At 61.1% G+C, this 40492-nt stretch carries 34 protein-coding genes and 4 pseudogenes; 22 read left to right on the top strand and 16 right to left on the bottom strand.

Going from position 1 to position 40492, the window contains the following annotated elements:
* Positions 1-84: 84 nt before the first annotated feature.
* From ACLEJU_RS26350 to choX, 5 genes are all read right to left on the bottom strand, one after another.
* A complete protein-coding gene (locus ACLEJU_RS26350; protein WP_159412923.1) occupies positions 85-342 on the bottom strand; it encodes a hypothetical protein in 258 nt (85 codons plus the stop codon).
* 269 nt (positions 343-611) lie between these two features.
* Positions 612-1082, bottom strand: a complete 471-nt coding sequence (locus tag ACLEJU_RS26345) for a thioesterase family protein (RefSeq protein ID WP_435425352.1) — start codon at positions 1080-1082, stop codon at positions 612-614.
* A 10-nt stretch (positions 1083-1092) separates the two neighbouring features.
* Positions 1093-2058: an L-carnitine dehydrogenase gene (locus ACLEJU_RS26340; protein ID WP_435425353.1), complete on the bottom strand. Its 966-nt coding sequence runs from the start codon at positions 2056-2058 to the stop codon at positions 1093-1095.
* Between the two features lie 19 nt (positions 2059-2077).
* Positions 2078-2962, bottom strand: a complete 885-nt coding sequence (locus tag ACLEJU_RS26335) for a 3-keto-5-aminohexanoate cleavage protein (RefSeq protein ID WP_435425354.1) — start codon at positions 2960-2962, stop codon at positions 2078-2080.
* 121 nt (positions 2963-3083) lie between these two features.
* Positions 3084-4028, bottom strand: coding sequence for a choline ABC transporter substrate-binding protein (gene choX, locus ACLEJU_RS26330; protein ID WP_435425355.1), 945 nt, complete (start codon positions 4026-4028; stop codon positions 3084-3086).
* A gap of 147 nt (positions 4029-4175) precedes the next feature.
* Here choX and ACLEJU_RS26325 point away from each other — a divergent pair, with 147 nt between their 5' ends.
* Entirely contained in the window at positions 4176-5132 is a 957-nt protein-coding gene (locus ACLEJU_RS26325) for a GlxA family transcriptional regulator (protein WP_435425356.1), read from the top strand.
* Here the strand turns inward: ACLEJU_RS26325 and ACLEJU_RS26320 are convergent.
* From ACLEJU_RS26320 to ACLEJU_RS26310, 3 genes are all read right to left on the bottom strand, one after another.
* Positions 5129-5632 (bottom strand): hypothetical protein, encoded by a 504-nt coding sequence (locus ACLEJU_RS26320; protein ID WP_435425357.1) that lies wholly within the window; start codon positions 5630-5632, stop codon positions 5129-5131. The two genes, ACLEJU_RS26325 and ACLEJU_RS26320, sit on opposite strands and share 4 nt — an antisense overlap.
* Positions 5633-5745: 113 nt before the next feature.
* A complete protein-coding gene (locus ACLEJU_RS26315; protein WP_435425358.1) occupies positions 5746-6462 on the bottom strand; it encodes a hypothetical protein in 717 nt (238 codons plus the stop codon).
* Between the two features lie 115 nt (positions 6463-6577).
* A complete protein-coding gene (locus ACLEJU_RS26310; protein ID WP_435425359.1) occupies positions 6578-6979 on the bottom strand; it encodes a lysozyme inhibitor LprI family protein in 402 nt (133 codons plus the stop codon).
* Positions 6980-7163: 184 nt separating this feature from the next.
* Between ACLEJU_RS26310 and ACLEJU_RS26305 the strand changes: the two genes are divergently transcribed.
* The 7 genes from ACLEJU_RS26305 (at position 7164) to etfB (ending at position 18352) form a co-directional block, all read left to right on the top strand.
* Entirely contained in the window at positions 7164-10058 is a 2895-nt protein-coding gene (locus ACLEJU_RS26305; protein ID WP_435425360.1) for a hypothetical protein, read from the top strand.
* A gap of 452 nt (positions 10059-10510) precedes the next feature.
* Positions 10511-11488 (top strand): dipeptidase, encoded by a 978-nt coding sequence (locus ACLEJU_RS26300; protein WP_009682902.1) that lies wholly within the window; start codon positions 10511-10513, stop codon positions 11486-11488.
* Positions 11489-11564: 76 nt separating this feature from the next.
* Positions 11565-12095, top strand: coding sequence for a DUF5943 domain-containing protein (locus ACLEJU_RS26295; protein WP_008091518.1), 531 nt, complete (start codon positions 11565-11567; stop codon positions 12093-12095).
* Positions 12096-12110: 15 nt separating this feature from the next.
* Complete coding sequence (gene dgcA / locus ACLEJU_RS26290) at positions 12111-14171, top strand: dimethylglycine demethylation protein DgcA (RefSeq protein ID WP_435425361.1); 2061 nt, start codon at positions 12111-12113, stop codon at positions 14169-14171.
* Positions 14172-14386: 215 nt separating this feature from the next.
* Complete coding sequence (gene dgcB, locus ACLEJU_RS26285; protein ID WP_435425003.1) at positions 14387-16339, top strand: dimethylglycine demethylation protein DgcB; 1953 nt, start codon at positions 14387-14389, stop codon at positions 16337-16339.
* The gene (gene etfA / locus ACLEJU_RS26280; protein WP_435425002.1) at positions 16339-17571 is read left to right on the top strand and encodes an electron transfer flavoprotein subunit alpha; all 1233 of its coding nucleotides are present in this window, start codon (positions 16339-16341) and stop codon (positions 17569-17571) included. Before dgcB ends, etfA begins: the two co-directional genes overlap by 1 nt.
* A 10-nt stretch (positions 17572-17581) precedes the next feature.
* A complete protein-coding gene (etfB, locus tag ACLEJU_RS26275; RefSeq protein WP_435425001.1) occupies positions 17582-18352 on the top strand; it encodes an electron transfer flavoprotein subunit beta in 771 nt (256 codons plus the stop codon).
* Between the two features lie 167 nt (positions 18353-18519).
* Here etfB and ACLEJU_RS26270 read toward each other — a convergent pair whose 3' ends face one another.
* Entirely contained in the window at positions 18520-18723 is a 204-nt protein-coding gene (locus ACLEJU_RS26270; RefSeq protein WP_435425000.1) for a hypothetical protein, read from the bottom strand.
* A 752-nt stretch (positions 18724-19475) separates the two neighbouring features.
* Here ACLEJU_RS26270 and ACLEJU_RS26265 point away from each other — a divergent pair.
* Both ACLEJU_RS26265 and ACLEJU_RS26260 read left to right on the top strand, forming a co-directional pair.
* On the top strand, positions 19476-20333 hold the full coding sequence (locus tag ACLEJU_RS26265) for an RHS repeat-associated core domain-containing protein (protein ID WP_435424999.1): 858 nt from the start codon (positions 19476-19478) through the stop codon (positions 20331-20333).
* A gap of 68 nt (positions 20334-20401) precedes the next feature.
* Positions 20402-20566 (top strand): annotated as a pseudogene (locus tag ACLEJU_RS26260) (RHS repeat-associated core domain-containing protein); the annotation flags it as partial.
* A gap of 201 nt (positions 20567-20767) precedes the next feature.
* On the opposite strand, the gene gbcA reads toward ACLEJU_RS26260, so the two are convergent.
* Entirely contained in the window at positions 20768-22060 is a 1293-nt protein-coding gene (gbcA, locus tag ACLEJU_RS26255) for a glycine-betaine demethylase subunit GbcA (protein WP_435424998.1), read from the bottom strand.
* A 295-nt stretch (positions 22061-22355) separates the two neighbouring features.
* On the opposite strand from gbcA, the gene gbcB reads away from it, so the two are divergent.
* Positions 22356-23456, top strand: a complete 1101-nt coding sequence (gene gbcB, locus ACLEJU_RS26250; RefSeq protein ID WP_110639185.1) for a glycine-betaine demethylase subunit GbcB — start codon at positions 22356-22358, stop codon at positions 23454-23456.
* Between the two features lie 129 nt (positions 23457-23585).
* Here the strand turns inward: gbcB and ACLEJU_RS26245 are convergent, their stop codons facing one another.
* Positions 23586-24449, bottom strand: coding sequence for a methyl-accepting chemotaxis protein (locus ACLEJU_RS26245; protein WP_371922791.1), 864 nt, complete (start codon positions 24447-24449; stop codon positions 23586-23588).
* A pseudogene (locus ACLEJU_RS26240) lies at positions 24441-25196 on the bottom strand (MCP four helix bundle domain-containing protein); the annotation flags it as partial. The pseudogene ACLEJU_RS26240 and the gene ACLEJU_RS26245, both read right to left, overlap by 9 nt.
* Positions 25197-25488: 292 nt before the next feature.
* Here ACLEJU_RS26240 and ACLEJU_RS26235 point away from each other — a divergent pair.
* From ACLEJU_RS26235 to ACLEJU_RS26220, 4 genes and pseudogenes are all read left to right on the top strand, one after another.
* On the top strand, positions 25489-25719 hold the full coding sequence (locus tag ACLEJU_RS26235) for a hypothetical protein (RefSeq protein ID WP_435424997.1): 231 nt from the start codon (positions 25489-25491) through the stop codon (positions 25717-25719).
* A complete protein-coding gene (locus ACLEJU_RS26230) occupies positions 25716-26018 on the top strand; it encodes a cell division protein ZapA (protein ID WP_435424996.1) in 303 nt (100 codons plus the stop codon). Before ACLEJU_RS26235 ends, ACLEJU_RS26230 begins: the two co-directional genes overlap by 4 nt.
* 180 nt (positions 26019-26198) lie before the next feature.
* Positions 26199-27272 (top strand): annotated as a pseudogene (locus ACLEJU_RS26225) (HAMP domain-containing protein); the annotation flags it as partial.
* A gap of 126 nt (positions 27273-27398) precedes the next feature.
* Entirely contained in the window at positions 27399-28136 is a 738-nt protein-coding gene (locus tag ACLEJU_RS26220) for a methyl-accepting chemotaxis protein (RefSeq protein WP_435425004.1), read from the top strand.
* A gap of 120 nt (positions 28137-28256) precedes the next feature.
* On the opposite strand, the gene ACLEJU_RS26215 is transcribed toward ACLEJU_RS26220, so the two are convergent.
* Positions 28257-29297 (bottom strand): low specificity L-threonine aldolase, encoded by a 1041-nt coding sequence (locus tag ACLEJU_RS26215; protein ID WP_435424995.1) that lies wholly within the window; start codon positions 29295-29297, stop codon positions 28257-28259.
* A gap of 313 nt (positions 29298-29610) precedes the next feature.
* On the opposite strand from ACLEJU_RS26215, the gene ACLEJU_RS26210 reads away from it, so the two are divergent.
* From ACLEJU_RS26210 to fdhA, 7 genes are all read left to right on the top strand, one after another.
* The gene (locus ACLEJU_RS26210) at positions 29611-30864 is read left to right on the top strand and encodes a serine hydroxymethyltransferase (RefSeq protein WP_039581293.1); all 1254 of its coding nucleotides are present in this window, start codon (positions 29611-29613) and stop codon (positions 30862-30864) included.
* Between the two features lie 15 nt (positions 30865-30879).
* Positions 30880-32130 (top strand): sarcosine oxidase subunit beta family protein, encoded by a 1251-nt coding sequence (locus tag ACLEJU_RS26205; protein WP_003255680.1) that lies wholly within the window; start codon positions 30880-30882, stop codon positions 32128-32130.
* A 14-nt stretch (positions 32131-32144) separates the two neighbouring features.
* Positions 32145-32480: a sarcosine oxidase subunit delta gene (locus tag ACLEJU_RS26200; protein ID WP_103448656.1), complete on the top strand. Its 336-nt coding sequence runs from the start codon at positions 32145-32147 to the stop codon at positions 32478-32480.
* The gene (locus ACLEJU_RS26195) at positions 32477-35494 is read left to right on the top strand and encodes a sarcosine oxidase subunit alpha (RefSeq protein WP_159408583.1); all 3018 of its coding nucleotides are present in this window, start codon (positions 32477-32479) and stop codon (positions 35492-35494) included. The genes ACLEJU_RS26200 and ACLEJU_RS26195 overlap by 4 nt, the downstream gene beginning before the upstream one ends.
* A 74-nt stretch (positions 35495-35568) precedes the next feature.
* Complete coding sequence (locus tag ACLEJU_RS26190) at positions 35569-36201, top strand: sarcosine oxidase subunit gamma (protein ID WP_159408584.1); 633 nt, start codon at positions 35569-35571, stop codon at positions 36199-36201.
* A gap of 12 nt (positions 36202-36213) precedes the next feature.
* Positions 36214-37071 (top strand): formyltetrahydrofolate deformylase, encoded by an 858-nt coding sequence (gene purU / locus ACLEJU_RS26185; RefSeq protein WP_435424994.1) that lies wholly within the window; start codon positions 36214-36216, stop codon positions 37069-37071.
* A 267-nt stretch (positions 37072-37338) separates the two neighbouring features.
* Complete coding sequence (fdhA, locus tag ACLEJU_RS26180) at positions 37339-38538, top strand: formaldehyde dehydrogenase, glutathione-independent (protein ID WP_027917538.1); 1200 nt, start codon at positions 37339-37341, stop codon at positions 38536-38538.
* A 42-nt stretch (positions 38539-38580) separates the two neighbouring features.
* Here the strand turns inward: fdhA and ACLEJU_RS26175 are convergent, their stop codons facing one another.
* The 3 genes and pseudogenes from ACLEJU_RS26175 to ACLEJU_RS26165 form a co-directional block, all read right to left on the bottom strand.
* On the bottom strand, positions 38581-38790 hold the full coding sequence (locus tag ACLEJU_RS26175; protein WP_435424993.1) for a hypothetical protein: 210 nt from the start codon (positions 38788-38790) through the stop codon (positions 38581-38583).
* A 163-nt stretch (positions 38791-38953) separates the two neighbouring features.
* A pseudogene (locus ACLEJU_RS26170) lies at positions 38954-39109 on the bottom strand (DUF3077 domain-containing protein); the annotation flags it as partial.
* A gap of 276 nt (positions 39110-39385) precedes the next feature.
* Positions 39386-40366 (bottom strand): RHS repeat-associated core domain-containing protein, encoded by a 981-nt coding sequence (locus ACLEJU_RS26165; protein ID WP_435424992.1) that lies wholly within the window; start codon positions 40364-40366, stop codon positions 39386-39388.
* Between the last annotated feature and the right edge of the window lie 126 nt (positions 40367-40492).

Here is a 40492-nt window from a genome sequence, read left to right as displayed (position 1 = left end):
GGGGGGAGGAAAAGGCGGGGGTTGGGGGGGGGCGTTTTTGTTTTTGTGGAGGAAACCCCCGCGAAGAGGCCGGAGCAGGCCACATCAGGCGCGGCGGCTGAACTGGGCCAGCGCTGGCAACAGCTGCTTGTCGATGGCCTGGCGCACCGCCGGCAAGATCGTCGCACTGCCGGTGTACATCTGCTCGACCATGCCCTTGAGCGCTCGTGCATTGGGCTCGGTCAGCCCGCGCACCACCGCTTCGCAGGCCTGCTCGGCGCTAGCCCCGGCGGGAATGTCGAACCCGCGCGCGCGCAGGTGGCCTGCCAGATCGTCCTGGTCAATCAAATCCGCATGCATCATGGCTGTTGTCCCTTTTATCGCGAAGAGAGTGCTGCTGTGATTTACGACCGATTCTGTGTCTGCAGCGACACGCCCGCAAGGGCAGAATGTCGCAATGGCTGGTTTGGCTAAGAACAGGTCGTTCCCGGCTAATTGCAGGAGCCGGGAAGCCAGCAGACTGCATCCATTCACGGCCCACGAGGGTTTGGTCACCCTCACTCATGCACAGTGGATGTTGCTCGCTCTTGGCCCCGGATGCTCACGGCTTTCCGGGGCTATTTTTTGCGCGCTCAGCGGGGTAGTTGCAGGACACGGCCGACGAATTCCGCCGCAGGCAGGTCGCGCTGGCTATCCACCAGGCTTTGCAGCAATGCCGCACTCTGTTCACTGAAAGGCGCCGACTTCGGGCCGGCCAGGTCCACGTGCAACAGCATCTGCTCGCTCGCAGCCAGCACCTCGTCGAACCCAGCCCGGTGCAGGCTGTGATAGACGTGCAGGCGCTTGCGATCGAAGCCGATGATCTGCGTCTGCACCCACACCTCGGTACCCAGTTTCACCTCATGCAGGTAGTTGATGTGCGCTTCCAGGGTGAACAGCGAGTTACCACTTTGCCCACGGCTGTCGGCGTCCAGGCCGATGCGTTCCATCAGCGCATCGGTGGCGTAGCTGAAGATCAGCAGGTAGAAGGCATCGCGCAGATGCCCGTTGTAGTCGACCCAATCCTCCTGGACTGGGGTGCGGTAGGTGGTCAGTGCGGGCATCGTGGGCTCCTCAGTCGCCAAAGGCCATGCCGTGGCTGGCCTTGCTGGTCTTCACCGCTTCCAGCACGGCCAGCAGCGTGTCATCACGATAGCGCTCCAGCGCGGCGATGCTACGTTCGCCCAACTGCTCCGATGTGCCCTCTACCACATCGTCGATCAGCTTGTCGGTCAGCTCCGGTGCTGGCAGGTAGGTCCAGGGCAGCTTCAGTGCCGGGCCGAACTGGGCCATGAAGTGGCGCATGCCGGCATCGCCACCAGCCAGGGTGTAGGTGAGGAAGGTGCCCATGAACGACCAGCGCAGGCCGGCGCCGAAGCGGATCGCATCGTCGATTTCACCAGTACTGGCCACACCATCGTTGACCAGGTGCAGGGCCTCGCGCCACAGTGCTTCGAGCAGGCGGTCGGCGATGAAGCCGGGAACTTCCTTGCGCACATGCAGCGGGCGCATACCGAGGGCGGTGTAGATGTTCTTGGCGGCTTCGATGGCTTCAGGTGCGGTGCGGTTGCCGCCGACGATCTCGACCAGTGGCAACAGATACACCGGGTTGAACGGGTGGCCGACCACACAACGCTCGGGGTGAGTGGCCGATTCGTAGAACTCGCTGGGCAGCAGGCCCGAGGTGCTGGAGCCGATGATCGCATTGGGCTTGGCGGCAGCACTGATCTTCGCGTGCAGGTCGAGCTTCAGGTCCAGACGCTCCGGTGCGCTTTCCTGGATGAAGTCGGCGTCGCGCACGCACTCCTCGATGGTGGCCACGAACTTCAGCCGGTCCTGCGATGCACCTGGCGCCAGGCCTTGTTTCTCCAGTGCCGGCCAGGCGTTGGCAACGCGTTTGCGCAGGGCCTGCTCGGCGCCGGGTGCTGGGTCCCAGGCGACCACGTCCAGGCCATGGGCCAGGGCGCGGGCGACCCAGCCACTGCCGATCACGCCGCTACCCAGGGCGGCGAAGGTCTTGATCTCGGTGATGAAGGGCATATCGGTCTCCTGAGGGGGATCAGCGGCGCTTGAGGTTCATTTTTTCCCGACCTTCGGCCGGGCTGAGCACGCGGCCACCCATGCGGGTGATGATTTCGGCGGCGCGTTCCACCAGCTGGCCATTGCTGGCCAGCACGCCACGGTCCAGGTACAGGTTGTCTTCCAGGCCAACCCGCACGTTGCCGCCGAGCAGCACGGCCTGCGCGGCCATTGGCATCTGCATGCGGCCGATGCCGAAGCCGGCCCAGGTGACGTTGGCCGGCAGGTTGTCGACCATGGCCTTCATCATGGTGGTATCAGCCGGTGCGCCCCACGGGATACCTAGGCACAGCTGGAACAGCGGGTCTTCGAGCAGGCCTTCTTTCATCATCTGCTTGGCAAACCACAGGTGGCCGGTGTCGAAAATCTCCAGCTCGGCTTTTACGCCCAGCTCGGTGATGCGCTTGGCGCCGGCGCGCAGCTGCGCGGGGGTGGAGACGTAGATGGCGTTGCCGTCGCCGAAGTTGAGGGTACCGCAGTCGAGGGTGCAGATTTCCGGCAGCAGGGCTTCGACGTGGGCCAGGCGCTCCAGCGGGCCGATCAGGTCGGTGCCGGGGCCGAACTCCATCGGCGATTCACCCGGGCCGATTTCCAGGTCGCCGCCCATGCCGGCGGTGAGGTTGACGATGACGTCGACGTCGGCCTCGCGGATGCGCTCCATGACTTCGCGGTACAGCGCCACGTCGCGGCTGAAACGGCCGGTCTGTGGATCGCGGACGTGGCAGTGGACCACGGTGGCGCCGGCCTTGGCGGCTTCGACGGCGGATTCTGCGATCTGTTTCGGGGTGACCGGGACCAGGTGGCTCTTGGCGACCGTGTCGCCAGCGCCGGTGAGGGCGCAGGTGATGATGACGTCGTGGTTCATGGCGGTTCCTTGTGTTGTCTGTGGTGGCCTTTTCGCGGGTAAACCCGCTCCCACAGGGCTCGCGGTGAGCCCTGGTTGTATGAAAACCTGTGGGAGCGTGGTTACCCGCGAACAGGCCGGATCAGTTGGCGGTGAGCTTGAGATTGTCGGCGGCAGGCTTGCCATCGAAGGTGGTCACACCCTCAAGCCAGCGGGCTTTGTCGTCGGGGTGGTCCTTGAGCCACTGGCGGGCCGATTCCAGCGCATCCTTGTGGTCGAGCAGCGGCTGCATCATGCGGCTCTCGTCCTCGGCGCTGAAGTTCAGGTTGGCCAGCAGGCGGTGGGCGTTGGGGCAGCGTTCGGCGTAGTCCGGCGCGGTTACCGTCCACACCGTGGCACGGCCTTCGTCCGGGCCCAGGGCGTCCTGGCTGTCGCCCAGGTAGGCCATGTCGATGTTCACGTTCATCGGGTGCGGCGCCCAGCCGAAGAACACCACGGCCTCCTTGCGCCGTACGGCGCGGTCGACGGCGGCGAGCATGCCCGCTTCGCTGGACTCGACCAGCTGGAACTTGCCCAGGTCGAACTGGTTCTTGGTGATCATCGCCTTGATCTGGGTATTGGCACCGGAGCCGGGTTCGATGCCGTAGATCTTGCCGCCCAGCTCTTTCTCGAACTTGTGGATGTCGGCGAAGGTCTTCAGGCCCTTGTCATACAGGTACTTCGGCACGGCGAGGGTGGCGCGGGCGTCTTCCAGGCTGGGTTTTTCGAGGACCTTGACCTGGTTCGCGTCGACGAACGGGGTAATGGTCTGGGTCATGATCGGGTTCCAGTAACCCAGGAACATGTCCAGGCGCTTGTCGCGGATACCGGCGAAGATGATCTGCTGCGAGGCGCTGGTCTGCTTGGTCTGGTAACCCAGGCCGTCGAGCAGCACCTGGGCCATGGCGCTGGTGGCGATGACGTCGGTCCAGTTGACCACGCCCAGGCGTACGTTCTTGCAAACGGCGGGCTCGGCGGCGAAAAGCGGGGTGGAAGCAATGCTGCTCAGGGCAAGGGTCAACAGGCTGCGGCGGATCAAGCTGTGCATGGTGGCTCTCCATCGGCAGTACATATTGTTATTGAGGGCGGCCTCTGCGGGCCGTGTGGATAAGCTACGCTGGCGACAGGGTGGGAAATCGCACCCTGGCGACCAAGATTTGCACGGAGGCGACCACCTTTCGTCGTGGAGCAAGTAATGCCGCAACTGATTCATTTCCTGTTGTTGCCGGGGTTCTCGGCAATGGGGTTCATCAGCGCACTGGAACCGCTGCGCGTAGCCAATCGCTTCAAGGGGCCTTCGTACCGCTGGCGTGTTCTCAGCCTGGATGGCGGGGCGGTGCAAGCGAGCAATGGCATGTCGGTGAACGCCGACGCTGCGTTGGGGGAGAGCGAGCCGGGTGATGTGCTGCTGATCGTTGCCGGCTTCGAGCCGCTGGCCTGTTATGGCCCCCGCTTGCAGCAGGTGCTGCGCCGGCTTGACCATGAAGGGTCGATTCTCGGTGGTATCGACACCGGCCCGTTGGTGTTGGCCGAGGCCGGACTACTCGACGGTTACCGCGCGACCTTGCACTGGGAAGCGTTGGATGCGTTCAAAGAGCGCTATCCACGCCTGCAAGTGACCCAGGAGCTGTTCGAGATTGACCGGCGGCGTATCACGTGCGCGGGAGGCACTGCGTCGATCGACCTGATGCTGGACCTGATTGCGCAGGCCCATGGCAGCGAGCTGGCGGTGCAGGTGTCAGAACAATTCGTGCTCGGCCGCATCCGTCCGCGCCAGGACCACCAGCGGATGCAAATAGCCTCACGCTATGGCATCAGCAACCGCAAGCTGGTGCAGGTGATCGGTGAGATGGAAAAGCACACCGAGCCGCCGTTGAGCACCTTGGAACTGGCGTCCCGAGCCATGATTACCAGGCGTCAACTGGAGCGCTTGTTTCGTTTGTACCTGAATGACACGCCAAGTGGCTTTTATCTCGGCCTGCGCTTGGACAAGGCTCGCCAGTTGCTATGCCAGACGCAGATGAGCATCACGCAGGTGAGCGTGGCGTGCGGTTTTGAGCTGCCGTCGTATTTCACTCGCCGATACAAACGGCGCTTTGGCCGCTGCCCGCGCGAAGAGCGCCAAGCACTCAAGCCACAGGCGCGAGATTAGAACTGATCAAGGTTGGAAAGCGCCTGAAGTTGGCTTTCAAGCTGGGCTCGCCGCGCCTCGAATGCCTGGGTGTCGAGTTTCACGCCCAGGTGAGTCAGTTGCGGGGCCAGGCGCGTGCGAGGCGCATCCGGGTCGGTCGCACACCATAGGTGAAACACAATTGCCACGGGCTCGCCATCGTCATCCTCGTCGAACGCGATGCTCATGTGCGAGCTGGCCGATGTGCTGCGCAGCAGGGCGAAGTCTGGCTGTTTCAAACCATGAAGTATGTCGCTGGCAACCCGTTTGAACTTGAGGCTTGGCTGTTGAGGTGCCGGGATCCAGCCAGAGAAGACGTCTTCAAACACGGCGTCCGTCGGCGTGCAGGTGATGTTTTTTGTTGTCCGTTCAAACAGCTTGGCCCCGTAATCTTCCAAGGTGAGCAGAAAGCGACTGAACCAGCGCTGGCCATCTTGCTGGCGGTCATGAGCCCCGTTGGCCTCCAGTTGCGCCAGGCGCAAGCAGGCATGCAGGTCTTCGTAACGCTGAGCGGCAGGTCTCGCGGGCATATTGCGGGCCCTCGGGTTATGCGCATGAAGAAAACCTGGCGCCGTACGACGGCGCCAGGTCCAGGTCAGATATCGAGTGCCAGGATGTCGAACGCTTGGCTGGCCAGCTTCAGCCTGACGGCTTCGCGCATGGCTTCGAAGTGGCGAACACTGAACGAGCCTTGTTGCGAGGCGCGATAGACGCGAGTGTTCGACTTGTCGATGATGCGGCCAGCGGAACCTGCCGCCTTTTCGGCCTTGTCGTAGCTCAGCTGAACGCTGGTCATGTGCATGATCGGCAGCCCCTGTGGCGACATTTCGCAGGCGGAAATCTGGATGGTGCTGGATTTTCCCGAAACGCTCACGCTGCTTTCTTCAAGCAGTTGCTGCGCCTTTGGCGTTTTCACGATCACTTCGAAAGAGCGTTTCACACAGCGGCTCAAGCGATGGCTGCGGCCGATCTGGACGGTAACGATCTCAGGCGCCAGGGTTGCCAGCGTGTGGGTGTCCTTGTCGAGGGCTTCCTCAACATGGGCGGCGCCGGTCAGTGTCCAGCCGAACTTGCCCAGGCCGTCGTTGTAGTAGTTGTACCACTCGCGCTGCTGGGTTTCCTTGTCGAACTTCTTGTTGGACGACAGGTTCATCAGGCGCATGCCATCCAGCACGTCTTCCGCAACGCTTGCCGGTACATCCGGAGCAAAGATGCAGACGGTGTTGGCGACCATGACGGCGCGCTCTTCGCCTTCTTTCTTCAGGGCAGCGATGGCGCTGTCCATGTCGGTTTTGCTGAGGTTGGAGGTCATATCCTGGATTCCGATTCAGTGCATTCCGGCACCTCGGGTGAGGCGCCTGGGATGCACTGTGGTTCGGATCACCCGCGGAGATAAGCTGAAAGCCTTTCCCGCTCAGCGGACATTTTTACTGCTGGCCAATGGACTGCAAATACTCCGAGCGGTCATCGCTGCGCTGTGCCACGCAGGTATCCCAAGCCGCCTGGAATGCTTTGCTGCCAGGCTTCTCGGCATAGGTCTCGACCTTGCAGTCGGCATCGCGCAGCTGCGCCCATAGCTTCTCGGCGGCATCCATGTGCCCGATCAGGGCAGTCGCCTTGTCGCCTTCGTCAGCATATTGGTCGCGAATGCGCTGGATCAGGTCGTCGTATGCCGAGTTCAGCTCGCGCTCGGCGGTCTGCTTGTTGAATGCCGCGCAAGCGAAGGTCTGCTGGTCGCTCTCGACGTTGTCGCACGGGGTGCTTTCTTCTTCGCCGGCTTGGGCGTTAACACAAATAACCAGCAATGCCAGCCATACCCTTGATTTCATAGATGTTCTCCTCAGCAGACGTAACAGTGCCTGGGGCAATATTCGCCCATCCGCCCGAGTAAAGGTAGTGAAACAACCTTAACCGAGCAGGGTCAGGGGCTGAGCGATCACCTGGTATTTCTGCCAGTTGTAGAGCTTTTAATGCCTACTTACATTGGCAATGTGATTATCAGGAGGTCTCAAAATGTCGGGCAAACGTAGGATCATTGTTTGTATGTTTGTGTGGCTTGCTGGTGTTTTTTGTCTAGCGCTTAGTGGCGTCACCTATGCCGATAGTGATAACACTTCGACAATGTTAGCCAGGCTGGGTTGCGGTGACAGTGACTCGGAAAGTTTCGAGGAGTATATAAAGCCAGGTTGGAATAACTTGGTGGAATATCCCGGCAACAAACAAGTAATGATCGTCGCATCGGACCCGCAGGCATTTCGTTATATCGCATCACGGCAACCTTGGGAAGAAGGAGTCGGGGAAAGCCAGTGGCGCGAAAAAATCGCGCCCGTGCTCAGAGCCATTCGTGCTGAACGAAACCAACCCTACTATGTGCCGGTGATCATAAACGGCGACATGTCAGAGTTTGGTCATGGCAAGGAAAGAAAAGTCACCCGCTCCGTGTTTCGTGAGAACTTACCTGGGCGCGTCGCTGGTCCTCTGATGTTGCCGGGCCTTGGCAATCATGACTATTCGAACAACGTAAACGATTGCGCTAATAATGGCTGCGCACGCGATTCGGTGTGTGACCTGATAACCTGGGTGTATCCAATATCGATGTCGGCCAGGCCGCAGTCAGCGTTTGATTGGACGTGGCGCATGCCCAGTACGACCACAGGTTCTCTCGCCTACTCTGTTACGGTGGGTCGTGTTCACATCGTTCAACTAAATAATGAACCGAGCTACACCGTCAATTTTTCAACAGGCGGGGCCGGTACTGGAAAAGATAAGGTGTATTTCAACATAACCTCAGCAATGAACTGGCTTGAGCAGGATTTGGCGGCAGCCAGCGCGCGGGGTGAACAAATCATCATTAACTTTCATCGGATGGACATTTGGACGACGGGGTTGCATCGCAATGGCTGGTTTGCCGATATGGTCAAAAAATACAAGGTCGTTGCAATATTTAATGGTCACGATCACCGCATGTTTGGAAAAGGCAGGGTCCTGTATGGAGGCGTGCCGGTATTCTACAGCGGTTCGCTGATGGGGCAATCGTACCTGCGCTTGACGTTTGACTGGTCATTTATGACATTGAAGGTGGAACCGGTGCTGCTTGGCAGCGGCGTGGTAAAACCCGAGCAAATGGATCTGCCGCTCAGGTCGGATCCGAATATGATTGCTATCCAACTCTATGAAGGTGAAAGCTTCACCGGCGCCAGTTGCGATTTTGCTATTCCTCGCGGCACCAGCCGTGTGCGCCTGGATGATACATCCTGCAAAGGGTGGGGCAACAGGGCGTCATCGGCACTGATACAGCGTTTTCCGCCTACCGCCTCGCTGTGCTTCGCAGATAACTCGCTGCAGCGAGAAAGGTGCTTCTACGGTAAGTATTCTGGTAACTTCTCAATCAAGTCATTCAGCGGAGAACCGGATCTGGTCCCCGGCATGCACATGCGGAGCAAGGGGGGGGGCTTGAACCGTGCAATCATCTCGGTGGCTGGGGGGTCGGTGAACCCGGATGATCTGCGAGCCACACTGTACAAGAAACCCGATATGCAGGGGGACAGTTGTTCATTTTACTACGAGCGTAGTTTAGAACACGTAAAGGTTGCTGATACTTCCTGTGGCGGGGGGGAATACCTCAACGTGGGCTCACTGAAAGTAGATAATTTCCAGCCCGGCGACACAGTGTGTCTTCGTGCGCGGCAAGCTGGGCCTGAACGTTGTATTTCCGGAAATTATTCAGGCAGTTTCTCCGTCGATACGTTAGAGGGTATGCCTAATCTGCCAGATGATCTAGATGTTACGGTCAGCGGTCGCCCACTAAACTTAACCTTCGGCGGGTTTGCCAAACGGCCCATACTTCAAAATGCGCGCACTCTGATTGTAACGCTCTATGATGAAGAAAACTTTGAAGGTAACCGCTGTTACGGCTCGTACTCCACGGTCGGTGGCGATAGTGCGATGCCTATGAGTGGCATCGGTTGCCCGGGTTGGGAGCACCGTGTGGCCTCGGTAAAAATAGAAAATTTTTTGAATGACACGGTGTGCCTTCAGGGCAGCAACCCTACCGATCAGCGTTGCATAAGAGGTAACTATAAGGGTGCTATCTCGTTACCTTCACTGTCAGCTGATACCTTCGAGCTGCCCGAAGCGTTGACGATGGCTACTCGCGGTGACGTATTGCACAAAAATGTGGCAACAATTTCACGTCAATCGGTTCCCGAAGGACCGCAAAAATCGTTCCATATCATATTGTATAAAGGCGAAAATCTTACGGGTGACTCCTGTAGGTTTGAGTATCGACGCAATAAGCCGGAGATGGATATCAATGAAGGCGGTTGTATAAACTGGGGCATGTTCGCGAAATCTGCAAAAGTGGAAGACTTTGTGGCCGGTGGTACGCTTTGCTTCAGGGGATATCACGGCCAAGAGCGCTGTTTTAGTGGTGACTACACGGGCGCGTTCTCCATCGATTCGTTCAACAAAGCAATTCAAACCCCCGGTGGGCTGAGAGTAACCTACCGAGGGGGTATGATGAATCAGATAATTGCCTCGGTTTCTCAGGCTTCAAAAACGCCTGTCAAGTACCCTGAGATAACTCTTTACGACAAAGAGAGTCGCCAGGGGGCGAGTTGCACCTTCACGATGGATCGGGAAATTGTCTCGATTGAAGCCACTGAATGTAATGCGTTTTCTAAGAAAGCACGCTCTGCTCTGGTGGGTTTCGATTCGGGAACCGTGGTTTTTTTGGGAGGGGAGGGGGTTCGAGCGAGCCACGCCTATACAGGGGTTTCGGGGTGGGTTTTTGAAATCCCAAACTTCCGCGAAACGCATGCTCTGCCAAGCGGCTTAAGCATGACACGATCAGGCAAAGATCTCGCTGGTGACTTGCGCTTGATAAAGTTCATGTCAAGCAATCTGTAACGGATCCTCCGCTCAACTTGCCGCCTCGCGGTGGCAAGTTGTGACTTTTGCGGAATTACAGTTTCTTTTGACGAAAAATTACCGGATCCTCGCAGACGGGTGGTGGGTCTCAAACCTATCGCGGAGTCTAGCTCCAGTTTGGAGTTCCGAACTTCCGTCAAATGCATTATTTACCCGACGGCGTGACCATGGACCGCTCCGGCAACAGTTTTTGCCGCTGACCTGTCGACTCTAGCGATCAGCGCCACCTTGCCTTTGACTGGGTCCGCCCCTCGCAACCTTGAGCACCGGACCCCTTTGGCTCCGGTGTTCGCTTTATCTGAGCGCATTGACGCTTTCGGCAAACCCCCTGTCGTTTTTGCATCGGGGCGCCTTTGGGCACAGGCATATGCTGGCCCCAAAGCGCCGGCAGAAGATTCGGCGCGGCCCAAATCAACAAAGGGGACAGCCTGATGAGCCCAGCCGAACTTCACGCCGACAGCATCGTCATCGACGGCCTGATCATTGCCAAATGGAACCGCGAGCTGTTCGAGGACATGCGCAAAGGCGGGCTGACTGCGGCCAACTGCACGGTGTCGGTCTGGGAAGGCTTCAAGGCGACCGTCGACCAGATCGCCGCCAGCCAGAAGCTCATCCGCGACAACAGCGACCTGGTGATGCCGGTGCGCACCACCGCCGACATCCGCAAGGCCAAGGAACTGGGCAAGACCGGCATCCTCTTCGGCTTCCAGAACGCCCATGCGTTCGAAGACCAGATTGCCTACGTCGACGTGTTCAAGCAGCTGGGCGTGGGCATCGTGCAGATGTGCTACAACACCCAGAACCTGGTCGGCACCGGTTGCTACGAGCGTGACGGCGGCCTGTCGGGCTTCGGCCGCGAGATCGTCGCCGAGATGAACCGCGTCGGCATCATGTGCGACCTGTCCCACGTCGGCTCCAAGACCTCCGAGGAAGTCATCCTCGAATCAAAGAAGCCGGTCTGCTACTCCCACTGCCTGCCTTCGGGCCTGAAGGAACACCCGCGCAACAAGTCGGATGCGGAGCTCAAGTTCATCGCCGACCACGGCGGCTTCGTCGGCGTGACCATGTTCGCGCCGTTCCTGGCCAAGGGCATCGACTCGACCATCGACGACTACGCCGAGGCCATCGAGTACACCATGAACATTGTCGGTGAAGACGCCATCGGTATCGGTACCGACTTCACCCAGGGCCACGGCCAGGACTTCTTCGAGTACCTGACCCACGACAAGGGCTACGCCCGTCGCCTGACCAATTTCGGCAAGATCATCAACCCGCTGGGCATTCGCACTGTCGGCGAATTCCCCAACCTCACCGAGACCCTGCTCAAGCGCGGCCATTCCGAGCGCGTAGTACGCAAGATCATGGGCGAGAACTGGGTCAACGTCCTCAAGGACGTCTGGGGCGAGTAAGCCGCTCTCCAAGCCTGATAGCCCCTGCCAGCAACGCCGGGGCACCCACATAAAAATTTTATGGAGTTGAGTTTCCATGGCCAAGATCGCCCCGCAATTGCCAATCGAAGTCGACAGCGAGACCGGTGTCTGGACCAGCGACGCCCTGCCGATGCTGTATGTTCCGCGCCATTTCTTCGTCAACAACCACATCGGCATCGAGGAAGTGCTGGGCGCCGACGCCTACGCCGAGATCCTCTACAAGGCCGGCTACAAGTCCGCCTGGCACTGGTGCGAGAAGGAAGCCGAATGCCATGGTCTGGAAGGCGTGGCGGTGTTCGAGCACTACATGAAGCGCCTGAGCCAGCGCGGCTGGGGCCTGTTCGAGATCCAGGACATCGACCTGGATAAAGGCACCTGCAGCGTCAAGCTCAAGCACTCCGCGTTCGTGTACGTCTATGGCAAGTGCGGGCGCAAGGTCGACTACATGTTCACCGGCTGGTTCGCCGGCGCCATGGACCAGATTCTCGCCGCCCGCGGCAGCAAGATCCGCACCGTGGCCGAACAGGTCTACGGCGGGTCGGAAGAAGGCCACGAAGATGGCCTGTTCGTTACAAAGCCGTTGTAAGCCGGAGATAGCGTCATGGCATTCGAAGCAATGTTCCAGCCGATCCAGATCGGCAAACTGACCATCCGCAACCGTGTACTTAGTACCGCGCACGCCGAGGTCTACGCCACTGACGGCGGTATGACCACCGAGCGCTACGTGAAGTACTACGAAGAAAAGGCCAAGGGTGGCATCGGCCTGGCGATCTGCGGCGGCTCGTCTGTCGTCGCTATCGACAGCCCACAGGAGTGGTGGGCCTCGGTCAACCTGTCGACCGACCGTATCATCCCGCACTTCCAGAACCTTGCTGACGCCATGCACAAGCACGGCGCCAAGATCATGATTCAGATTACCCACATGGGCCGCCGCTCGCGTTGGGACGGCTTCAACTGGCCGACCCTGATGTCGCCGTCGGGCATCCGTGAACCCGTGCACCGCGCCACCTGCAAGACCATCGAGGTGGAAGAGATCTGGCGCGTGATCGGCAACTACGCGCAGGCTGCGCGGCGTGCCAAGGAGGGCGGCCTGGACGGCGTCGAGCTGTCGGCCGTGCACCAGCACATGATCGACCAGTTCTGGAGCCCGCGGGTCAACAAGCGTACCGACGAATGGGGCGGCACCTTTGAAGGCCGCATGAAGTTCGGCCTGGAAGTGCTCAAGGCCGTGCGTGCCGAAGTCGGCGACGACTTCTGCGTCGGCATGCGCATCTGCGGTGACGAGTTCCACCCCGATGGCCTCAGCCACGAGGACATGAAGCAGATCGCTGCGTACTACGACGCCACCGGCATGCTCGACTTCATCGGTGTGGTCGGCTCGGGTTGCGACACCCACAACACCCTGGCCAACGTCATCCCCAACATGAGCTACCCGCCGGAGCCGTTCCTGCACCTGGCGGCCGGCATCAAGGAAGTGGTCAAGGTCCCGGTGCTGCACGCGCAGAACATCAAGGACCCGAACCAGGCCACGCGCATTCTGGAAGGCGGCTACGTGGACATGGTCGGCATGACCCGTGCGCACATGGCCGACCCGCACCTGATCGCCAAGATCAAGATGGGCCAGATCGACCAGATCAAGCAGTGCGTCGGTGCCAACTATTGCATCGACCGCCAGTACCAGGGCCTGGATGTGCTGTGCATCCAGAACGCCGCGACCTCCCGTGAATACATGGGCGTGCCGCACATCATCGAGAAGACCACCGGCGTCAAGCGCAAGGTGGTGGTGGTTGGCGCAGGTCCCGCCGGCATGGAAGCGGCCCGCGTGGCGGCCGAACGCGGCCACGACGTGACCCTGTTCGAGAAGAAAGACCAGATCGGCGGGCAGATCACCATCGCCGCCAAGGCACCGCAGCGTGACCAGATTGCCGGTATCACCCGCTGGTACCAGCTGGAGCTGGCGCGCCTGAAAGTTGACCTGCGCCTGGGCACCGCCGCTGACGTGGCGACCATCCAGGACCTGCGCCCGGACGTCATCGTGCTGGCGGTGGGTGGCCATTCGTTCCTTGAGCAGAACGAGCACTGGGGCGCCGCCGAAGGGCTGGTGGTCAGCAGCTGGGACGTGCTCGACGGCAAGGTCGCGCCGGGCAAGAACGTGCTGGTGTACGACACCATCTGCGAATTCACCGGCATGTCGGTGGCCGACTTCATCGCCGACAAGGGCAGCCAGGTCGAGATCGTCACCGACGACATCAAGCCGGGCGTGGCCATGGGCGGTACCACCTTCCCGACCTACTACCGCAGCATGTACCCCAAAGAAGTGATCATGACCGGCGACATGATGCTGGAAAAGGTCTACCGCGAGGGCGACAAGCTGGTGGCGGTGCTGGAGAACGAATACACCGGCGCCAAGGAAGAACGCGTGGTCGACCAGGTGGTGGTGGAAAACGGCGTGCGTCCGGACGAGCAGCTGTATTACGCGCTGAAGGAAGGTTCGCGCAACAAGGGCCAGATCGATGTGGAGGCGCTATTCGCCATCAAGCCACAGCCGATCCTCAGCCAGCCGGGCGAAGGCTACCTGTTGTACCGCATCGGCGACTGCGTGGCCCAGCGCAACGTGCATGCGGCGATCTACGACGCCTTGCGCCTGTGCAAGGACTTCTGATCGCTCCGGCATGAACACCGCCCCCGAGGGCGGGATTGGCCCCCCTGGGGGAGCGGCCTTGTGTCGCGAAAGGGCCGCGAAGCGGCCCCAGCATTCTCAGCGCTGACGAATAGCTGGGGCCGCTTCGCAGCCCTTTCGCGACACAAGGCCGCTTCAACAGGGGTCCGCGCCGCCCTTGAGGCGGCGCAAGAATCCAGCTGTTGTGGGAGCCTCCCATGTTGAACACCCTTCTACCCATCCTGCTGTTCGCTGCCCTTGGCCTGGCAGTGCTCGGCGCCCTGCGCCGGGTGCGCATGTGGCGGCGTGGCCGGCCGTCCAAGGTTGACCTGGTTGGCGGCCTGCTGGCCATGCCGCGGCGCTATCTGGTCGACCTGCACCACGTGGTCGAGCGCGACAAGTACATGTCCAAGACCCACGTGGCCACCGCCGGCGGCTTCGTGTTGTCGGCATTGTTGGCGATCCTGGTGCACGGCTTCGGCCTGCAGAGCAAGATCCTCGGTTACGCGCTGCTGGTGGCCACGGTGATCATGTTCACGGGCGCCATCTTCGTCTTCAAACGCCGCCTGAACCCGCCTTCGCGCCTGTCCAAGGGCCCGTGGATGCGCTTGCCGAAAAGCCTGCTGGTGTTCGCCGCGAGCTTCTTCATCGCCACCTTGCCCGTCGCCGGCATCCTGCCGGCCAACACGGGCGGCTGGGTCATGGTCGGCATTCTCGGCCTGGGTGTGCTGTGGGGCGTGTCGGAGCTGTTCTTCGGCATGACCTGGGGCGGCCCGATGAAACACGCCTTCGCCGGTGCCCTGCACCTGGCCTGGCACCGCCGCGCCGAACGCTTCGGCGGCGGCCGCTCGACCGGCCTCAAGCCGCTGGACCTGGAGGACCGGACCGCGCCGCTGGGCGTGGAAAAACCGGTGGACTTCACCTGGAACCAGCTGCTCGGCTTCGACGCCTGCGTGCAGTGCGGGAAATGTGAAGCGATGTGCCCGGCATTCGCTGCCGGCCAGCCACTGAACCCGAAAAAGCTTATCCAGGACATGGTCATCGGCCTGGCCGGTGGCAGTGATGCCAACTTTGCCGGTAGCCCATACCCCGGCAAGCCGATCGGCGAGCACAGCGGCAACCCGCACCAGCCAATCGTCAACGGCCTGGTCGACGCCGAGACGCTATGGTCGTGCACCACCTGCCGCGCTTGCGTCGAGGAATGCCCGATGATGATCGAGCACGTCGATGCCATCGTCGACATGCGCCGCCACCTCACCCTGGAAAAGGGCGCGACCCCCAACAAGGGCGCCGAGGTGCTGGAAAACCTGATCGCCACCGACAACCCTGGCGGCTTCGCCCCGGGCGGGCGGATGAACTGGGCGGCTGACCTCAACCTGCAGCTGCTGTCGGAGGTGAAGTCCACCGAAGTGCTGTTCTGGGTCGGTGACGGAGCCTTCGACATGCGCAACCAGCGCACCCTGCGCTCGTTCGTCAAGGTGCTCAAGGCGTCGGGCGTGGACTTTGCCGTGCTCGGCCTGGAAGAGCGCGACAGCGGCGACGTGGCACGCCGCCTGGGCGATGAAGCGACCTTCCAGCAACTGGCCAAACGCAACATTCAGACCCTGGCCAAGTACAAGTTCCAGCGCATCGTCACCTGCGACCCGCACAGCTTCCATGTGCTGAAGAACGAGTACGGCGCGCTGGGTGGCGAGTATCAGGTTCAGCACCACAGCACCTATATCGCCGAACTGATCGCGGCCAAGAAACTCAACCTTGGCCAGCACAAGGGCGGCAGCGTCACCTATCACGATCCATGCTACCTGGGCCGCTACAACGGCGAATACGAAGCCCCGCGTGAAGTGCTCAAGGCGCTGGGTATCGAAGTGCGTGAAATGGAGCGCTCGGGCTTCCGTTCCCGTTGCTGCGGCGGTGGCGGCGGTGCGCCGATCACCGACATCCCTGGCAAGCAGCGGATCCCGGACATGCGTATGGACGACATCCGCGAGACCAAGGCCGAGCTGGTGGCCGTGGGCTGTCCACAATGCACCGCGATGCTCGAAGGCGTGGTCGAACCGCGCCCACAGATCAAGGACCTCGCCGAGTTGGTAGCCGATGTGCTGATCGAAGAGGAAACCCCTGCGGCCCCAAAGTCGCCAACGGTTAAACGCGAACCTGCGGAGGTGCATTGATGAGCGACATCATCCGCCGCGATCCACGCGCCGAGTGGATCGCCCGTAACCGTCTGCATCCGCTGCACGCGGCGATGCAGACGCAACAGACCCGCTGGATGGGGCCCAACGGCCTGATCCGCAAGAACCCCCATGCCATCGCCGCAGGTTTCATCGGCCCTGCCGGCCTCAAGCGCATCGACCGCAGCGGCGCCCAGCAAGGTACCGGTGTCGGCGGGCGGCGCACGGCGGCAGCCGAAGTGCAGCTGCCGCTGCACCAGGTGCCGGCGCCGGCGTTCTACATCGCCGTGGTGCCGGACATGGTCGGCGGCCGCCTGAGCAGCCACGACCGCGACCTGCTCGGCCTGGCCCACGGCCTGGCCGGCAGCGACGGCGCGGTGCTGGCCGTGGTGTTTGGTGAACACAAGGAAAGCAACTTTTCCACAGCCGGCGTCGATCGCCTGCTGGTGCTCGAAGGTGAAGAGTTCGAAGGTTATGTACCGGAGCAACTGGTGCAGGGCTTGCGGGCTGTGGATAACCAGTTCGCCCCACGCCACTGGCTGCTGCCCGATAGCCGCACCGGTGGCGGCGAGCTGGGTCGGCGCCTCGGCGCGTCGCTTGGCGAGCGCCCGGCGACGCGGGTCTGGCAGGTCAAGGACGGCCAGTGCATCGGCCGTGCCGGCGCCGGCCAGCAAGACCTGCAACGCGACGTGCCACGGCTGATTCTGGGCGCCGCGGAGTGTGCCGAGCCGGTCAGCGAAACCCGTCACGAAGCGCTGCCGGTGGAGTTGTCCACAAGCGTGGTACGCAGCCTGTCGCGCATCGAGGACCTGGGCTCGGTGGCCGTCGACCCGGCGACCATCGCCATGGCCGAGGCCGAATTCATCGTCTCCGGCGGCAACGGCGTCAAGGACTGGGACCTGTACCACAAAGCCACGGCGGCCCTCGGCGCCACCGAAGGCGCCTCGCGGGTGGCGGTAGACGACGGCTTCATGCCGCGCAACCGCCAGGTCGGTGCCACCGGGACCTGGGTTACCGCACGGGTGTACGTGGCTGTGGGTATCTCGGGCGCGATCCAGCACCTGCAGGGCATTGGCGCCTGCGACAAGGTGGTGGCGATCAACATGGACCCGGGCTGCGACATGATCAAACGGGCCGACCTGTCAGTCATTGGCGACAGCTCGGCGATTCTCCAGGCATTGATCGAGGCTGTGGACAACTTCCGCAGCGGCGGCCAGCGCGACGCGGCATAAGGGCACGAGCATGAGTACGAAAGTGATCAGCCTGGTTTCCATCGGCGCCCACCCCAGCTCCGGCCGCGCCCGCCGCGCCGAGCAGGATGCGCGCGCCGTGGAGCTGGGTTTGCAGCTGGCTGGGGATAACTTGCAGGTGGTGCATGCCGGCGACCCGCGGGAGGAAGCACTGCGCGCCTACCTGGGCATGGGCCTGGACCATCTGGACGTGCTGGAACAGCCGGCTGGCGCCGATGTGCTGGGCGTGCTGGGTGACTACCTGCGCGATGCTGGCGCCCAGCTAGTGCTGACTGGCAGCCAGGCTGAAACCGGTGAAGGCTCGGGCATGCTGCCGTTCCTGCTGGCCGAGAAGCTCGGTTGGCCGCTGGTGGTGGGGCTGGCTGAAGTGGAGTCGATCGAAAACGGTACTGCCCAGGTGCTGCAGGCGCTGCCACGTGGCCAGCGGCGCCGCCTGAAAGTGCGCCTGCCGTTGTTGGCCACTGTGGATAACGCGGCGCCCAAGCCCCGCCAGAGCGCTTTTGGCCCAGCCCGCCGCGGTGTGTTGGCGGCGCGCAATGTCGCGATCGTCGAGGATGAACTGCTGACTGAAGCCGAGCTGCAGCCGGCAAGGCCACGGCCCAAGCGGCTCAAAGTGATCAAGGCCAAGAGCGGTGCGGACCGGATGAAGGCCGCCACGGCCAAGGCCAGTGGTGGCGGCGGCAAGGTGCTGAAGGATGTTTCTCCACAGGAAGGCGCCGAGGCGATCCTCAAGCTGCTGGTGGAGGAGGGCGTACTGCGCTGAATCCGGCGACGCGTTCCTGCAGGAGCGGCCCTGCCGGGGCACCGGACCGGTCGGAAAGGGCTGCGCAGCGGCCCCAGCAATTAATCAGCGCTGAGAATGCCGGGGCCGCTACGCGACCCTTTCCGACCGGTCCGGTGCCCCGGCAAGGCCGCTCCTGCAAAAAGCGGTTATTGCCGGACCACGTTGAACGCCCAGTTCGCCAGCCCTCCGGTCACTGGTTCGAATGATACCCTCTGCCCCGCCGACAATCCCTCGTTCCTTGCTGCACAGCGCAGCACCAGGTAGTTCGCCTGCTGTCCCTCCACGCTGATCACGCCCATCCCGTGACCGTCATGAAACCATTTCACAGAGCCTGTCTGGCGGCTGTGCATAAGTCGCTCCTTTGATTGATGGCAAATTGATGGCCATTACTCAAACACACGGGCGATCTCAGGAATACTGTTAAAAATGATAGGTCAGGGAGATTTTGCCCACGGAATCTGTTCGCCAACGTGTGGATAAAGTGTTTGTGCTTCGCTGGAGGCCAATATCTGCGCTGTGTTCATGAGTTTGATTACAAAATAGTCAATCCACAGCGAGGAACTCCAGGCCAGTTCCGGTTGCATTTTCGTATGTTTCCCACATTCGCTGTTAGCTACCCTGTGGATAATGTGTTTGTCCTCGGTTGCAGGCCACGGAACCAAAGGGATTGGTTGTGTTGGGCAAATAATGATCAAGGTCCTTTGGATGGGCTAACATCCTCATGATTCGAGCTTTTCAGATCTTTATGCACAGGCGTTGGCTGCTTATCTGCACAGTTGTTAACGAATTCTGTTTATCGACCTGTGGACAAGGTGTTTGGTAGTCTCTGGAGCCCTCTGAAATACTGGGCTCCGATGATGTGATCAATGTTTGATCAAGTGCCGGAGTGCTGTTGTTTGCCATGCGGAAATTTCGATGTCCACAGATGCTGTATGCAAGCCTGTGGATAAATTGTTGGCACAAGTGCGCAGGGCAGGCTACGCCTGCTCAGAGCTGTGGTTGATCAATAATTGAACAGGCTGACCTAGCAGTTTTATCAGTGTTCGAATCTGCTCGTCGGCGTTAACGTGATCGTCAAGAATGTCAGTCCGAGCGCTAATCAATGAGACGAGCCTGCTTGTTGGTGACGGATAGGCAGCGCTCTGCTTGGCTCGGTTCAGGCACTCAAAGCTCGTCTAAAAGGATTTATTCCCCTTATGGATACGCGCCATCTGTCTTTGGTCCTCTGGCCGCATTTGCGGGTCAGCGTCATGACCCTCTGACAGGGTGTTATCACCTTGGCAACGGCCACAGGCTTTATGGCCCCGGTCTGATGCGTTTTCTAAACCCCGATCATTTGAGCCCCTTTGGCCAAGGTGGAATTAATACCTACGCCTACTGTGCGGGAGACCCTGTCAATAATGTCGACCCCTCGGGCAAATTCCTGGCTGCTCTAGCTTCAATCGAGGTGACCAGGGCCACGACAGTTGCCGCTTATACCGGCCTCAATCTTGCTGCGCTGACCAGCAGAATCCAGAGCCGCTCGGCGCTCTGGGCCAATCGACAGCTCATGTTCGAGACAGTGATGGTAGTAACTGGGGTAGGCATGTTGTTCAGCGGCTCGCAAAGGTTGCAGCCCGCTGCTTTGGGGATGATGAGTCTTGGCAATGTGTCATCGATCATCAAGTCCACCATGACCATTAAAAAGAATGTGGCTAGTGGCGTCAGGCATCTTGCAGGTGTAGTTGCGCAGAATATTCGCTATCTATCTGGTTATGAGCAGCTAAGTGAGCCGCACCAGGCAGTGCCCGCACCAACGCCCCCGCTTCCTTCGACTCATTCTGGGCATGTCGTGATCAATGTAAATCCGGGGGTGGTGCACATAGGCATGAGCCGATCGCCATCTCCAGTAGGACCGGTCGGCGAAGTACGGAGCGGCAGAAGGCACTCCACTGGATCAGTCGAGAGCACCAAGCTTTGATCTGGCATGGCCACCTATCTAGCTTCACTGCTTACGGTGCAGCAGTTGGCTTACTCGACACGCGCTTGGGATTTTGTGGCGAACACTTCGATTCCCTGACAGGCCACTATCATCTTGGCAATGGCCGCCGTCGCTACAACCCCGCGCTCATGCGCTTCAACAGTCCGGACTCACTCAGCCCGTTCGGTCAGGGTGGCGCCCACCCCTACTCGTATTGCTTTGCAGACCCGATAATCGCGTGGACCGCAACGGTGCCTTTTCGATACCTGTGCTGTTTTATTCGCTTGGCCTGGCCGAGGGCGTTCTGAACATTGCTGATGGCGCGTGCGAACGGTCGTCGCGCAGGCCGTGCAATCGATTCGGCAGGGCAATGGAACCACTGTGTGAGGAGAACCGGGCAATCGCAAGGTGCTATTGCCCGGGTGCAACATGACTTACTGCGCCTGCACTTCCTTCAAATACGGCGCTGGCTCCGCCCCCAAATTGTTCAATACTCGCTGGCTGTACCAGTCAATGAAATTGACCACACCAAACTCATAAGTCTTCGAGTACGGCCCAGGCTGATAAGCGGTGGAGTTGATCCCGCGCTGGTTCTCTTCGGCCAGGCGACGGTCCTGGTCGTTGGTGGCATCCCACACCTTGCGCATGCGCTCCGGGTCGTAGTCCACGCCTTCGACGGCATCCTTGTGCACCAGCCACTTGGTGGTGACCATGGTCTCCTGGGCGCTGATCGGCCACACGGTGAAGACGATGATGTGGTCGCCCATGCAGTGGTTCCACGAGTGTGGCAGGTGCAGGATGCGCATCGAGCCGAGGTCCGGGTTCTTGATGCGGCCCATCAGCTTCTGGCAGGCCTGCTTGCCGTCCATGGTCATCGACACGGTGCCCTTGAGCAGCGGCATGCGCACAATGCGGTTACGCAGGCCATGGCTCTTGTGCAGATACGGGATCTTCTCGGCTTCCCAGGCGGCGGAGGACGCGGCCACGTGGTCCTTGAAGGCCTGGTCGGCACGTGGGTCGTTGGTGTCGTCCCACTCCAGCAGGGTCTGCAGCAGCTCTGGGTGGGAACCGGAGCAGTGGTAGCACTCGCGGTTGTTTTCCAGCACCAGCTTCCAGTTGGCCTTTTCCATCAAGGTGGTCTGCACCGCCACCTTGGTGTTTTCCATGTCGTACGGTTCCATGTAGTGTTCCAGGGTGGCCAGGAACTCGTCGATGGCAGGCGGGTTTTCCGCCAGGCTGATGAAGATGTATCCACCCGCGACTTTCACGTGCACAGGCTTGAGGCCGTACTCCTTCATGTCGAAGTCGGCGCCCATTTCGGTGCCGGCAAACAGCAGGCGGCCGTCCAGCTCGTAGGTCCACTGGTGATAGTGGCAGACCAGCTTGGCCACCTTGCCTTTGTCGCTTACGCACAGGCGCGAGCCGCGGTGGCGGCAGACGTTATGGAAGGCGTGCACCTTGCCTTCAGCACCACGCACCACCAGGATCGGGTTCTTGCCGATCTGCAGGGTGATGTAGTTGCCCTTGGCCGGGATCTCGCAGGTCATGCCGGCGATCAACCATTCCTTCTGGAAGATCTCCTGCATGTCGATCTGGAACAGACGCTCGTCGGTGTAGAACGGCTGGGGCAGCGAGTAGGTGCGCTCGCGGGTCTGCAGCATCTCGGCGGTGGCCTTGCGTGCAGGTTCCAGTGGATCGCCCAGGCTCAGGGTTGCGGTGACGTCCATCGTGTATTCCTCGGGGCCGTGCGCGGCCGGCAAAAGGTGGCTAATCGTTGTTGTGGTGCCGCAAGGCTGCTTATCAGAAAACAGCATGTTGTTTTGCCGTGGAGTGTGCGTCCGAAGACGCCATGAACCGTATCCATGGGCGACATGGCCGATTTGAATTACGACGCCCCAGCCCTTGTAGTGCGGGGCTGGTCGCGATAAGCACGCCGATGTCGCTGGCAGGAATGTACGCAGCCTTCAGCTTGCGCATTATCCAAGCCATAAAAAGGGCCATAGTCGGCCGCTGGAGATGAACATGTCCGATACCTTCCTCAATCCGGTCACCACCCAGACCTGGGCAAACGGCCGCCACATCGTGCGCTGCGTCAAGGTCATCCAGGAGACCTGGGACGTGCGCACCTTCTGCTTCATGGCCGACCAGCCGATCATGTTCTTCTTCAAGCCCGGGCAGTTCGTCACCCTGGAGCTGGAGATCGAAGGCAAGCCGGTGATGCGCTCGTACACCATCTCCAGCTCGCCGTCGGTGCCGTACAGCTTCTCGATCACGGTCAAGCGTGTGCCGGGCGGGCAGGTGTCCAACTTCCTGCACGACACCATGCACGAAGGCGCCGAGCTGCCGGTGCACGGGCCGGTGGGGCTGTTCAACGCCATCGATTTCCCGGCGGGCAAGGTGCTGTACTTATCCGGTGGCGTGGGCATTACCCCGGTGATGTCGATGGCGCGCTGGTTCTACGACACCAACGCCAACGTCGACATGGTGTTCGTGCACAGTGCCCGCTCGCCGAAGGACATCATTTACCACCGCGAGCTGGAACAGATGGCTTCGCGCATTCCCAACTTCAGCTTGCACATCATCTGCGAGAAGCATGGGTTAGGTGAGCCATGGGCGGGTTATCGCGGTTACCTGAACCAGCGCCTGATGGAACTGATTGCGCCGGACTACATGGAGCGCACGGTGTTCTGCTGCGGCCCGACGCCGTACATGAGCGCCGTCAAGCGCATGCTCGAAGCCGTCGGCTTCGACATGAAGAACTACCACGAGGAATCGTTCGGCGCGACGCCACCGGAAGCCAAGGCCGATGCGGTGGAACATGCCGAGCAGGCGGCCGATGCGCCGGAAGTGGATGCTTCGGACCTCAACCTGGTGGAGTTCATCGGCAGCGAGAAGAGCATCCGCGTCGCCCCGGGCGAGACCGTGCATGCGGCGGCGGCAAAAGTCGGGCTGATGATTCCGAAGGCCTGCGGCATGGGCATCTGCGGGACCTGCAAGGTGCTCAAGCTGGGTGGCGAAGTGGAGATGGAGCACAACGGCGGGATTACCGAGGAAGACGAAGCCGAGGGCTACATCCTGTCGTGTTGCAGTGTGCCGAAGGGGGATGTGCGGATCGATTACTGATCCGAGATTGCTGGGGCTGCTTCGCAGCCCATTCGCGACACAAGGCCGCTCCTACAAGGGAACGCGTATCTCCTGTAGGAGCGGCCTTGTGTCGCGAAAGGGCCGCAAAGCGGCCCCGGCTATCTGAAGTCAGGTACGGAAGCGCGCTACCAACCCATTCAAATCCACAGCCAGCCGCGACAGCTCGGCACTCGCCGCACTGGTCTGATGCGCCCCGGTAGCACTTTGCACCGACAGGTCGTTGATGTTCACAAGGTTGCGGTCCACCTCCCGCGCTACCTGGGCCTGTTCCTCTGCCGCACTGGCAATCACCAAGTTGCGCTCGTTGATCTGCGCCACCGCCCCGGCAATGGTATCCAGCGCCATGCCCGCACCTTTGGCGATATTCAACGTCGACTCGGCGCGCTCGGTGCTGGTGCGCATCGACTCCACCGCCTGTTCGGTACCGCCCTGGATGCTGCCGATCATGCGCTCGATCTCGCTGGTCGACTGCTGGGTGCGATGGGCCAGCGCCCGCACTTCATCTGCTACCACGGCAAAGCCACGACCGGCCTCACCGGCACGTGCCGCTTCGATCGCGGCGTTCAGCGCCAGCAGGTTGGTCTGGTCGGCCAGGCCGCGGATCACGTCGAGCACCTTGCCGATATCGCGCGACTGCTCGGCCAGGTGAGTGATCAGCTGGGCGGTGGCCTGCACGTCACCGCTCATGCGCTCGATGGCACCCACGGTTTCCATGACCAGGTCACGACCGTCGCCGGCCGAGCGGCTGGCTTCGCTTGAAGCTTCCGAAGTGCTGACCGCATTGCGCGCGACTTCTTCCACGGCGCTGGTCATCTCGGTGACGGCGGTGGCGGCCTGTTCGATTTCATTGTTCTGCTGCTGCAGGCCGCGGGCGCTTTCGTCGGTGACGCAGTTCAGCTCCTCGGCTGCCGAGGCCAGCTGGGTGGCGGAACCGGCGATCAGTTGCAGGGTGTCGCGCAGCTTGTCCTGCATGCGGGCCATGGCGCGCTGCAGGCGGGCTGCTTCGTCGGTGCCTTCGGCGCGGATGACCTTGGTCAGGTCGCCGTCGGCCACTTGCTCGGCCGCCTGCAGCGCTTCTTCGATCGGCTTGACGATGCTGCGGGTCAGCAGAAAGGCGCAGAGGAAAGTCAGTACGGTGGCAGCGATCAACAGGCCGATCACCAGGCCGAAGGCGGCGGAGTACTGGCTGGCGGCGGTTTGATTTGTGGCGCGGGTCTGGTCGGTGTTGATCTGCACCAGGGTGTCCATGACCTTGTTGATTTGCTCGGAGTTGGCCAGCAGATCGCGGTTGAGCAGGTCGCGCAATTCGTCCAGGCGGTTGGCCTGGCTCAGGCTACGCATGCGCGACTCGAGCTGGCGGTACTGGTTGAGCAATTGGGTGTACTGGTCGAAGGCGGCCTGCTCGTCGGCGGCGCCGATCATCGGCAGGTAGGCCTGACGGGCTCGGTCGATCTGGGCGTTGCGCTGGTCCAGCAGGTTGAGGGTATCGCGCTGGGTTTCCGGTTCGCGGTTGAGCAGCAGGCGATAGGACAGGGTGCGCATGCGCAGGTTGAGTGCGGTCAGCTCGTCCAGGGTCTTGATGCTGGGCACGCTGACATTCTCGATGTCCACGCCGGCCTGGCGGATGTTGCCCATTTGCATGAGCGAGAAGATACCAAGGCCGAGCATGAGCACGCCGATCAGGGCGAACCCGAGCAACGCGCGCGGGGCGATGTTCATGTTGCGTAGAGACATGGAGGAAGAGTCCAGGCAAGGAATATGGAGGCGCGGTCCGTGCGACGAAATATGACCTACCTGTCTATCGGTCGTGACTGTTCAGTCTTGAGGCTGATGGAGGGAAAATGTGAGCCAGCTAACTATTTACCTGACCGGCGGTTGATCCAGGTCGGAACAAGGGGCCCGATACCCTGTCAATCTGCGGGGTAGAAACCTTAAGAATCCGATATTTAATGGCGGGGGCTCACGCTTTTCTTTATCGTGTGCGCCCTTTGCAACAACCCGAGATAGACCCATGCTGGAAGCCTCCCTGAATCAAATCGAGCAACTGGTCAGCGACCTGATGCAGAAAAACGCTCAACTCACCGAGCAGAACACCGCCCTCGGCCAGGAACTGGCCCAGGCCAAGGAAGAAAACGAAACCCTGCAGCTGTCGCTGATGGAGCAGGAAGAGAAGAATGGCAGCACCGCCGCACGCCTGCAGGCCTTGGTTGACCGCGCCAGTGCCGGCGTCGTCGGCGCATGAGATTGCAAGCGCAGCCGATCAATGTCGTGTCGATCCTCGGCAGCGACTATTCGATCAAGGCGCCCGAAGGCCAGGAAGAGACCTTGGCCCAGGCAGTGCGGATGCTCAACGCCGCGCTGAATGAAACCAAGCGCCAGTACCCGACCCTGATCGGCGACAAGTTGCTGGTGCTGGCCGCGCTGAACCTGTGTTCCAAGCAGGTCGAACTGCAAAAAGAACACCAGCAGACCCTCGAGCGTACCCAGGCGCAGATCGACGCCACAGTGGACGCTATCGTTCGGACGATTGCAGAGCAGTAAGAATCTGCACTAGCCCCCTGTGGGAGCGGGTTTACCCGCGAATACGATGGTGAGTCCACTGACGTATTCGCGGGTAAACCCGCTTTCACAGACGCCATCTGATTGTTCCAGATCACTGGATTAACTGAATACGCAAGTGTATACACTTCTCGCAAAACAATAATTAGCGGGGAGCGGGGCATGCATATCTGGCGTAAGAGCATCCAGTGGCAATTGATTGCGAGCATGGGCGCGGCCCTGCTGGCGAGCATCCTGGTGGTGGTGATCATCTTCACGGTGGCGCTCAACCGCCTGACCGAGCGTTACCTGGTCGATACCGCGTTGCCGGCCAGCATCGAAGCCATCCGTAACGACATCGAGCGCATGCTTGGCCAGCCGTTGGTAGCTGCAGCCGACATTGCCGGTAATACGCTGCTGCGCGATTGGCTTGCCGCTGGCGAAGATCCCGCTCAAGCCCCGCAATTCCTGGAATACCTGCAGGCCGCCAAACAACGCAACCATGCGTTCACCACGCTGTTCGCCTCGACCGAAACCGGCAACTACTACAACGAGAATGGCCTGGACCGCGTCCTCAGTCGCAGCAACCCCAATGACAAGTGGTTCTACGGCTACATCGACAGCGGCGCCGAACGCCTGGTGAATATCGACATCGACCACGCCACGGGCCAACTGGCGCTGTTCATCGATTACCGGGTGGAAAAGGCTGGCAAGCTGGTCGGCGTGGCCGGCATGGGGCTGCGCATGACCGAGCTGTCGAGACTGATCCACGACTTCAGCTTCGGCCAGCACGGCAAAGTTTTCCTGGTGCGCAACGACGGCCTGATCCAGGTGCATCCGGATGCGGCCTTCAGCGGCAAGCGCCAGCTCGCCGAGCAAATGGGCGAGGGCGCAGCCAGGACTGTAATGGCCAAGGGGGGGCAACTGCACAGCGGTCATTTCAGCCGAGACGGCGAAGACTATCTGGCACTGGGGTTGCCCTTGCGGGACTTGAACTGGACCTTGGTGGCTGAGGTGCCGAAGGCGGAAATCTACGCGCAGATGCGCCAGGCTGTGTGGCTGACCAGCCTGATCGGCGGCGCGGTTGCGTTGATTTCGCTGCTGCTGGTGGTGCTGCTGGCGCGTGGCCTGGTGCGGCCGATTCGCCGCGTCACCGCCGCGCTGGTAGAGATCGGCGGTGGGAGCGGCGACCTCAGCCATCGCCTGGACGATGCCCGCCAGGATGAACTGGGCGACCTGGCCCGTGGTTTCAACCGCTTCCTCGATAGCCAGCGGGGGTTGATTGGCGAGGTGCTGCGCACCAGCCAGCGGCTGCACCTGGCTGTGGAGCAGGTCACCCAGGTGGTGGACAACACGGCCGAGCGCTCCGGTCGCCAGCAGGAAATGACCGAGATGGTCGCTACCGCCGTGCATGAAATGGGCCTGACCGTGCAGGATATCGCCCGCAATGCTGGGGATGCGGCGCAGGCATCGCAATCGGCGCGGGAGGAGGCGTTGCAGGCACGCGAAGTCGTGCAGCGTTCGATCCGCGGTATCGAGGGCATGTCGGGCGATATTGGCAAGGCGGCTGATGCGGTCAGCCAGTTGGCGGATGAAGTTGCTTCGATCGATGAAGTGCTTGCGGTAATCCGCAGTATTTCCGAACAGACCAACCTGCTGGCATTGAACGCTGCCATCGAGGCCGCGCGGGCAGGGGAGATGGGCCGCGGGTTTGCCGTTGTGGCCGATGAGGTACGTACCTTGGCCCGGCGTACGCAATTGTCGACCGATGAGGTGCAGCAGATGATCCAGCGCCTGAAGCAAGGTGCCGGTTCAGCCGTGAGTTCAATGCAGGCGGGGCAGCAGGCGACCGGCAGTGGCGTGGAGTCCAGCCAGCGTACCGGCGCGTCGTTAGGCGCGATTACCGACCAGGTGGAGCACATCAGCGACATGAACCATCAGGTGGCCACGGCGACCGAGGAGCAGTCGGCAGTGACCGAGGAGATCAACCGGACGGTGCAGGGCATTTCCGACCTGGCACGGGAGACGGCGGCCGAGGTGCAGGGGTGCCGCGAGGAATGCCAGGCGTTACGCGGCTTGGCCGATGATCTGGCGCGGCAGATGGGCGGGTTCAAGCTTTAGATTGCTGGGGCCGCTTTGCGGCCCTTTCGCGACGCAAGGCCGCTCCTACAAGGGAACTCATACCTCGTGTAGGAGCGGCCTTATGTCGCGCAAGGAGGGCGTAGCCTTCCCGGCAATCTGTCAGGCGGTAATGATGCTCCGGATATCCGCCGCCAGTTCACGCACCCGCTGTTCCTCGGTATCCCACGAGCACATGAACCGCGCCCCACCGCTACCAATGAAGGTATAGAACCGCCATCCCCTGCCGCGCAGCGCCTCAATGGCGTGCTCAGGCATTTGCAGGAACACCCCATTGGCCTCCACCGGGAACATCAGTTCCACCCCAGGCAAATCACCCACCAGCGACGCCAGCAACTGCGCACAATGGTTGGCGTGATTGCCATGGCGTAGCCAGGCGCCATCCTCCAGCAGCCCGACCCACGGCGCCGACAGGAAGCGCATCTTCGACGCCAGTTGCCCGGCCTGTTTGCAGCGGTAGTCGAAGTCCTCGGCCAGCTGGCGGTTGAAGAACAGGATCGCTTCACCCACCGCCATGCCGTTCTTGGTACCGCCAAAGCACAGCACATCCACACCGGCCTTCCAGGTCAGCTCGGCCGGGCTGCAGCCAAGGAACGCGCAAGCGTTGGTGAAGCGCGCGCCATCCATGTGCAGGTTCAGGCCCAGCTCCTTGCAGGTGGCGCTTATCGCCTTGAGCTCGTCGGGGCGATAGACGGTGCCGACTTCGGTCGCCTGGGTGATGGTGACCACCCGCGGCTTGGGGTAATGGATGTCCTGACGCTTGAGCGCCACTTCGCGGATCGATTCAGGCGTCAGCTTGCCGTTGACGCTGGGTGCGGTCAGCAGCTTGGAGCCGTTGGAGAAGAACTCAGGCGCGCCGCATTCGTCGGTTTCGACGTGGGCGGTCTCGGAGCAGATCACGCTGTGATAGCTCTGGCACAGCGAGGCCAGGGCCAGGGAGTTGGCGGCGGTGCCGTTGAAGGCGAAGAACACTTCGCAGTCGGTTTCGAACAGGTTGCGGAAGTACTCCGACGCACGCTCGGTCCATTGGTCGTCGCCGTAGGCACGGTCGTGGCCCTGGTTGGCCTTTTCCATCGCGGCCCAGGCTTCGGGGCAGATGCCGGAATAGTTGTCGCTGGCGAATTGTTGGCTCTTGTCTGTCATGGCTCTGTCCTGTGAACGACGCAGAACAGCACTCTAAACCATCGATTCAGCAGTTGCCTATACAAGCTGTGCATGGGCTGAGGCCTGTGTTGCCTGTGCTGGCCTCTTCGCGGGCGCGCCCGCTTCCACAAGGGTTGTGGCATGCCTTGTGGGAGCGGGCCTGCCCGCGAAGAAGCCAACACCACAACGAATGTCGTAAACGCGCCATTGCAAGGCGTGCGCAGGCATCTGATCCGCCCCGGCCAGTCATAACATCGCCACAAAGGGCCACAGTGCCCCACGACAAAAAACGATCGCTGCCGGGAGATACACGATGTTCAGCAAGCAAGACCAGATCCAGGGTTACGACGATGCACTGCTGGCGGCGATGAATGCCGAAGAACAGCGTCAGGAAGATCACATCGAGCTGATCGCTTCGGAAAACTACACCAGCAAGCGCGTGATGCAGGCCCAGGGCAGCGGCCTGACCAACAAGTACGCCGAAGGCTACCCAGGCAAGCGCTACTACGGTGGCTGCGAGCACGTCGACAAGGTCGAAGCCCTGGCCATCGAGCGCGCCAAGCAGCTGTTCGGCGCCGACTACGCCAACGTCCAGCCGCACTCCGGTTCTTCGGCCAATGGCGCGGTCTACCTGGCCCTGCTGCAGGCCGGTGACACCATCCTCGGCATGAGCCTGGCACACGGCGGCCACCTGACCCACGGCGCCAAAGTGTCGTCCTCGGGCAAGCTGTACAACGCGGTGCAATATGGCATCGACACCAATACCGGCCTGATCGACTACGACGAAGTCGAGCGCCTGGCCGTCGAGCACAAGCCGAAGATGATCGTTGCTGGCTTCTCGGCCTACTCCAAGACCCTCGATTTCCCACGCTTCCGCGCCATCGCCGACAAGGTCGGTGCGCTGCTGTTCGTCGACATGGCCCACGTTGCCGGCCTGGTTGCCGCTGGCCTGTACCCGAACCCGATCCCGTTCGCCGATGTGGTCACCACCACCACCCACAAGACCCTGCGCGGTCCACGTGGCGGTCTGATCCTGGCCAAGTCCAACGAAGAGATCGAGAAGAAGCTCAATGCCGCGGTATTCCCGGGTGCCCAGGGCGGCCCGCTGATGCACGTGATCGCCGCCAAGGCCGTGTGCTTCAAGGAAGCGCTGGAGCCTGAGTTCAAGAGCTACCAGAAACAAGTGATCGAAAACGCCCAGGCCATGGCCCAGGTGTTCATCGACCGCGGCTACGACGTAGTCTCCGGCGGTACCGACAACCACCTGTTCCTGGTCAGCCTGATCCGCCAAGGCCTGACCGGCAAAGATGCCGACGCCGCCCTGGGCCGCGCGCACATCACCGTCAACAAGAACGCCGTGCCGAACGACCCACAGTCGCCGTTCGTCACCTCGGGCCTGCGCATCGGCACCCCGGCCGTCACCACCCGCGGCTTCAAGGTCGCCCAGTGCGTGGCCCTGGCCGGCTGGATCTGCGACATCCTCGACAACCTCGGTGACGCTGACGTCGAAGCCGATGTGGCGAAGAACGTCGCGGCCCTGTGCGCTGACTTCCCTGTTTACCGCTGAGTGGAGTAAACGACCATGCAACGCTACTCGGGCTTCGGCCTTTTCAAGCACTCCCTCAGCCACCACGAGAACTGGCAGCGCATGTGGCGCACGCCGACCCCTAAAAAGGTCTACGACGTGGTCATCGTCGGCGGTGGCGGCCATGGCCTGGCCACGGCGTACTACCTGGCCAAGGAACACGGCATCACCAACGTCGCGGTGATCGAGAAGGGTTACCTGGGCGGCGGCAACACCGCCCGTAACACCACCATCGTGCGTTCCAACTACCTGTGGGACGAGTCGGCGCACCTGTACGAGCACGCCATGAAGCTGTGGGAGGGCCTGTCCCAGGACCTCAACTACAACGTGATGTTCTCCCAGCGCGGCGTCTACAACCTGTGCCACACCCTGCAGGACATGCGTGACTCCGAGCGCCGTGTGAGCGCCAACCGCCTCAACGGCGTCGATGGCGAGCTGCTCAACACCGCCCAGGTCGCGGCCGAAATCCCGTACCTGGACTGCTCGAAGAACACCCGCTACCCGATCCTCGGTGCCACTGTTCAGCGCCGTGGCGGCGTAGCCCGTCACGACGCCGTGGCCTGGGGCTTCGCCCGTGCCGCCGACGCCCTGGGCGTGGACCTGATCCAGCAGACCGAAGTGATCGGCTTCCGCAAGGAAAACGGCGCAGTCATCGGTGTGGAAACCAACAAAGGCTTCATCGGCGCCAAGCGCGTCGGCGTGGTCACTGCCGGTAACTCCGGGCACATGGCCAAATTGGCCGGCTTCCGCCTGCCGCTGGAATCGCACCCGCTGCAAGCACTGGTCTCCGAGCCGATCAAGCCGATCATCGACAGCGTGATCATGTCCAACGCCGTACACGGCTATATCAGCCAGTCCGACAAGGGCGACCTGGTGATCGGTGCCGGTATCGACGGCTGGGTCGGCTACGGCCAGCGCGGTTCGTACCCGGTGATCGAGCACACCCTGCAGGCCATCGTCGAGATGTTCCCGAACCTGTCGCGTGTGCGCATGAACCGCCAGTGGGGCGGCATCGTCGACACCTCGCCGGACGCTTGCCCGATCATCACCAAGACCCCGGTCAAGAACATGTTCTTCAACTGCGGTTGGGGTACTGGCGGCTTCAAGGCGACCCCAGGTTCGGGCAACGTCTTCGCCGCGAGCCTGGCCAAGGGCGAAATGCACCCACTGGCCGCGCCGTTCTCCATGGACCGCTTCTACAACGGCGCACTGATCGACGAACACGGCGCTGCCGCCGTCGCCCACTAACCGGAGCCACCGTCATGTTGCATATTTTCTGTCCCCATTGTGGCGAGCTGCGCTCCGAAGAAGAGTTCCACGCCTCTGGCCAGGCGCACATCGCCCGCCCGCTGGATCCCAACGCCTGCTCCGACGAGGAGTGGGGTACCTACATGTTCTACCGTGACAACCCGCGCGGTATTCACCATGAGCTGTGGGACCACGTTGCCGGCTGCCGCCAGTACTTCAACGTCACCCGTAACACCGTGACCTACGAGATTCTGGAAACCTACAAGATTGGCGAGAAGCCGCAAGTGACCGACGCCGGCAAGCCAAGCAGCGCACCGTCGACCGTCAAAGGCCAAGGGGAAAAAGTATGAGCCAGACCTATCGCCTCGCCAGCGGCGGCCGTATCGACCGCAGCAAGGTCCTGAACTTCACCTTCAACGGCAAGACCTACCAGGGCTATGCCGGTGACAGCCTGGCCGCCGCGTTGCTGGCCAACGGCGTCGACATCGTTGGCCGCAGCTTCAAGTACTCGCGCCCTCGCGGCATCATCGCCGCCGGTACCGAAGAGCCGAACGCCATCCTGCAGATCGGCTCCAGCGAAGCCACCCAGATCCCTAACGTACGTGCCACTCAGCAGGCGCTGTACGCAGGCCTGGTCGCCACCAGCACCAACGGCTGGCCGAACGTCAACAACGACGTCATGGGCATCCTCGGCAAGGTCGGCGGCAGCATGATGCCGCCGGGCTTCTACTACAAAACCTTCATGTACCCGAAATCGTTCTGGATGACTTACGAGAAGTACATCCGCAAAGCCGCAGGCCTTGGCCGTGCGCCGCTGCAGAACGACCCGGACAGCTACGACTACATGAACCAGCACTGCGACGTGCTGATCGTCGGTGCCGGCCCTGCTGGCCTGGCCGCCGCGCTGGCGGCTGCCCGCAGCGGTGCCCGCGTGATCCTGGCTGACGAGCAGGAAGAGTTCGGCGGCAGCCTGCTCGACACCCGCGAAACCCTCGACGGCAAGCCTGCCGCCGACTGGGTCAACGCTGTGGTCAAAGAGCTGGAAAGCCTGCCAGAAGTGACCCTGCTGCCACGCGCCACGGTCAACGGTTACCACGACCATAACTTCCTGACCATTCACGAGCGCCTCACCGACCACCTCGGCGACCGCGCCCCGATCGGCCAGGTACGCCACCGCGTACACCGCGTGCGGGCCAAGCGCGTGGTGCTGGCTGCCGGCGCCCACGAGCGCCCACTGGTGTACGGCAACAACGACCTGCCGGGCAACATGCTGGCCGGCGCTGTTTCCACCTACGTGCGCCGCTACGGCGTGGCCCCGGGCCGCAAGCTGGTGCTGTCGACCAACAACGACCACGCCTACCGCGCCGCGCTGGACTGGCACGACGCTGGCCTGCAGGTGGTCGCCATTGCCGACGCCCGCCACAACCCACGTGGTTCGCTGGTTGAAGAAGCGCGTGCCAAGGGCATCCGCATCCTCACTTCCAGTGCCGTGATCGAGGCCAAGGGCACCAAGCACGTCAGCGGAGCCCGTGTGGCCGCCATCGATGTGCAGGCGCACAAGGTCACCAGCCCTGGCGAAACCCTCGAATGCGACTTGATCGCCACCTCCGGCGGCTACAGCCCGATCGTGCACCTGGCATCGCACCTGGGCGGTCGCCCAGTCTGGCGTGAAGATATCCTCGGCTTCGTGCCGGGCGATGCCCCGCAAAAACGCGAATGCGTAGGCGGCATCAACGGCGTCTACACCCTGGGCGATGTGATTGCCGATGGCTTCGAAGGCGGCGCCCGCGCAGCCACTGAAGCCGGCTTCAAGGCCACCGTTGGTAGCCTGCCGAAAACCGTGGCGCGCAAGGAAGAGGCCACCGTGGCGCTGTTCCAGGTGCCGCACGACAAAGGCACTGCCCGCGCACCCAAGCAGTTCGTCGACCAGCAGAACGACGTCACCGCGGCCGCCATCGAACTGGCCACCCGCGAAGGCTTCGAGTCGGTCGAGCACGTAAAACGATACACCGCACTGGGCTTCGGTACCGACCAGGGCAAGCTGGGCAACATCAACGGCTTGGCCATTGCCGCCCGTTCGATCGGCATCACCATCCCGGAAATGGGCACCACCATGTTCCGCCCGAACTACACGCCGGTGACTTTCGGCGCGGTAGCCGGTCGCCACTGTGGCCACCTGTTCGAGCCCGTGCGCTTCACCGCCCTGCATGCCTGGCACGTGAAGAACGGCGCCGAGTTCGAAGACGTCGGCCAGTGGAAGCGCCCGTGGTACTTCCCGAAAGCCGGTGAAGACATCCATGCTGCCGTGGCCCGTGAATGCAAGGCCGTGCGTGACAGCGTGGGCCTGCTGGACGCCTCGACCCTGGGCAAGATCGACATCCAGGGCCCGGATGCGCGCGAGTTCCTCAACCGCATCTACACCAACGCCTGGACCAAGCTCGACGTGGGCAAGGCCCGCTACGGCCTGATGTGCAAGGAAGACGGCATGGTCTTCGACGACGGCGTGACCGCCTGCGTCGGCGACAACCACTTCATCATGACCACCACCACCGGCGGCGCCGCCCGCGTGCTGCAGTGGATGGAGCTGTACCACCAGACCGAATGGCCAGAGCTGAAGGTGTACTTCACCTCGGTCACCGACCACTGGGCCACCATGACCCTGTCCGGCCCCAACAGCCGCAAGCTGCTCAGCGAGCTGACCGACATCGACATGGACAAGGAAGCCTTCCCGTTCATGACCTGGAAGGAAGGCAACGTTGGCGGCGTGCCGGCCCGCGTGTTCCGTATCTCGTTCACCGGTGAGCTGTCGTACGAAGTCAACGTACAGGCCAACTACGCCATGGGCGTGCTGGAACAGATCATCGAGGCGGGCAAGAAGTACAACCTGACCCCGTACGGCACCGAGACCATGCACGTACTGCGTGCCGAGAAGGGCTTCATCATCGTTGGCCAGGACACCGACGGCTCGATGAACCCGGACGACCTCAACATGAGCTGGTGCGTGGGCCGCAACAAGCCGTTCTCGTGGATCGGCCTGCGTGGCATGAACCGCGAAGACTGCCTGCGCGACAACCGCAAGCAGCTGGTAGGCCTGAAGCCGATCGACCCGACCAAGTGGCTGCCGGAAGGCGCCCAGCTGGTGTTCGATCCGAAGCAGCCGATCCCGATGGACATGGTTGGCCACGTCACCTCCAGCTACGCCTCCAACTCCCTGGGCTATTCATTCGCCATGGGTGTGGTCAAGGGCGGCCTCAAGCGCATGGGCGAGCGTGTGTACTCGCCACAGGCGGATGGCAGCGTGATCGAGGCGGAGATCGTGTCTTCGGTGTTCTTCGATCCGAAGGGTGAGCGGCAGAACGTCTAAGGCCCCGGATGGTCGCGCAGCCTGCTTGCAGCGCTGCGCAGCCCTGACGAACAAGAATTCAAGGCAGGTAAGAAATGAGCGCTATCAACGTCTTCCAGCAAAACCCCGGCGCCGAGGCCAAGGCCCAGTCGCCACTGCACCACGCCGACCTGGCCAGCCTGGTTGGCAAAGGCCGCAAAAACGCAGGCGTGACCCTGCGTGAGAAGAAATTCCTCGGTCACCTGACCATTCGTGGCGATGGCCACAACCCGGAATTCGCCGCTGGCGTGCACAAGGCCCTGGGCCTGGAGCTGCCGGTTGCCCTGACCGTCGTGGCCAATGCTGACAGCTCCCTGCAATGGGTCGGCCCCGACGAGTGGCTGCTGATCGTTCCAGGCGGCCAGGAACTGGCGGTTGAACAGAAGCTGCGTGCGGCCCTCGAAGGCCAGCACATCCAGGTGGTGAATGTCAGCGGCGGGCAGAGCCTGCTGGAGCTGCGCGGCCCCAACGTGCGCGAAGTGCTGATGAAATCCACCAGCTATGATGTTCACCCAAACAACTTCCCGGTCGGCAAGGCTGTCGGCACCGTGTTCGCCAAGTCGCAACTGGTGATCCGCCGCACTGCCGAAGACACCTGGGAACTGGTGATCCGCCGCAGCTTCTCCGATTACTGGTGGCTGTGGCTGCAGGACGCTTCGGCCGAGTATGGCCTGAGCATCGAGGCGTAAGGAGAGCAGAACATGAGTCGGGCACCGGATACCTGGATTCTCACCGCCGATTGCCCGAGCATGCTCGGCACCGTCGACGTAGTTACGCGTTACCTCTACGAGCAGCACTGCTACGTCACGGAGCACCACTCCTTCGATGACCGGTTGTCGGGGCGCTTCTTCATTCGCGTGGAGTTCCGCCAGCCGGACGATTTCGACGAGGCGGGCTTTCGTGCCGGCCTCGCCGAGCGCAGCGATGCGTTCGGCATGACCTTCGAGCTGACCGCACCCAATCACCGCCCCAAGGTGGTGATCATGGTGTCCAAGGCCGACCATTGCCTGAACGACCTGCTGTACCGCCAGCGCATCGGCCAGCTGGCCATGGACGTGGTCGCGGTGGTGTCCAACCACCCGGACCTCGAGCCGTTGGCGCACTGGCACAAGATTCCCTACTACCACTTCGCCCTCGACCCCAAGGACAAGCCTGCGCAGGAGCGCAAGGTGATCCAGGTGATCGAAGAAACCGGCGCGGAGCTGGTGGTGCTTGCCCGCTACATGCAGGTGCTGTCGCCGGAGCTGTGCCGGCGCCTGGATGGCTGGGCGATCAACATTCACCACTCGTTGCTGCCCGGTTTCAAGGGCGCCAAGCCTTATCACCAGGCCTACAACAAGGGGGTGAAGATGGTTGGCGCCACGGCGCACTACATCAACAACGACCTCGACGAAGGGCCGATCATTGCCCAGGGCGTCGAGGTGGTGGACCACAGCCATTACCCGGAAGACCTGATTGCCAAGGGGCGTGATATCGAGTGCCTGACCTTGGCGCGGGCCGTGGGTTATCACATCGAGCGGCGGGTGTTCCTCAACGCCAACCGGACTGTCGTTCTCTAATAGCCTGCACCGGCCTCTTCGCGGGCAAGCCCGCTCCCACAGGTGTTTTGCTGTCTTCAGGTTCAGCGCAATACTTGTGGGAGCGGGCGTGCCCGCGAATGGCCCCACACTTTCCCCTGCCGCTAAAAGGCATCCCCTTGTCGTTTCCAGTCAGTGCAAAGCACCGATTCAGGCCCACAATTCCTGCATTCCAGTAACACATGCCGCCCATGGACGGCGGCGCGTTCCACCACCGCTGCAAACATAAAAATCAAGCGAGGTAAGAGCATGTCTGGCAATCGTGGAGTGGTGTATCTCGGCGCGGGCAAGGTCGAGGTGCAGAAGATCGACTACCCGAAAATGCAAGACCCACGCGGCAAGAAAATCGAGCACGGCGTGATCCTCAAGGTGGTTTCCACCAACATCTGCGGCTCCGACCAGCACATGGTCCGCGGCCGCACCACCGCCCAGGTCGGCCTGGTCCTGGGCCACGAAATCACCGGTGAAATCGTCGAGCTGGGGCGTGACGTAGAGCGCCTGAAGATCGGCGACCTGGTGTCGGTACCCTTCAACGTCGCCTGCGGGCGTTGCCGCTCGTGCAAAGAGATGCACACCGGTGTTTGCCTCACCGTCAACCCGGCCCGCGCTGGTGGTGCCTACGGCTACGTCGACATGGGCGACTGGACCGGCGGCCAGGCCGAATACGTACTGGTCCCTTACGCTGACTTCAACCTGCTGAAACTGCCGGATCGCGACAAGGCCATGGAGAAGATCCGCGACCTGACCTGCCTGTCCGACATCCTGCCAACCGGTTACCACGGCGCCGTCACTGCCGGCGTTGGCCCAGGCAGCACCGTCTACGTCGCCGGTGCCGGCCCGGTCGGCCTGGCCGCCGCTGCCTCGGCGCGCCTGCTGGGCGCCGCCTGCGTGATCGTCGGTGACCTGAACCCAGCCCGCCTGGCCCACGCCAAGTCGCAGGGCTTCGAAGTGGTCGACCTGTCCAAGGACACCCCGCTGCACGAGCAGATCGTCGACATTCTCGGCGAGCCGGAAGTGGACTGCGCCGTCGATGCCGTTGGCTTCGAGGCCCGCGGCCATGGCCACGAAGGTGCCAAGCACGAGGCTCCGGCTACCGTGCTGAACTCGCTGATGCAAGTCACCCGTGTGGCCGGCAACATCGGTATCCCGGGCCTATACGTGACCGAAGACCCGGGCGCGGTGGACGCCGCCGCCAAGATCGGCGCGCTGAGCATCCGCTTCGGCCTGGGCTGGGCCAAGTCGCACAGCTTCCACACCGGCCAGACCCCGACCATGAAGTACAACCGCCAGCTGATGCAGGCGATCATGTGGGACCGCATCAACATTGCCGAAGTGGTCGGCGTGCAGGTGATCAACCTGGATCAGGCGCCGGAAGGGTATGGCGAGTTCGATGCAGGCGTGCCGAAGAAATTCGTGATCGACCCGCACAAGATGTGGGGCGCGGCGTGATCGCGTGATGTGACAAAGAGCCCCTCGATTCGAGGGGCTTTTTCATGGCTGTTCGGCTGGGCCTTGCACGACAAAGACCGAGCCTTTGTCATCGGTGGCCAGCAGGCCACCGCCTTGTGTCTGGTCTGCGCTCCACTCTGCCAGCGGTTGTTCCGCATTGCGGAAGATGGCGCGATACTGGCCGCCTTCTTTCACGGTAATGAGCTTGTCGCCCAGGTAGAAGAAAAGCGAACGTTTCGATGCTTTGCTCATGATTCAAGTCCCTGCCGTGCTGGATGAATGGAGGCTGCTTGGAGCCCATTCTGAACAGCTGCAGGGATTTTGATACTGGCAGAAATACTAGTTTTATAGTCTGACACGAGTCTCTGTGGGAGCGGGCTTGCCCGCGAAGAGGCCAGCCCTGCCACCCCATCACTCAGCGCATCATCCCGAACTCAGCATCATCCATCAGCGCCTTGGCCATTGCGCTCAGATAGTGTGACGCCCAAAGCAACTACGGCTTGTTGTCCATCAGGCCATCAATGGTCAAATGCCGCACATAGCCCATCAGTTCCGAAAAGTTTTCTGAGGCGGGTGGATATGTATGGGGTTACAGGCAGCGGGAAAAACAAAATGATGGAGCATGCTAAGTGAACGTACAGATTCGCTACATAGGTGTAAGATCGCTCCAAGCTGTTGCCGGCAGCTGTGCCAGATCTCATAAAGTGCCACTCGTCGACTGTTAATTTTTGTACAATTAAAGGCAAGGTCAGCGCGACACAACGGCGTCGTCGGTTGAGTGTTACAGCCTTTTATGCGTGACTACTTATGTAGCTTACATAAGTAGTCAGCTTTTTGGCTTTGTATCTCAGTCTCTTCGCACATTCGCCACAGTTGAAGGAAAACTAAGTGCTCCAGCCTCATAGTTGGATACAATGCTACCTCGTGGAGCGCTAGGCTCATAGTTGGATACAATGCTACCTCGTGGAGCGCTAGGCTCATAGTTGGATACAATGCTACCTCGTGGAGCGCTAGGCTCATAGTTGGATACGATACTCCCTCGTGGCGTACTGGGTGCAGACTTGGGGACTGTGGAGGCCATGTGCTCTAACTGTTTGAGTGCGTCAATATATTTTTTCGCTTTGCCTTCTAACCTATCAAGCTCTTTATCAAGAGCTTTGACTTTATCTGAAACTCCGCTCATCCAGTTCTGCTGAGACTTTTTGCCACTTATTTCATAAAGTCTATGCCTGTTTTTATCAGTCTGACTTGCGTTCGCCAGACGATCGGCATAATGGTTTCTTGTGTTTAGTTTTTCTGTACCGGTTGCCTTGAGTTTGCTGAGCTTTGCATTGTAATAATCGGCAGTCTTTGGTGCTTTGACTTTGATATGTTTCATGTGGCCGCTGGGGTCTATAAAATTAATTGGGTCACCTGAACAGTATGCGTAAGCATTTAACCCACCAGCTCTGAACGGGCTCATGCTGTCTGGGGAGTAAAAACGCATTAGATAGGGGCTGTATATGCGGTAACCTAGGCCGAGAAAATATCTTTGCGTTAATTTGTCAATGTGCTGGCCATTAAATCCTGTTTCAGATGCAGGGGATGGTAAAGTTGAAACGTAGCCGTACGCGGAGTAGTTGTGACCATGCTGCTCGTCTTGGATCTGCAAGTTTGAACCGTTTGCGTCAATCGCTAAAACTTTGATATTTCTGGTTTCGGATATAATTAATTCGGCAAGGTGGTCGTCTAGATTGCTGAAAGTTTTCCGATAGTAGTCGTTCGACTTTAGTGTTGCCAGTCGTGCGTTCTGGTAAAAATAATGAATGACAGTCTCTTTTGTTTTCATAGTCTGGCGTTCTCATCAACAGATCTACAGAGGAGTCAACGTTGTGCAGTTGACTATGCGTTCTTTTTTCGAGCATTGCTACTAGTAGAAGTGATAGGAGATCGGCAACGCTTGGCTGCGAAGCGG

The organism is Pseudomonas sp. SMN11, assembly GCF_052041945.1.
GTDB lineage: Bacteria > Pseudomonadota > Gammaproteobacteria > Pseudomonadales > Pseudomonadaceae > Aquipseudomonas.
Note: the sequence above shows the minus strand (reverse complement) of the source record. Positions and strands in the feature narration are given on the sequence as shown.

Excerpts from the sequence above, each read along its gene's own strand:
- ACLEJU_RS26350 (WP_159412923.1), bottom strand. The coding sequence starts at position 342 with ATGATGCATGCGGATTTGATTGACCAGGACGATCTGGCAGGCCACCTG.
- ACLEJU_RS26345 (WP_435425352.1), bottom strand. The coding sequence starts at position 1,082 with ATGCCCGCACTGACCACCTACCGCACCCCAGTCCAGGAGGATTGGGTC.
- ACLEJU_RS26340 (WP_435425353.1), bottom strand. The coding sequence starts at position 2,058 with ATGCCCTTCATCACCGAGATCAAGACCTTCGCCGCCCTGGGTAGCGGC.
- ACLEJU_RS26335 (WP_435425354.1), bottom strand. The coding sequence starts at position 2,962 with ATGAACCACGACGTCATCATCACCTGCGCCCTCACCGGCGCTGGCGAC.
- choX (WP_435425355.1), bottom strand. The coding sequence starts at position 4,028 with ATGCACAGCTTGATCCGCCGCAGCCTGTTGACCCTTGCCCTGAGCAGC.
- ACLEJU_RS26325 (WP_435425356.1), top strand. The coding sequence starts at position 4,176 with ATGCCGCAACTGATTCATTTCCTGTTGTTGCCGGGGTTCTCGGCAATG.
- ACLEJU_RS26315 (WP_435425358.1), bottom strand. The coding sequence starts at position 6,462 with ATGACCTCCAACCTCAGCAAAACCGACATGGACAGCGCCATCGCTGCC.
- ACLEJU_RS26310 (WP_435425359.1), bottom strand. The coding sequence starts at position 6,979 with ATGAAATCAAGGGTATGGCTGGCATTGCTGGTTATTTGTGTTAACGCC.
- ACLEJU_RS26305 (WP_435425360.1), top strand. The coding sequence starts at position 7,164 with ATGTCGGGCAAACGTAGGATCATTGTTTGTATGTTTGTGTGGCTTGCT.
- ACLEJU_RS26300 (WP_009682902.1), top strand. The coding sequence starts at position 10,511 with ATGAGCCCAGCCGAACTTCACGCCGACAGCATCGTCATCGACGGCCTG.
- ACLEJU_RS26295 (WP_008091518.1), top strand. The coding sequence starts at position 11,565 with ATGGCCAAGATCGCCCCGCAATTGCCAATCGAAGTCGACAGCGAGACC.
- dgcA (WP_435425361.1), top strand. The coding sequence starts at position 12,111 with ATGGCATTCGAAGCAATGTTCCAGCCGATCCAGATCGGCAAACTGACC.
- dgcB (WP_435425003.1), top strand. The coding sequence starts at position 14,387 with ATGTTGAACACCCTTCTACCCATCCTGCTGTTCGCTGCCCTTGGCCTG.
- etfA (WP_435425002.1), top strand. The coding sequence starts at position 16,339 with ATGAGCGACATCATCCGCCGCGATCCACGCGCCGAGTGGATCGCCCGT.
- etfB (WP_435425001.1), top strand. The coding sequence starts at position 17,582 with ATGAGTACGAAAGTGATCAGCCTGGTTTCCATCGGCGCCCACCCCAGC.
- ACLEJU_RS26270 (WP_435425000.1), bottom strand. The coding sequence starts at position 18,723 with ATGCACAGCCGCCAGACAGGCTCTGTGAAATGGTTTCATGACGGTCAC.
- ACLEJU_RS26265 (WP_435424999.1), top strand. The coding sequence starts at position 19,476 with ATGAGACGAGCCTGCTTGTTGGTGACGGATAGGCAGCGCTCTGCTTGG.
- gbcA (WP_435424998.1), bottom strand. The coding sequence starts at position 22,060 with ATGGACGTCACCGCAACCCTGAGCCTGGGCGATCCACTGGAACCTGCA.
- gbcB (WP_110639185.1), top strand. The coding sequence starts at position 22,356 with ATGTCCGATACCTTCCTCAATCCGGTCACCACCCAGACCTGGGCAAAC.
- ACLEJU_RS26245 (WP_371922791.1), bottom strand. The coding sequence starts at position 24,449 with ATGCAGGACAAGCTGCGCGACACCCTGCAACTGATCGCCGGTTCCGCC.
- ACLEJU_RS26235 (WP_435424997.1), top strand. The coding sequence starts at position 25,489 with ATGCTGGAAGCCTCCCTGAATCAAATCGAGCAACTGGTCAGCGACCTG.
- ACLEJU_RS26230 (WP_435424996.1), top strand. The coding sequence starts at position 25,716 with ATGAGATTGCAAGCGCAGCCGATCAATGTCGTGTCGATCCTCGGCAGC.
- ACLEJU_RS26220 (WP_435425004.1), top strand. The coding sequence starts at position 27,399 with ATGACCGAGATGGTCGCTACCGCCGTGCATGAAATGGGCCTGACCGTG.
- ACLEJU_RS26215 (WP_435424995.1), bottom strand. The coding sequence starts at position 29,297 with ATGACAGACAAGAGCCAACAATTCGCCAGCGACAACTATTCCGGCATC.
- ACLEJU_RS26210 (WP_039581293.1), top strand. The coding sequence starts at position 29,611 with ATGTTCAGCAAGCAAGACCAGATCCAGGGTTACGACGATGCACTGCTG.
- ACLEJU_RS26205 (WP_003255680.1), top strand. The coding sequence starts at position 30,880 with ATGCAACGCTACTCGGGCTTCGGCCTTTTCAAGCACTCCCTCAGCCAC.
- ACLEJU_RS26200 (WP_103448656.1), top strand. The coding sequence starts at position 32,145 with ATGTTGCATATTTTCTGTCCCCATTGTGGCGAGCTGCGCTCCGAAGAA.
- ACLEJU_RS26195 (WP_159408583.1), top strand. The coding sequence starts at position 32,477 with ATGAGCCAGACCTATCGCCTCGCCAGCGGCGGCCGTATCGACCGCAGC.
- ACLEJU_RS26190 (WP_159408584.1), top strand. The coding sequence starts at position 35,569 with ATGAGCGCTATCAACGTCTTCCAGCAAAACCCCGGCGCCGAGGCCAAG.
- purU (WP_435424994.1), top strand. The coding sequence starts at position 36,214 with ATGAGTCGGGCACCGGATACCTGGATTCTCACCGCCGATTGCCCGAGC.
- fdhA (WP_027917538.1), top strand. The coding sequence starts at position 37,339 with ATGTCTGGCAATCGTGGAGTGGTGTATCTCGGCGCGGGCAAGGTCGAG.
- ACLEJU_RS26175 (WP_435424993.1), bottom strand. The coding sequence starts at position 38,790 with ATGAGCAAAGCATCGAAACGTTCGCTTTTCTTCTACCTGGGCGACAAG.
- ACLEJU_RS26165 (WP_435424992.1), bottom strand. The coding sequence starts at position 40,366 with ATGAAAACAAAAGAGACTGTCATTCATTATTTTTACCAGAACGCACGA.